Origin of the sequence: Parabacteroides sp. AT13, from assembly GCF_002272965.1 — a bacterium.
In the GTDB taxonomy this organism is placed as follows: Bacteria; Bacteroidota; Bacteroidia; order Bacteroidales; family Tannerellaceae; genus Parabacteroides; species Parabacteroides distasonis.
Genome location: NZ_NQMH01000001.1, coordinates 2,443,357 through 2,501,027 on the forward strand (window position 1 = coordinate 2,443,357; position 57,671 = coordinate 2,501,027).

At 44.7% G+C, this 57,671-nt stretch carries 36 protein-coding genes and 1 tRNA gene (1 of these 37 running past the window's edge); 21 read left to right on the forward strand and 16 right to left on the reverse strand.

Translation table 11 applies throughout. The features are described from left to right. The 4 genes from aroB to CI959_RS10210 form a co-directional block, all read left to right on the forward strand. On the forward strand, positions 1 to 791 hold the 3' portion of the coding sequence (aroB, locus tag CI959_RS10200; protein WP_005861282.1) for a 3-dehydroquinate synthase. The gene continues 271 nt to the left of window position 1, outside the view; the window shows 791 of its 1,062 coding nt (coding positions 272-1,062); its start codon lies beyond the left edge, outside the window; the stop codon is at positions 789 to 791. 36 nt (positions 792 to 827) lie between these two features. Continuing rightward, positions 828 to 902 (forward strand) — tRNA-Pro (locus tag CI959_RS10205). A gap of 866 nt (positions 903 to 1,768) precedes the next feature. Beyond that, on the forward strand, positions 1,769 to 2,413 hold the full coding sequence (locus CI959_RS21790) for a hypothetical protein (RefSeq protein ID WP_253282327.1): 645 nt from the start codon (positions 1,769 to 1,771) through the stop codon (positions 2,411 to 2,413). Beyond that, positions 2,355 to 4,688: a DUF6383 domain-containing protein gene (locus CI959_RS10210; RefSeq protein ID WP_253282326.1), complete on the forward strand. Its 2,334-nt coding sequence runs from the start codon at positions 2,355 to 2,357 to the stop codon at positions 4,686 to 4,688. The genes CI959_RS21790 and CI959_RS10210 overlap by 59 nt, the downstream gene beginning before the upstream one ends. Positions 4,689 to 5,447: 759 nt before the next feature. Here the strand turns inward: CI959_RS10210 and CI959_RS10220 are convergent. The 10 genes from CI959_RS10220 to CI959_RS10265 form a co-directional block, all read right to left on the reverse strand. Beyond that, positions 5,448 to 6,719, reverse strand: coding sequence for an ATP-binding protein (locus tag CI959_RS10220; RefSeq protein ID WP_005861286.1), 1,272 nt, complete (start codon positions 6,717 to 6,719; stop codon positions 5,448 to 5,450). Between the two features lie 239 nt (positions 6,720 to 6,958). Continuing rightward, positions 6,959 to 8,377, reverse strand: a complete 1,419-nt coding sequence (locus CI959_RS10225; protein WP_057316846.1) for a calcineurin-like phosphoesterase family protein — start codon at positions 8,375 to 8,377, stop codon at positions 6,959 to 6,961. Between the two features lie 38 nt (positions 8,378 to 8,415). Continuing rightward, on the reverse strand, positions 8,416 to 11,583 hold the full coding sequence (locus tag CI959_RS10230) for a TonB-dependent receptor (RefSeq protein ID WP_009276463.1): 3,168 nt from the start codon (positions 11,581 to 11,583) through the stop codon (positions 8,416 to 8,418). A gap of 169 nt (positions 11,584 to 11,752) precedes the next feature. Beyond that, on the reverse strand, positions 11,753 to 12,403 hold the full coding sequence (locus CI959_RS10235) for a hypothetical protein (RefSeq protein ID WP_005861292.1): 651 nt from the start codon (positions 12,401 to 12,403) through the stop codon (positions 11,753 to 11,755). Positions 12,404 to 12,671: 268 nt separating this feature from the next. Then, a complete protein-coding gene (gene purL / locus CI959_RS10240; RefSeq protein WP_057316844.1) occupies positions 12,672 to 16,361 on the reverse strand; it encodes a phosphoribosylformylglycinamidine synthase in 3,690 nt (1,229 codons plus the stop codon). A 179-nt stretch (positions 16,362 to 16,540) separates the two neighbouring features. Continuing rightward, entirely contained in the window at positions 16,541 to 18,136 is a 1,596-nt protein-coding gene (locus CI959_RS10245) for a RagB/SusD family nutrient uptake outer membrane protein (RefSeq protein WP_011966881.1), read from the reverse strand. Positions 18,137 to 18,163: 27 nt separating this feature from the next. Continuing rightward, entirely contained in the window at positions 18,164 to 21,280 is a 3,117-nt protein-coding gene (locus CI959_RS10250; RefSeq protein ID WP_011966880.1) for a TonB-dependent receptor, read from the reverse strand. Positions 21,281 to 21,825: 545 nt separating this feature from the next. Further along, positions 21,826 to 24,309: a S9 family peptidase gene (locus CI959_RS10255; protein ID WP_057316842.1), complete on the reverse strand. Its 2,484-nt coding sequence runs from the start codon at positions 24,307 to 24,309 to the stop codon at positions 21,826 to 21,828. A gap of 74 nt (positions 24,310 to 24,383) precedes the next feature. Beyond that, the gene (locus CI959_RS10260) at positions 24,384 to 26,705 is read right to left on the reverse strand and encodes a glycoside hydrolase family 20 protein (protein WP_008773854.1); all 2,322 of its coding nucleotides are present in this window, start codon (positions 26,703 to 26,705) and stop codon (positions 24,384 to 24,386) included. 295 nt (positions 26,706 to 27,000) lie between these two features. Next, on the reverse strand, positions 27,001 to 27,852 hold the full coding sequence (locus CI959_RS10265; protein WP_005866924.1) for an MBL fold metallo-hydrolase: 852 nt from the start codon (positions 27,850 to 27,852) through the stop codon (positions 27,001 to 27,003). Between the two features lie 374 nt (positions 27,853 to 28,226). Here CI959_RS10265 and CI959_RS10270 point away from each other — a divergent pair, with 374 nt between their 5' ends. The 11 genes from CI959_RS10270 (at position 28,227) to CI959_RS10320 (ending at position 44,477) form a co-directional block, all read left to right on the forward strand. Further along, on the forward strand, positions 28,227 to 31,289 hold the full coding sequence (locus CI959_RS10270; protein WP_005861306.1) for a SusC/RagA family TonB-linked outer membrane protein: 3,063 nt from the start codon (positions 28,227 to 28,229) through the stop codon (positions 31,287 to 31,289). A gap of 15 nt (positions 31,290 to 31,304) precedes the next feature. Then, positions 31,305 to 33,011: a RagB/SusD family nutrient uptake outer membrane protein gene (locus CI959_RS10275; RefSeq protein ID WP_057316841.1), complete on the forward strand. Its 1,707-nt coding sequence runs from the start codon at positions 31,305 to 31,307 to the stop codon at positions 33,009 to 33,011. 193 nt (positions 33,012 to 33,204) lie between these two features. Then, entirely contained in the window at positions 33,205 to 34,386 is a 1,182-nt protein-coding gene (locus CI959_RS10280) for a 6-bladed beta-propeller (RefSeq protein ID WP_005861310.1), read from the forward strand. Between the two features lie 233 nt (positions 34,387 to 34,619). Beyond that, positions 34,620 to 36,188 (forward strand): ATP-binding protein, encoded by a 1,569-nt coding sequence (locus tag CI959_RS10285; protein ID WP_005861312.1) that lies wholly within the window; start codon positions 34,620 to 34,622, stop codon positions 36,186 to 36,188. A gap of 15 nt (positions 36,189 to 36,203) precedes the next feature. Next, positions 36,204 to 37,979 (forward strand): DUF6057 family protein, encoded by a 1,776-nt coding sequence (locus CI959_RS10290; protein ID WP_057316840.1) that lies wholly within the window; start codon positions 36,204 to 36,206, stop codon positions 37,977 to 37,979. After that, a complete protein-coding gene (locus CI959_RS10295; protein ID WP_009276472.1) occupies positions 37,976 to 39,445 on the forward strand; it encodes a PD40 domain-containing protein in 1,470 nt (489 codons plus the stop codon). The genes CI959_RS10290 and CI959_RS10295 overlap by 4 nt, the downstream gene beginning before the upstream one ends. 63 nt (positions 39,446 to 39,508) lie before the next feature. Beyond that, a complete protein-coding gene (locus CI959_RS10300) occupies positions 39,509 to 40,435 on the forward strand; it encodes a Mur ligase family protein (protein ID WP_008773847.1) in 927 nt (308 codons plus the stop codon). Next, positions 40,432 to 40,980: a DUF4924 family protein gene (locus CI959_RS10305; RefSeq protein WP_005861320.1), complete on the forward strand. Its 549-nt coding sequence runs from the start codon at positions 40,432 to 40,434 to the stop codon at positions 40,978 to 40,980. The genes CI959_RS10300 and CI959_RS10305 overlap by 4 nt, the downstream gene beginning before the upstream one ends. Before the next feature lie 14 nt (positions 40,981 to 40,994). Further along, positions 40,995 to 41,858 carry a dTDP-4-dehydrorhamnose reductase gene (gene rfbD, locus CI959_RS10310; RefSeq protein ID WP_008773846.1) on the forward strand — a complete coding sequence of 288 codons (864 nt, stop codon included), beginning with the start codon at positions 40,995 to 40,997 and terminating at the stop codon, positions 41,856 to 41,858. 29 nt (positions 41,859 to 41,887) lie between these two features. After that, a complete protein-coding gene (locus CI959_RS10315) occupies positions 41,888 to 43,468 on the forward strand; it encodes a peptide chain release factor 3 (protein ID WP_008780709.1) in 1,581 nt (526 codons plus the stop codon). A 1-nt stretch (position 43,469) separates the two neighbouring features. Beyond that, the gene (locus CI959_RS10320; protein ID WP_057316839.1) at positions 43,470 to 44,477 is read left to right on the forward strand and encodes an FAD:protein FMN transferase; all 1,008 of its coding nucleotides are present in this window, start codon (positions 43,470 to 43,472) and stop codon (positions 44,475 to 44,477) included. A 131-nt stretch (positions 44,478 to 44,608) separates the two neighbouring features. On the opposite strand, the gene CI959_RS10325 is transcribed toward CI959_RS10320, so the two are convergent. The 5 genes from CI959_RS10325 to CI959_RS10345 form a co-directional block, all read right to left on the reverse strand. Then, on the reverse strand, positions 44,609 to 45,301 hold the full coding sequence (locus CI959_RS10325; protein WP_009276474.1) for a YjjG family noncanonical pyrimidine nucleotidase: 693 nt from the start codon (positions 45,299 to 45,301) through the stop codon (positions 44,609 to 44,611). Beyond that, the gene (locus CI959_RS10330) at positions 45,301 to 46,173 is read right to left on the reverse strand and encodes a hypothetical protein (RefSeq protein ID WP_005861330.1); all 873 of its coding nucleotides are present in this window, start codon (positions 46,171 to 46,173) and stop codon (positions 45,301 to 45,303) included. Before CI959_RS10330 ends, CI959_RS10325 begins: the two co-directional genes overlap by 1 nt. A gap of 19 nt (positions 46,174 to 46,192) precedes the next feature. Beyond that, the gene (gene rsmI / locus CI959_RS10335) at positions 46,193 to 46,897 is read right to left on the reverse strand and encodes a 16S rRNA (cytidine(1402)-2'-O)-methyltransferase (protein WP_005861332.1); all 705 of its coding nucleotides are present in this window, start codon (positions 46,895 to 46,897) and stop codon (positions 46,193 to 46,195) included. 9 nt (positions 46,898 to 46,906) lie between these two features. Further along, entirely contained in the window at positions 46,907 to 47,602 is a 696-nt protein-coding gene (locus CI959_RS10340) for a hypothetical protein (RefSeq protein ID WP_005861334.1), read from the reverse strand. A 109-nt stretch (positions 47,603 to 47,711) separates the two neighbouring features. Further along, the gene (locus tag CI959_RS10345) at positions 47,712 to 49,127 is read right to left on the reverse strand and encodes an ATP-dependent RecD-like DNA helicase (protein ID WP_036632366.1); all 1,416 of its coding nucleotides are present in this window, start codon (positions 49,125 to 49,127) and stop codon (positions 47,712 to 47,714) included. 93 nt (positions 49,128 to 49,220) lie between these two features. On the opposite strand from CI959_RS10345, the gene CI959_RS10350 reads away from it, so the two are divergent. The 3 genes from CI959_RS10350 to CI959_RS10360 are packed head-to-tail and all read left to right on the forward strand — an operon-like array spanning position 49,221 to position 51,241. Next, entirely contained in the window at positions 49,221 to 49,856 is a 636-nt protein-coding gene (locus CI959_RS10350) for a hypothetical protein (RefSeq protein WP_005861338.1), read from the forward strand. Between the two features lie 12 nt (positions 49,857 to 49,868). After that, positions 49,869 to 50,693, forward strand: a complete 825-nt coding sequence (locus tag CI959_RS10355) for a DUF3822 family protein (protein ID WP_057316836.1) — start codon at positions 49,869 to 49,871, stop codon at positions 50,691 to 50,693. Then, the gene (locus tag CI959_RS10360) at positions 50,684 to 51,241 is read left to right on the forward strand and encodes an RsmD family RNA methyltransferase (RefSeq protein ID WP_009276477.1); all 558 of its coding nucleotides are present in this window, start codon (positions 50,684 to 50,686) and stop codon (positions 51,239 to 51,241) included. Before CI959_RS10355 ends, CI959_RS10360 begins: the two co-directional genes overlap by 10 nt. On the opposite strand, the gene cls is transcribed toward CI959_RS10360, so the two are convergent. After that, on the reverse strand, positions 51,213 to 52,649 hold the full coding sequence (gene cls / locus CI959_RS10365) for a cardiolipin synthase (RefSeq protein ID WP_009276478.1): 1,437 nt from the start codon (positions 52,647 to 52,649) through the stop codon (positions 51,213 to 51,215). The genes CI959_RS10360 and cls overlap by 29 nt on opposite strands. A gap of 566 nt (positions 52,650 to 53,215) precedes the next feature. Here cls and CI959_RS10370 point away from each other — a divergent pair. The 3 genes from CI959_RS10370 to CI959_RS10380 all read left to right on the forward strand — a co-directional run bounded on the left by CI959_RS10370 (position 53,216) and on the right by CI959_RS10380 (position 57,625). Then, a complete protein-coding gene (locus CI959_RS10370) occupies positions 53,216 to 54,487 on the forward strand; it encodes a hypothetical protein (RefSeq protein WP_172680040.1) in 1,272 nt (423 codons plus the stop codon). An 11-nt stretch (positions 54,488 to 54,498) separates the two neighbouring features. Beyond that, positions 54,499 to 56,829 carry a carboxypeptidase-like regulatory domain-containing protein gene (locus CI959_RS10375; protein ID WP_057316831.1) on the forward strand — a complete coding sequence of 777 codons (2,331 nt, stop codon included), beginning with the start codon at positions 54,499 to 54,501 and terminating at the stop codon, positions 56,827 to 56,829. A gap of 64 nt (positions 56,830 to 56,893) precedes the next feature. Continuing rightward, on the forward strand, positions 56,894 to 57,625 hold the full coding sequence (locus CI959_RS10380; protein WP_057316829.1) for a YjbH domain-containing protein: 732 nt from the start codon (positions 56,894 to 56,896) through the stop codon (positions 57,623 to 57,625). Positions 57,626 to 57,671 lie beyond the last annotated feature (46 nt).

The window sequence follows — 57,671 nt, forward strand, 5'->3', positions numbered from 1 at the left end:
TGGGCGGCGGTATGATTACGGATATGGGTGGTTTTGCCGGCGCTACTTTCAAGCGGGGCATCCGTACGATCAATATCCCTACGACCTTGATGGCGTCCGTCGATGCTGCGGTTGGCGGTAAGACGGGTATAAACTTCAATGGGTTGAAGAACGAGGTCGGTTCTTTTTATCCCCCCTTGTGTGTATTCATCGATTGCGATTTTTTGCGCACGTTGGATCGCGATAATATCCTTTCCGGTTATGCGGAGATGATCAAGCACGGGTTGATTAGTTCGATGGAGAATTATGCGTCTGTCATGCTTTTTGATATCGACACCATGAATTATTCGTATTTGAATAGTTTGGTAGGCCAGTCGGTCGCCGTGAAAGAGCGGATCGTAGAGGAAGATCCCAAGGAACAAGGTATTCGTAAGGCATTGAATTTCGGTCATACGATCGGCCACGCTTTCGAGAGCTTGTCTTTCCTGAAAATGCGTCCGATCTTGCATGGTCATGCGGTAGCGGCGGGTATCGTGAGCGAGCTTTACCTCTCGCATAAGCTGTGTGGCTTCCCGATGGAGAAATTGAGTCAAGTCGTTTATTATATAAAAGAGTATTATCCGGCGCTCTTCTTTGACTGCACGGACTACGATACCTTATATGAGTTAATGACACATGATAAAAAGAATGAGGGCGGTATCATCAACTTCACTTTACTGAAAAATGTAGGGGATGTCCGTATCAACCAATCGGTCACCAAGGAAAAAATCTTGGAGTCTCTTGATTTTTATCGTGAAAGTTTTGGCATTTAACGGAAAAAAACTACCTTTGCACCCGTAAAATAAAAGCGGGATGTAGCTCAGCCCGGTTAGAGTACGCGTCTGGGGGGCGTGTGGTCGCTGGTTCGAATCCAGTCATCCCGACTAAAGCTGAGAGAAAAGGAGTTAAGTCTATGGCTTAACTCCTTTTTTTGCTCTCTATCACTTTCCTAAAACAATGAGGCAGTAGAAATTCCGACTCCCCCGATATTCATGGGGGATAGCCTTAAATCATGACAATAGATTAAAATTGATATATTCCCGTTTGAATTTAGTGCGGTCATTCCAGCCTATTTTAGCCATTATTTCTGTTAATGGTTGCTTAGTGCCGACTTATCGGTGCATGCTCTGTGAGTTCAAAGTCTTTTGGGGCACGATTGTTTATCGGAGTAGGGAGGCCTAGCTGTTTGATAGAGTGCCATTGGCTACTGAAGTGAATAACTAACGGCTTGTCGAATGAATAACTAGCGGCTATATATAGCCGCTAACTAACGGCTCGGGAAGTGAATAACTGATCACTTGGAAAGCCTTCTACGGCCTGCGAAATCAAGTATGCGTTAACCTAGAGGAGGATTTTTGGAAATTATATTATATATGTACACGTACATTAAAGAATATGATGTATATGAATAGGCTTTAGTAATACATACCAATAATATCAAGGACTGATTTATCTAATAAAACGGCTAGTATAAACGATCGTTTTAATTCGTCATTTGCAAAGGTACGCGTTTCTTTGATACCTGCAACCCTTCCGAGCTATTTTTTTCATCCCTTATTCGCTTTCTTATCAATAGGATAGCCTATCTTTCACGAAACAACCGATTCCGTAAACAAACCTCCCGTTTTCCCTCTTCAAAAACGCAAGATCTAAATGATGGTCTAGACTAGTCGTTTTGGTATGGCGAAGGATAATTAAAGAGTTGAGAGATATTTAATTAACACTATTATTAATATTTAAATTAGAGATTATGAACAAGAGAATTTCTACTATGTTTGCGTCGTTCTTGCTTATGGCAGGTGTGGCGTTTGCTGCGGATGGAACTACTTATTCTCAGAAGGAAGCTAAGCCAACAGAAGGTCTGAAAGTCTATTTGGGAAATGAAGAGGGTACATCTTTCTTGAAATCAGCGAAAGTGACGGACGCTGCTTATAAGTTTGCGAATACCGTTACAGAAAGCGAAGCTGGTGTCTTCACGGTTACAGGCGTAAAGACCGAGAATGGTAAATTGATGTTTAAACTGGTAGACGCTGCTGGAAAGGTGGTTTATGGTAAGGAAGGATCCACGGTTGTTGAGGCCGCTAGCGAGGATGATGTGAAGAAAGGTTATTGTTGGTTTGCTTATGATGACAATAATACCGCTGATAACTATAATGATGATAAAATTACATTAGGAGGTAAACCTTTGGCTTATGATATGGCTACTGCCGCAAACGTAGCAAAAATGCTTATCGCTAAAAAAGGAACAACCTCTAATGATTTAAACAGCAATCTTTCCGGTAAAGGTTTCTCTTTTAAATTCCCGAACGCCGCTTCCGAGGCTGACGTGAATCCGTTTGGAGAGCAGATGTTCGCTATCGACGCTTCTACTGTTAATTCTACTGGAGTTTGGTGAGACTGAGGTTTCCGGCGAGTGCTTCGTTGTAGCTAACGCCGCCGGTTTGAAGTTGGCTAAAGAGGGTGGTGTAACCGCGGATAACTTGAAAGCCGCTACTTTCATCGTATTGAACCCGAACGCTACATTCGGTATCACGAGCTTGGATGCTGCTAAAGGTGAGGGTTTCGGTTTCACTACCGTAAAGGGCGAGAAACTGAACGCTACCAATGTTAAGAAAGACGGTAAGATCGCTTTCATGAACGCTATCTATAGTGTTTCTGAAGAAGACTTGGCAAACAAGGCTGGTCAATATACGATCAAGATGACAGGTGTGAAGGTAACGAAGGGCGCAGATGAGAACTTTGGTTCAGAGTTAACTGTTTATGTAGGAGCTTATTCCTTGACCACTGGTGGTTTGAAGACTTATATCACTACGAAGGGTTCCACTGATAAGCTTTCCTTGGCCCAGACTACAGGAAATACATGGGCAAAGGCTTCTGATCTGTTGAAGACTGACGGTGCCGCTATCTATAATATCTACTTCACAGGAACTAAACCTGCCGATGGTGAAGAAAGTGAGTCTTTGTATGGTAAATATTTGGTTTCTACGTATGCGAAAACTGAAGAGGCTCATGCTACCGCTTCTTTCTCTAACGAGGCTTTGGCTCCTGCTAAGGTTGACTTGAAGGCTCCTGTTGCACAATGGGTAATTGTAAGTATGCAGGGTTCCGGTGCTGTTACGTTTAAGAATCTTGAGACGAATGAAACGTTTAATGCTAATTTGTATAAGACAGACAAGGCTGGAATTTATCAAGCCGTAAAGACTTCGGTTGGTGATATTCCTGCCGAGAATATCAAATTAGTTGCCGTAAGCGCTAATGAAGGCTTCTTGACTCTTTCTGACGCTCAATTGAAGCAAAAGGCTCAGTTGGTATTTAATGGCGAGTCCTCTGTTGCCGTAGAGAAAGTGTATATGAGCTGTAATGCCGATGATTCTAAATTTGAGCCGGTAAGTGATGCCGCTAAGAGCTACGCTTGGAGCTTGGAGAAGGCAGAGGCTGTTAAAAACAATGTTGAGTACATCTATTTGAAGGATGACGAGGTGGCTAAGAAGAAAGCGGATATGTTGACTATTCAAGCTTACTATTTGGTTGACGATAAGAAGGGTTTGAATCATGAGGGTTCTGATTATAAGTTGGTTGATCATAACGATAAGAAAGCGGACAATCTTTCTCGCTTGGTATTCAAGAAGAACGTTGACGGCACTTATTCCGTAATCTGCTTGGATGAGGCTCTTGACGCTGACGAGGCTGCCGATAATTATATAGAAGTTGTCAAGGCTGACGCTAAAATGTTGAAAGTGGATGTGAATACTCCTAGCTTCGCTGAAGTTCCTGTTGGCTCGGAAAAGGCGGATTATGCGAAAGTAGTGGTAGATTTCTTCCAGATGGGTGCTAGCTTGGATGCTGTTCCGAGACATGCGACATTGGATAGTGAGGAAGGTTCAATCTCCTTGAAGGAAAACAAGAATGGTATCCTTGAGGGTATCATTGGCGCGGAGGGTTTGACTTTCTGGTTGGATACGGCGGATAGCAAGGCAGAGCTTCCTTCTTTCTATATCTCTAAAGGTATCGCTGAAGGTGACTCCGTTGCTCCGGTAAGAAATTTCTTGTATTTCGCTCAAGACTCATTACGTTATTGGAATGAGGCTCAAGCTAAGTTTACTTATGACGAGAACTATGGCTTGGAAGGTACTTATGGAGCTGAAGCTAATCAGAATACAGATGTTAAAGCCATTTTCCGTCCGGCTACTTTAGCAGGTGTTGATACGATCAATACAACTGTAAACGGAAAGAATGTGGTTGTTGCGGCAGAAGCTAAGGAAGATGTTTGCCTTGGAGGTATAAATAACTTCAAATTTTATATCACGAAGTTGGATGCCGGTTATTCGGTGAGACCGGTAGACCAACCTACAAAATATTTGTATGCGTTGAACGGTAAGTTAGGCTTTACTTCTGATACTTCTAAAGCGTTGCCGGTAACAGTAGGTGAGGGTAATCCTACATCTAATGAGTCTATCGATAACTCTGCGTCTTCTTCTGTCGTAGTGATCGGCAACGCCGGTTCCGTAACGATCCAAGGCGCTCAAGGCGAGACTGCTTATGTTCGCAACTTGTTGGGTATGCCGTTGGCAGAGACAGTTGTCACTTCCGATAACGCTACGATCGCTGTTCCTGCTGGAATCGTTCTTGTAACGGTTGGCGACGAGACTGTAAAGGTGGTCGTTAAATAAGACATGTAAAGGAATAATGAAAAGATAAATCGAAAATCATTCCCGTGCGGATTATCCAAGTACCCCGAGAGGGCGAACAAGCGGGAATGGATTAATATTAATACTAAAGTAATAAATTAAAGTTCATCCGTAAGTACTTCCGTGAGGATGGAAACGGATCAAAGGCAAGGGGAGACAGTATTGCGCTGTTTCCCCTTATTTGTTGATAAGGGTAGATAAGGGCTTTGTTGGTGAAATGGACGGTATTCGATCTTTTTGATTGATATAAGGGGGATATCGTGACATACCCTTTTTGAGAGAGGTATGAAGTAGGGGAGATCGGAGGGGTATAAATAGCCTTTTTCATGCAAAAGGACCACTTTTTACACACGATAGGTGGTAAAAGGCAGTGCGACTAGTCGTGTTTGGCAACGACAGTAGTGCCGTTGGGCATCGTAAACAGTCATGAATAGGGTTGTTAGTACTCATGAATGGGCATCGTAACCCTGTTATATCCCTGTCGTAACTCAATGAGATAGCCCGGATAAGCTATAGGATATGAATTAGGATGAATTAAATTCGCTAGGATAAAAGGCTGTTTTTAACTAATGCCGTATAAGACAAATGATTGCTAATATTTTTTCTCGTATTTGGGGATAAGCTGTACGTTTGCCCGAAAAAAGTGATTCTCGGGCAGTTGAGTTTACAAATTGACAAAATGCCAAGGTGCTTTTTTTGTGAGCTTATAGGAAGGGCTAGATCCGAAAACAAACCTTGATTTTAGAGAATGGCATGGGATAAATTCCATGCTTGTACGTGCTTTATTCCTTCTTTGGAAGGAAGCGGCAAATCATCGAGCGAGACAACGATCTTCTCGTAATTATCCTCAATGGCCTCTAACGAGGCATATTCCCGTTCGATGGTTTCTTTGTCGATTAGTAAATAAGTGGATTGGAGATAGATAACCCTCTCTCCTTTGATAGCGACGAAATCCACCTCTTTGTTCTTTATGCTACCTACGTATATTTGATAGCCGGCCCTTAATAAATCTAGATAAATGAGGTTTTCTAGTTTATACCCAATGCCGTAGCCAAAGCCTTGATATAAATAATTGTTGAAACCTAGGTCATTGATGTAATACTTACAATTCCCGGCGATGGTCTCCTTTCCCTTGATTTGGTATTTCTCGACTTTATGTACCAAAAAAGTGTCCTCTATGTAACTAATGTAGGAGGCGATCGTATCATAGCTGGTCTTCCTTCCCGAGCTCTTGAAATAATTGGTGATATTCCGAATTGATATTAAATTAGATGCGTTATTTACCAGATAGACAAAAATGTCCTCAAGCAACTTAGCGTCTTTTATGTTTTGTCTTTGTATGATATCACGTAGTAATACGGTGTCTTTTAATGCGGATATATAATTTCTTTGTACTTCTGGTTGAGATAGATGGTATAATTCAGGCATACCACTACTTTGCATATATTCTAGGTAGTGTACCTTGTTGTTTTCTTTTTGGGTGATTCCAAGAAACTCTGTGTATGAAAAAGGATAGATGGCAAATTCCACATAACGTCCGGCTAATAACGTGGCGAGTTCTCCAGATAGCATTTTAGAGTTGGAGCCACTAATGAATAACTCATATTCGGCGGTATAGTCTTGTGAGTATGAGTTGGCGAAGCGTTCCCATCCCTCTACATTTTGGATTTCGTCAATGAACAGATAGATACGACCTTGAGGATTTATTTGTTTTAAGTAGAGATTAAACAGGGAATCAAGATCTTCATTGGTTTTCAAAAAATAGAAGGCGGATAGCTCACAGTTAATGAAGAATATATTTCGGGGATTTACTCCACTATTGGCGAGATGGCTAGCTAACTGACGAAGGAGATAGCTTTTCCCTACACGTCGCTGTCCTACCAAGACTTTGATTAATCTGTTTCCGGTGTAGGATAATATCCTATCTAAATAATCTTGCCGTTTATAGCCTGTTGGAAAATCGTTTCCACCCCATAGGTTATACTTCTCTAATGTCTTAAATCTATCGTCCATACTCGAAACTTTTGCGTAAAAGTACAAAAGTTTCGAATGAACTCGAAACTTTTCCCGTTAAGAATGGGATATACCCTCAAAAAAATAACGGCAACCGCCTTCCGCCGAAAGCCGAGTTGCCGTTCAAAGTTAGGAATAAGGTTTGGTTTGTTCCTTTGTAATGATTCTAACATTAATATGTAATGAGAGTTTTCTACATTTTATCGATACAAAAGTAAATGCCACTTGTTACGATTTGATTACGGGAGTGTTACATTTTTAGTAAAGGTCTCGCCAAATCGGTTGATAACCTTGATCTGTACGTCTTTGACTCCGGCAGAAGGGTGGCAACGGAATAAGTGCGATGTATGATATCCGGAAGGTTTTCCGTGCATGTCGATATAGTCTTGGTCTTCATCATCGAATTGCTCCATGCGACCTTTCTCTATGCCGTTTTCGCTCCATGTAACTTGGTAGGTCGGGTCCCAATCCCATACGTTCACCACTAGGTAATCCGCTTGCGATTTGAACTCATTCGGCTTATAAACCCTGAATTGATAATTCGAATCATGGCCGGTTGCCTTATAATACCAAGTAGCGGCATTCCCTTTCACCTCAACGACCAGATAACCGTTCGGGGTGCCGCACCGGTTTACATGGCCGGCCCACCAAGCTCCGCAAGCGGCTCCGATATTATGCTCGTACAGATTCGGTGTGACTTGGTTGTTCTCGAAGAAATGCGTATGCCCGGCGAAGATATGGACATTATAAGGGCTGACGATCTCTTTCAGGCTCTCAGCGTCCTCGGCGTTTCCTCCCCCTTTATCCGTCTGGTTGAATACCGGGGCATGTACGTTGATAAATACAAGTGTTCCGGGTTTAACGTAACTCAGGTCGTTTTTCAGCCATTCCAGTTGTTCCTTTCCGAAGCGTTCGTCATATTTCTTGTCTTTATAATAATCAATATCTTTTAAGGTGATGATATGTGCATCCCCGACATTGAACGAATAATTGTAAGGGCCGAAATGATCCTCGTAGATACGCTCCGCATAGCTCTCCTCGGTTACCTTTTGATTGGATAAGGCCGGGTAACGTAAGTCGTGGTCGTGATTGCCGATCACGGAGAACATCGGGATGCCTAAGACCGAGACCGCTTCCTTATAAGGAGTGAATAAATCCATGCGATCCCAAGTAATGTCTCCCAGCGCCATACCGTAGACCTCTTTTCCTTGGTAGCGCTCTATAGTCTGCTTCAAGTCGGGGATGGTCTCTTCACGGAAACGTTTCATCTGCCGTTCGTCGATGGTCTGAGGATCGGAGATTGCCAAGTAGACAAACCCGTCGATTGGCTGTTTCCTAGGGGTGAGCGTAAAATCATGTTCATTGATCTCTTTACTTTTATCAAGTTGCTGATAGAAAAGATCCGGTATACCTTTTGTTTGCTCGATCTCATAGTCACCCGGTACGGAGAGGTAGACAAAGCGGCTTTTGTCCAGATTCGAATCTAGGCTATATTCTCCCCGCTCATTTGTTTGCGTGAAATTATAACCATCCGTAACGACTACGCCTTGTAGCGGTTTGCCTGCCGTATCGGATACAGTGCCTCTTACGGTAGCGGCTTGCGCTATCCAAGTGGATAACGCAAGTAAAAGCGTGAATGATAAGAATTGTTTCTTCATCGTAATTTTTTTTATGATTTGAATATAGAATATGTTAGTTAGAATTTATAACGTACGCCGATTTGAATCTGCCAAGGGTTTCCGTTCATATTGGATACACCCGTGTTTTTGTTTACGTTATATACGTATTGCTTCTTCTCCGCGTCAAAACTCTTGATGGAGTAGATATTCTGCTTGCCTAGATTATGTCCGGCACCCCAGTCCTTGTTCAGCATATTCAGGAAATTGAAAAAGTCTATCGAGGCCTCGATGGAATGAGTCTTATAGATCTTGAAGTTCTTGTTCAAGCGCAAATCGAAAGTACCGTAGAAGCCATTTACGCCACCGTTACGCTCGGCAACCTTCCCATAGTTTTTACGGATATAATCTTTTACGCTCTTCTCCGCTTCCGGGTTGTCCAAGATCGCTTGGATACCCTCACGAAGATATTGAGGCGTATTACTATCGTTCGGGTCATAGATATAAGCCAAGTCGTTGGATGATACGAAATCACCGTTCATATTACCACTAACCGCTAAAGAGTAGCGGGTTCCACCGATCCCGGAGAAACGCAAGCCTACGCTGATTCCCCAGAAAGAAGGAGCCGTACCGTAGAATACGACCTTATGGCGGAATTGGTTGTCCGAGTAAGTCATGGTACTCAAATCACGAGGATCATCTTTTACCATCAAGGCTAGAGTCGCTGTATTCGCTACGTTACCGTTGTAAGAGGTGTTATCCTTGGAATCGTTCCACGTATAGCTGAAAGAAAGCTCGCCATCCTTGAAATAACGCCAAGTTCCATCTACCACGAACGCATATTGGTTGATTTTTCCATCGCTGATTAATTCCAGCACACGGCCTACCTTATCACTTTTACGTCCTTGCATCCAGTCGGTAGCTCCGTTCTTGGTATTGATACTCTCGGCGGGGACGAACACGCCACGATTCCCCTCGGCGGCGATACGGAAGTAAGGCTCATCCACCATATTACGGTCTACGTACATATAATTATGGCGTGCCCAGTTGGCGTAAGCACTGATACCTACCCGCAAGCGATCGGAGAAGAAATGCGTGTAGCTGGCGTTCAACTTATATACTACCGGTACACGGGCATCCTTACTATTCATATTGATCGTGCTGATCTTTTGGATATTCGGGTTGTTGAATAAATCAACGCCCGGAGCGGTAGAAGGATCTTTGCGGTATGCCGGGAAATTCGGTGTCGGAACCAAATTGCCTTGTATATCCACGGACGCTACCTTCGTACCGTCGAACAGCATATTGTTGATCATGGAATAGTTGTTTAAATCCGAACCGAAGATACCGGCGCCAAGGCGGATAATATCTTGATGTTTATCATTCACGTCCCACGTGAATTGAACGCGGGGTTGCAACTGGAAGGTGGAGATTACGTTGTCCGTACGTAAGCCTAGTTCGTCATAAACAGTCTGGTTAAAGTTCGCGTGGTTGAAATAACGGGTATAATCCGCACGGATACCGGCCATGACCTCGAATCCGGTGAAAAGCTTCGTTTGTAATTGTCCGTAGATAGCGGAGTTCAAGGTATTCATCTTTACGGTAGGATCATCTACCAAGGCGATTTCCCGGGCATAGCGGTAAGGAGTCATATTCTCGAAATTATCCAGTCCCGTGAAATAAAACCGTCCGTTCATCTCACTGCCGTAGAGTGATTTCATATTGGTGTACATGAAGTCCGCTCCGAATGTATAGTTGATGCGGTCCGTATTATAATACATATTGTCTACCAATTGAAGTACATTATCCTTGAAATGTTCGGGAGCGTAGCGTTGACCTCCAAGTTGGATGGAAGTGTACATGCTTTTGTCACCAGATATAGATTCCACGTTCTCTACGATTGCTCTTGGGATATTAGAGCTTGGCAATTGCTTGTTCGGGGTCGTGGCCTCGTAAACCAAGAAATGTTGAAGCTTCAACTCGTTGGTCAGCTTTGGGCTTAATACCGAGCGTAAGGTAGCGAGTAAGCTGTTGTTATGCGATTTGCGGTCGATCCAAACCTCGTAAAGATTGATACTGGAGTTATCGCTCTCGCTCTGTTTATTATCCTCGTTGATGAAATTATTGCGAATGGTTAACAAGTTGGTTGCGTTCAACTGCCAGTCGATACGGGCGAAGACCGCGTTCGTCTGCTTCTTCTTACCGAACTCCCCGAATTGAGGGTCATTTGAGACTCCGTATTTAGTACGGGCGATATCCAGATAACGGTCTAGCGTAGATTGAGTGACATTATAGCGAGACTCGTCCGCCGCCGTCTTGATATCCGCTATATAAATCGGACGGGAATCCTGTTGGTGATCCCATACGACATAGAAGTGCGCACGGTCTTTCACGATCGGGCCTCCCAAAGAGAAACCATATTGATAGGTAGAGAAGTCGGAAGTCGATTTATTTCCCCGTATATCATAGGAACTGGATAACCAATCGGCACGACCGAATCCGAATACACTTCCGGTGAAAGTATTGGTTCCTGATTTCGTGACAGCGCTCACGGTGCCGCCCCCGGAACGTCCGTTGGTCACGTCATATTGATTGGTTACCACCTCAAACTCGCGGACGGCTTCCATGGATATCGTATAAGCGCCGGAAGTCGTTCCGCTCGCTACGGTTCCTTTAGCCGTCATACCGTCGATGGTGTAATTCGTTGAGGATGATAATTGCCCGGCGATATTTCCTCCGCTACTCAATGGCGAGAGATCCATCAGGGAGGTGAAGTTACGGCCGTTTACCGGAAGCTTCGTGATATTTTGAGCGGAGATAGATGTTGCCGCGCCGATCTTCGGAACCATGTTCTTCAAGGAATTAGCGACTACCTCGACAGCTTGGATCTCCACCGATTCCTCCGCTAGCTTGAAATCCACTCGAAGCATATCCCCTTGGTTCAATGCGTATCCTGTCTTTTTCTGTTCCCCATAACCGATATAAGAAGCTGTAACGGTATAAGGAGAACCTAGCGGAAGCTGCTTGATGGTGTATTCTCCTTTATCGTTCGTGATAGAGCCCGTGAAGAATCCGGTAGATTCATTCTTGACTTGGATCGTGGCTCCGATCACTGATTCCCCTTTATTATCCACGACCGTACCGGTGATAATCGCTTGCGTTCCTTGCGCAGACAAGAGAGCCGGCAAGCAATTAAAAAATAACAAACAGGCAAGCAGCCTGCATGTAAGTTTGTTAAACATCCTCATAATAATCTTTTTAAAATTAAACCTAAATATCTTTTACGGCGCAAAAGTAAGTGTCCGGTTTTGCAAAGAGATTACATCCGTGTGTAGGTTTAAATAAAGAAAAAAGCCTAATGAAGGATATCCATTAGGCTCAACGAGAAAATTATAAATGTGTCTATAAAAAAGAAGGTTAGTCCTCGTCCAAAGTCTTGATAATGGTAGATGCTATCTTGGATGAACTCTTGCGGCTGCTCTTTCTGAGTTTATCCGGGTTCTCAAGATTCATGCAGGTAAAGAAGTTATTCCCCCTATATACCTCATTTTTATCTTTGTCGAATAAGGTATAGCTGACGATATGGAAAAGCGTGCGCAAGGGTTGGTCTTGCCATTTAAGATAATGCTGGTTTAATACTAGCAGATAATCAGCGTCAGCATTATCCAATACCTTTTGTAACTCTTCGGTCGGCACGGCTGAAAGATCGGAATAGCAATCCTCGCTCTCCCCGTTAACCTTGATCTCATTCAGTACCTGTCCGGTCACTTGTGTAGCGTTTGCCGGAATAAACTTGCAATCTCCGTTCTTTACGGATGCGGCGATATTCTCGGCGATGATCGTATTATACGTTTGGTCGATACTATCCGCTTTCATACCGGTCTCTTCGGCGATCATCCCATTGTAGAAATAGTTTGATTTCACGTTATCGTGCAAACCTACGATGAGAATTTGCTTTGCATGATAATTGTCACCTTCCTTCTTACTTTCTTTAGCGTTCGCTGCTATAGAAGCTACGGCTAAAAAGAACATAACCGTAAAGATTCTGATTTTAAATAACCTTTCCATGATTCTTCTATTAAATTCTGTGTCTATTAATTTCGGAGGCAAAGATATTAGCGGGGTGTTGCAGGGATATTACGGTTGTATAAAGTAATAGTTACCGATAATCCCCCCTGTACCGGCTTGGATATTAAAATCGTGGATTCGTTGTAAAGTCTATTCTACCGTGTGGATGAGTTCAATCAAAAGGCGGTTACCAAGAAACTTTAAGGAGATATAGAAACAAGGGTTGTTTTTAAGGTTCAAAGAACGCTAAAAACAACCCCTGTTATTTTTACTTATTATTCTCGATCCACTTGCGAGCGTTCACGAACGCCTCGATCCATGGAGTGACCTCGTCGTTCTCCTTACGGTCGGCGGGGTAATAACCGCACTGCCAAGGGAAGATCGCACGTTCGGGGTGAGGCATCATGGCTAAATGGCGGCCGTCCTTTGAGCAAACACCGGCAACGGACCAAGGAGAACCGTTCGGGTTGGCGGGATAGCCATCGTAGTTGTATTTAGCGATGATGTTGTACTCCTTCTCCTCGTAGGGGAACTCGAACTTACCTTCACCATGAGCTACCCATACACCCAACTTCGTGCCGCTCAAGGAGCCGAACATTACGGAGTTGTTTTTCGGGATCTCCAAGCTAACGAAGTTAGACTCGAACTTATGGGAATCATTGTGAACCATCTTATGCTTTTTCTCGTGCTCCGGATAAACCAAGCCTAACTCGGCCATCAACTGGCAACCGTTACAGATACCCATGCTCAACGTATCTTTACGTGCGTAATAGTTGTCGATCGCTTTCTTGGCTTTCTCGTTATACAAGAAACCGCCGGCCCAGCCCTTGGCGGAACCTAATACGTCGGAGTTGGAGAAACCACCGCAGAATACGATGAAGTTTACATCCTCCAAAGTCTCACGTCCGCTAGCCAAGTCCGTCATATGGACATCCTTCACGTCGAAACCAGCCAGATACAAGGCGTAAGCTGTCTCACGCTCGCATTGCGTACCCTTCTCACGGATTACCGCAGCCTTGATGCCGTTCGGAGCGCGGCGTTCGGCTGAGAGTCCGTAAGAAGAAAGCTTTCCGGTAAAGTCCTTGTGGAACTTGTACTGTACGGGCTGCATCTTATAGTTCTCGAAACGGTTTCCGGCACAAACGCTTCCGCTCTGCTTTACATCCAGTTTATAAGAAGATTCGTACCATACGTCACGCATATAGTCGATGCCGAAGTGATATTGGATGCCGTCTTTCGATACCAATACATGGCGCTCGTCGGTCGGTTTGGCGATGATGGCGAAACCTACGCCAGCTTCTTCCATCAACTTTTCGAATGCCTTCTTGTCCTTTACCTGAACCAAGATACCCGGATTCTCGGCAAACAGGATCTTCACGATATCGCTCTCGGAGATCTTATCCAAGTTGACATCCAAACCACCCTCTACGTTGGCGAAGCACATCTCTAACAGGGCGGTGATCATACCTCCCGCTGAGATATCGTGTCCGGCAAGGATGAGTCTCTTCTCGATCGCATCTTGTACGGCGTTGAAAGCGTCACGGAAGTATTCCGGATCTTTCACGGTCGGAACCTCATTACCCAGCTTGTTCAAAGCTTGAGCGAAAGCGGAACCACCCAACTTCAAGGTATCGAAAGAGAAGTCTATATAATAAATGTATGTATTCTTGTCTTGAGCTACTACCGGGGAGACGATTTTCTTGATATCGCTAACCTCTGCACCTGCGGAGATAATCACCGTACCCGGGGCGATCACCTTATCGTCGCCATATTTCTGCGTCATGGATAAGGAGTCCTTACCGGTCGGGATATTAATACCTAAGCTGCAAGCGAAGTCGGAAGCGGCTTGTACGGCTGTGTACAGACGGGCATCCTCACCTTCGTTACGGCACGGCCACATCCAGTTGGCACTTAAGGATACGCTCTCCAACTTATCTGTCAGCGGAGCGAATACGATATTGGTCAATGACTCGGCGATTGCCATAACGGAACCGGCGGCCGGATCAACCATGGCTACCTGGGGAGCGTGACCGATAGAAGTTGCGATACCAGCTTTCCCGCGGTAATCCAACGCTACGGCACCTAAGTCGCTCAACGGCAATTGTAATTCACCTTGACATTGCTGGCGGGCGATCTTACCGGTTACGGAACGGTCTACTTTGTTTGTTAACCAATCCTTGCAGGCTACGGCCTCCAATTGAAGTACGTTCTCCAAATAATGGTGAAGTTCGGATTCTTTGTAAACAACCGGTTGATAAGATTCAGTGACCGTATGGTCTGTCATAACCGTTCTAGGCGGTTTACCGAACATATATTCCAGCTTGATATCGATAGGTTTTACGCCGTCCGCTTGTTCGAAGACAAACTTCATGTCGTTAGTAGTCTCGCCTACCACATACATCGGGGCACGTTCACGATCCGCGATACGTTTTACACGGGCTACATCTTCTTCTTTCATCAATAAGCCCATGCGCTCTTGGCTCTCGTTTCCTACGATCTCCTTCGCTGAGAGAGTCGGGTCACCAATCGGCAATTTGCTCATATCGATGTGTCCGCCGGTAGCCTCCACCAACTCAGACAAGCAGTTGAGGTGTCCACCCGCGCCATGGTCATGGATAGAGACGATCGGGTTCTCGTCAGACTCGGCGATCGCACGGATCACGTTAGCCGCACGTTTCTGCATTTCCGGGTTGGCACGCTGTACGGCGTTCAACTCGATACCGCTTGTATATTGCCCCGTGTTTACGGAAGAGACGGCTCCACCACCCATACCGATACGGTAGTTATCGCCACCGATCACGACCACTTTCTCGCCCGGTTCCGGATCGCCCTTCAAGGCATCGCGCATATTTGCGAAACCTACACCGCCGGCAAGCATGATTACTTTGTCGTAAGCGTATTTCTTATCGTTCTCCGTGTGCTCGAAAGTCAATAAAGAACCACAGATAAGCGGCTGGCCAAATTTATTACCGAAATCGGAAGCGCCATTGGAAGCCTTGATCAAGATCTGCTCCGGAGTCTGGTATAACCAAGGACGAGGGTCTAGGACTTTCTCCCATTTGCGAGCGCCTTCCGTACGAGGGTAAGAGGTCATATAGACCGCTGTTCCCGCTATCGGCAAGGATGCCTTACCACCGCCCAGACGGTCACGAATCTCACCACCTGTTCCGGTAGCGGCACCGTTGAACGGCTCAACGGTTGTCGGGAAGTTATGCGTCTCGGCTTTCAAGGAGATAACCGTCTTGATATCTTTTACGGCGAAGAAATCGGGTTTGTCACCGGATAGGGGAGCGAATTGCTCTACCGTCGGTCCTTCATTGAACGCTACGTTATCTTTATAAGCGGAAACCAATTTATTAGGGTTCTCGGCGGAAGTTTTCTTGATCAAGTTGAACAAGGAACTTTCTTTTTCCTCGCCGTCGATGATGAATACACCTCCGAATATTTTATGTCGGCAGTGTTCCGAGTTTACTTGGGAGAAACCGAACACCTCGCTATCGGTCAACTTACGTCCCAACTTCTGGCTTACCTCGTTCAAGTAAGCGATCTCCTCTTGGCTTAGAGCCAAGCCCTCTTGTTGGTTGTACACTTCCAAATCCTCAATGTAGACAATAGGATCCGGTTTTTTACTGATCGTGAAGATCTCCTGATTCAAGCCATTGTAGATACGTTGCAACATCGGATCGTGATCCGCATCGCCAGAAGAAACAGGAAAATATTCCTCAATACGGGAAATACCGGTCAGGCCCATGTTCTGGGTAATTTCAACGGCGTTCGTACTCCACGGGGTAATCATTTCCCGGCGTGGCCCTACGTACCAGCCTTCCAATGTTTCTGATTGAACAGGAGTCGCCTCGCTAAACAACCAAACCAGTTTTTGAGTGTCTTCAGGAGAGAAAGCGTGCGCGGCCTCTACAGCCAGCACCGTCTTTGTTGAAGATTGAAAGAATAGAATCATATCGTTGATTTATTAGTATTTATCACGAAATAACGAATAAGCCTCTTTTAGAGAGTGCAAAGATAATGATTTCCCGTGAATTATTATGTCAATACGTTTTAAAAGAAAAGAGGGCGGAACCTCCCGGTCTCGCCCTCTCATGTCCCCTGCATAGTAAAAAATAAGAGTGTGTCTATATTCTACCAGCCTGCGTTCTGTTGTGCGGCTAGCGTGGGGTTTCTTAATATATCATTCAATGGAATCGGCCAAATAAAGCGTTTATCCGTGTACGGGATGAACTGTTTGCTGTTGCCGAACCATTCAGCTTTCACTTCTCCACCAACAACGAATGCGCCTTGGTTCTTCACATTGTTATATTCGATTTTAGCGGGAATACCACCGGACGGCAGCAAGTCGTCAGCCGCTAAACGATGAATGTCTTCCCAACGGCGACCTTCACCTTGGAACTCAATGCGACGCTCCCAAAGGATAGCTTCCACCAGTGCTTTCGTGTTGGCGAAATCGCTTGCCTTATACGTCTGTGTAGCGGGGTCGGCCAAAGAACGGTCTCTTACTTGATTCAATTTCTCCAATGCGAGAGTCTTGTCTCCCGCACGTGCGGCAGCCTCGGCCTCGTTTAGCAATACCTCGGCATAGCGCAGGATCGGGGCGTACTCTTCACGTGTTTGGGGATTCTGGTATTTATCACAGAAGTAATAATCGTCAGACGCACGATAAAGGACGAGGTTACGACGCTTGTCATCCCCTTTCCAGAATTTGGAGTTGTAAAGGGTAGGGGATGTCGGGCACATCGCACGGCCACCTTCACGGGCAGACATCATAGCGGACATAGCTCCATTTACAGACCCGTTATCTTGAGAGTCATTCGGAATGGAGAATATAGATTCCTGATTGTCTTTGTAAGAAACGAAAGGAGTGGCTGGATTGGTTTCCAGAATGAAACGTCCGCCTTCCAGTTTCTTAGCTTCAGTAACTACATTGTTCCAATCACGCATATGCAAATATACGCGCGTTTTCAGTGCTATGGCGGCACCTTTGCTTGCGCGGCCGATCTTATCGGCATCGATAATGTCCGGAAGCATGCTTTCCGCATTATTCAAGTCGCTTAATATCTGATCGTAAGTATCCTTAACGGTAGAACGGCCTATGCTTTGTTGCTCAGCGAGTTGGCTGGGATCATTTACGGCTTTCGTATAAATAGGCATACCGTAGTTATTGTTACCTTCTACGTTGTAGGGCAGGGCATAATGGATCATCAAGTTGTGATAGGTTAACGCACGTAAGAACAGGCATTCTCCTTTGTACTGATTCCCTTTCTCTTCGGTTATGACACCCGCAGCTACCGCACCTTCTATACCTGCGTATACCGTATTATAGCGGTTAATAGCCTCGAAAGAGGTTTCCCACATCGCCACGTTATTAGCGGTAGTCAAATTATAGGTCGCGGAATAGGTATAATCATAGAATTGGGCGGTTAGGTTCATATCTTCACCGCGCATTTCGCCTTGCAATATACTGGCCGCTCCAAAAGGATAACCGCGTGCCCACCCAAAGTCATTTGGATCTACGTACATACCACATTGTGCGGCATCGTAAGCTCCGACTACGGCTAACTCGCAACGTTCTTCTGTCCCGTATGCCGTAAGCTCGGAGAATTTGTCAACAGGTTCAAGGTCTACGACGTCGCTTTCGCAGGCGGTGAACACGGGTAGCGAGAACAGGGCTGTCCCTAACGCTACTACTGAAATGTTTTTATATAATTTCTTGTATAACATAATTGTAACTTTTCTTAGTTTGTGAAATTAGAATGTAATGTTCGCTCCAAAAGTGAATGAACGTTGCTGTGGCATACCGTTCCAATCTACACCTAAACGAGAGTTTGTCTCAGGATCCAATCCGGAATAACCTGTGATAGTGAGTAAGTTCTGTCCTTGAACATAGAAACGAATCTTTGTCATGTTCAGTTTGGATACGACCGCCTTCGGTAGTGTATAGCCTAAAGCTAACGTCGATAGTTTTAGGTAATTGCCGCTCTCAACGAAGTGTGAATCCGTATATCCATCATTGAATAAGGAAGAGGCGTCTCCATAACCGATTTTTGGAGTCATGCCGTCACCCGGTTGCTCTGGAGAAATCCAGCGGCCTAAGATTTCTGTTCCATTGTTGGAGAAATCCATATTGAACAATGCGCTTTGACGAGAAGCGTTCATGATCTTATTACCTCCGGAGAAGCGGAAGAATACATTTAAATCGAAATTCTTGTAAGAAACTGTATTATTCCAACCTCCGTACCAAGTAGGCATAGATGAACCTAATACCTTACGGTCGCTAGCGTCCAAGGAAGAAGCCTTGGAGACATCCGAAGGGTTGGAAGGATCATATTCCGCATAGTCGTAAGAGCCGAATGTGTCGAATTGCACTAATGAACCGTCCGCCTTACTCCAGATCGGATTACCGTTTGCGGCGTTTACGCCGTAATAATCATATCCATATAAAGATCTATATGACTCTCCTTCACGAATGATTGTGTAATTGTCTACGATGTCTGTTCCGCCGTATAAGCTCTTCACCGTGTTCTTAGCTGTGGAGAAGTTGAAATTAGTTTGCCAGTTCCAATCTTTGGTAGCGATGATTGTAGCGTTAACTGTCAATTCCATACCGGAGTTCTTGATCTTACCGATATTATCAAAATATGAGTTGTAAGGAATACCAGCGGTAGGTGCTGTAGGAACTTCCAACACCAAGTCTTTGGAGTTCTTTTGCCAATAAGCTAGCTCGAATGTCAGGCGGTTATTAAAGAAAGAGCCATCCAATCCGATATCGAAAGTCTCAGTTGTTTCCCATTTAAGCTGGCTGTTACCCATACGGTTCCAAGCGATAGCTGTATTCGATCCTGCTTTCTTCGCCCCGTAAGTTCCCAGATAAGGGAAATAATTCCCTAGGTCAGAGTTTCCGATTGTAGCGTAGCTGGCACGGATACGTAAGTCGTTAAACCAATCATTAATAGTTGATTCGCTCCAGAATTTTTCGCGAGAGATACGCCAAGCGGCTGATCCTCCCCAGAATGTACCCCAGCGGGTGTCTTTCGGAAGGCTGGATAAGCCGTCTGTGCGGACGGAGGCTCCGATATAATATTTACTATCATAGTTGTAATTCGCACGGAACATATAGGAGGCTAATCCCATAAACGTTTTACCTCCAGATACGAATCTCTCACCAAATGTGTTGGAAATGATATGGTCGGTGAAGAAAGCATCGGATATTTGTTGCACGGTTGCGTCCGTATATTCATATTCTTGATGGGTGTACTCTTGTACCGCTGTCGCCGTCAGATTATGTACATCATTGAATGTACGGTTAAAGTTGATTACGTTTTGCCAGTTCCAGTTCGTGTATGTGGTATTGATTTCTTCCAATAAGCCGCCATAGCCGTATCCGTCTCCTGATTCCGGGTTCCATACCATGAAATCTTTAACATTCGAGATGTCTAAGCCAGCTTGTGTCTTTAAAGTCAATCCGTCCATGAATGTGATTTCAGCCCATCCACCACCTAATACACGGGTATTGGTCGTACGGTTTACGTTATTGTCTAATGCCCAGACGATATTCTGGATACCATTATCAATATAGGAAAGGTTGCTTCCGCGACCTAATGTCTTACGGTTTTCAGCGTCGATATTGTAACCAGTAGGATCATCCGGATTGAATACAGATACGTTTGGAAGCATACGAGTGCCGGCGAAACCTACGCCACCCAATGAATTCTCGTCATTCATGACACCATTAACCCGGGTACGGGTCATCTGGCCATTTAATCCGATGCGTAACCATTTTGTCGCTTGTTGTGTCAAATCTGCCTTTAAGCTCAAACGGTTTAAGTCATTGGCGCGAATGATACCTTCTTGTTCCGTGAAACCTAATGATACATAATATTGGCTTTTATCCGTACCACCACTGGCGGATAAGCTATGATTGTGCTGGAAACCTGTACGGAAAATATAATCATTCCAGTTTGTGTCCGGTCCGTTCGGATCGTAAACAGCCTGTCCTTTCATTCCCCAGTTCTCGTATTTCTCGTTAGCGATAGTCACGAAATCTTTCGCTCCCAGAAGATCATGCAATTTAGCTGCGCTGGCTGCGCTTACATAGCCATCGTAAGTTACTTGAGTACGTCCCTTGGAGCCTTTTTTAGTTGTGATCAATACAACTCCATTTGCCGCACGGGAGCCATAGATAGCTGTAGCCGCACCGTCTTTCAATATTTCAATGGATTCGATGTCATTCGGGTTAATATCAGACATCGCATTGTAAGAAGCGTAAGCCATTCCTAAGCCGGTTTTTCCATCGGCGTTATCACCGGTGGCGATCGGCATGCCATCTACGATAAATAACGGCTGAGAGTTTGAACTGATCGTACTCATACCACGGATCTTGAATTGAGGGCCGCTTCCCAATACGCCACTAGGAGTCGTAACCTGTACACCAGCGGCACGTCCGGCTAATTGAGTGTCGAAAGACGCTGTTGCCAAGTTGCTTAAGTCTTCACCTCCTACTTTAGATATGGCACTCGTCACATCCTTTTTTCTTTGAGTTCCGTAACCGACAACCACGACTTCATCCAAGTTCTGAGAGTCAGATTCCATCGTGACTTTAATGATTGGTTTTACTGCCACTTCCACAGATTTCATACCGATGTAGGAAACGATTAGCTTTTTCGCGTTAGAAGGAACATCCAAGGTGAACGCTCCGTTGTAATCCGTTACAGTACCGGTAGTAGTACCAGCTACTACGATAGAGGCTCCAATGATAGGTCCATCGTCTTCCGCCGAGATAACCGTACCGGTCACCTTCGTGGTCTGAGCCGTTGCGAACGCTATACTTGCAAACAAGCATAGTAATAGATAAGTCAACCTTTTCATAGACACATACTTTTTGTTTAATTTGTTAATAAATAGATCGTTGTAATCAATTGTTGCCACTTAGTCGATTGACTTAGTTTCCGAAGAACTTCATGAGGGTAAGGTACTTTGGTGTTACTTCCTAGCATTGATGCGGGATTGAGTTAAAAATAATTTGCATATTAATACTATATATTAATACTAGAATGTATTAAATTAACATATAACTTAAAATAATCCGTATTGACAAAGTTTCGTGTAAGTTTATTTTTATTGTCAATATGTTTGTTTATTGCAAATATATCTTTATATTTGCCGTACAGCCATTAAAATAAAATGCTTGCTGTAAATAGTATAATTAGACATAACAGATGTTTACATAGGTTGTATGTTCTATAATTTATTAAGATATTTATAATAATTAATAAATATTGAACGGAAAAGTGATTTAGTTCTTCGGAGACTAAGGTGTTTCATAAATACTATCTAATGTATTTAAATAAAAAAGAGTATCTAATTAAAGATACTCTTTAGATATATGTGAATAGAGTGACCTATTTTGATTTTTATAGGCTTTTCGGAGGATATAATGCGTCCCACCACTCCGGTTGATCTTTCAACCACTTAGCGAACCATGCGTAAATTGTGTTATTCCACAAGATACGTTTCTCATAATCCAGTATATGGTGGTTCTCTCCTTCTACCTGGACAAACGCTGTAGGCTTACCCAATAATTTTAATGCGGTAAACATCTGGATGCTCTCTCCAATCGGAACATTCGTGTCTGCGGTTCCATGTAAGAACAAGATCGGGGTATTGATCTTGTCTGCGTTAAACAGCGGACTTTGTAAAGTGTACATATCCCGGGCATTCCATGGATAACTGTTAGCGCTAGCCAACGAGCTGTATGAATATCCCCAGTAACCTTCTCCCCAATAGCTGGTGATGTCGCTGATTCCCGCATGAGACATGGCCGCTGCGAATATATCTGTTTTTGTTTGTAGGTATTGAGTCATGAAACCTCCGTATGAAGCCCCCATGCAACCGATTTTCTTCGTGTTGACAAAAGGATGCTCCTCACAGAACTTTTTCGTGCCTTCGATGATCTCGTCAGCGGTAAGTTTACCCCATGCGTTGACATGGCGTGCGGAGAACTCTTGGCCGAATCCAGTCGCTCCACTGGGCTGTATGATGTAGACGATGTACCCTAAGCCGGCGTATACATGCGAAGGATAACGGCTTTCCATCACCCGGGCCGTAGGGGTTGTTCCTCCGTAATAATTCACGATCATCGGATATTTCTTGGTCGCATCAAAATGAGGAGGGAGATAGAAGCGGCCGTAAATCGTATCCCCTTGGGCGGAAACGAAATTCCAATCTTGCACTTCTCCTAAAGTGACGTCTCTCAAGATCTCTTTGGAGAGATCGATCAAGCAGGAAGAGGCGTCGTTTTTCAAGTTATAGGTATAAAGCCTTTGGGAATTGGAAGCGCTTAATCCGAAATAAACCATTTCGAAAGCTTGATTGGCGATGGAGTAATCGGAGATGACATCTTCCTTGGCTTGAAGTTGCTTAATCTTTCCGTTGGACGGGTTTAGACTATACATGCGAACACGGTCCTTATCTTTCGCCATGATATAGATTTGTTTATCGAGGGCGTTCCACTCGTAGGAATCGACAGAGGGGTCAAAATCTTTCGTAAGCGGCTTTATACTTTTATCTGTTATATTGTATAGGAATAATTGCCCGTCGCTCGTATTCGATGTCTGTCCTTCTTTGATCTTTAATCCGATACCATCGAAAGCCTCTCCAGACGCGTCAACGAGTAATTGGGTGGCATCCGGGGAGAAAACGGCACGGCTTACGAATTTCTCACCTTTTATAAGGGTATCCACATGCATGGTTCGTAGATCCATCTTATATATATATGTACGTGAGAAAGGACGCTCCGTTAAATTCGGTTCCCTACGACTGAATAGCAGATAGTGGCCGTCTTGAGATACATCGTTGATGTAAGTAGAAGTATGTCCATAGGTGAGCCGTTGGAACAATCCGGTTCGCAGGTCATATTTATGGATAAACATACGGTTTCTCCATCCCGGTTGGCGATCATCCGGCACCAGTATCTCTTGGATCTCTTTTCGTTCTTGCGGTCCTTTCTCCCGTATGGAGAATAATAGATAGTCCTCGGTAGGCCCGAAGCTGAAAGAACCTTCAGGCAATTGGCAGGCAAGGATGTTCTCCTTTTTACTGGTAGGGTCTAAGGTCACCAATTCCGTGCCTTTCATCCCTTTCCTTGTGTAATAGGCCAGATTGCTTTTAGGCATCCAGCGTAAGCTCTGTCCGTTCTCAACCAATACGGAACCGGTAGCCTTGTCTAGTATCTGGGTAAATGAGGACTGCTTTCCGCCGGGATAGGTTTCTTGATAGGAGACGATAATGAATTTTCCATTCGGGGACAGGCTGGCGGATTGGATGCGTTTACCATCAAATACATCACTTAATGTATAACGTTTCTCCGGATTGACGGTCGCGGTTACCACCGCGTCTTTTTCCGGGTTGAATGAGGCTTTTAAGGCATTCTCTTTGTGGCTCTCAGATAAATATTTAATTACGATTTCATAGCGTCGCGGCTCCAAGGTCAACGAGGCTTCTCCTTGGGTTAGTTTTATGGGTTGTCCATCCACGTAGACTTCTGAAATCTCAGGGCCATTGATCCTTAAGGTGCCTTTTGTATAGCGGTCACTATTCAGGTAGAAGGAAACCAAATGTAGTGCGTAGGAAGAGGCCGAGGTTGGCAAGGTCAGCTCTCCGGAAGACGCCGCGTCAAGGGTTTGTCCGCTTTGGGAAAGGTTGCAGAAAGGAACGGTCGTGTTCAATAGTTCCTTGTCAGAGAATCTCTTACTGTTTACATCCAGGCTATCTGCCAAGAAGGGTTTCTTCACCTCGTAAGGGCCGGCATAATTATAATGTCGCACGACAACCTCATCCGCCCATAGTGAGCAACAGGAGCATAGGGCTGAAAGAATTAAGATGTTTTTGTTTATCATGATATTTGTTATTTAGTTTAAAATAAGAAAGCGAGATGGCGGGTATCTCTCAGCCATCTCGCTGTATCATTATCTTATAAGATTTCTATCTCATCTACGAACAAGAATGCGGGACTTCCGGCGCCACCGTGCCATTTTGGTAGTTTGCTGCTGTTGATGATAACCTCGACATAGCGGGCCTTTACCGGGGCGAAGGATATCTCTTGGGGATATAAACCGTCCTTGTCGTTTTGGGTTAGCTCCGGGATTTTCTTGGAAGCTACTTCCTTGAAATTCTTGCCATCGTCGGATACCTTTACGGTTACGGCGGAGGCTCCCATGATCCAGTCACCTTTCACCACATTCGTATTGAAAGATACCTTTTGGATTTCGGTTGGTTCCTTTAGATCGATCGTGGCGTCAAGGTCTTTTCCTTGGAAACCCAGCCAATGGCCGGTCTTGTAATTACTACCTCCACGTAAGCCGTCTACCAATACCTGTGCCCCGTTGAAAACGTATCCTTTGCTGGGTTGCTCTTTCAAGGTGATGGGCTTCATCGTCGCTTTATTGAAGAAGATATCTTCTGAGAAGATGCGGCTCGTACCGTTCGGACGGACAACGATCGCCTTGAATTCGCAATCTTGGTTGATCTGTACCGGGCCTTCATACTTGATGCTGGCGATCGTAGGATCGCTACCGTCTACCGTATAATAGATATCTCCTTCACCCAACTTCGTCAAGGCTATGTCGAGTGTTCCGTTCTCCGTATTGGTGGTCAGGGAGGCGTTAATATCGAAGATATGCTTTCCGTAATTATATCCCAAGCGATCGTAAAGTTGTGTCATGCGGGCCACACGGGGCAGGAACGTCTGATAATCTTTCTTGGACGGATCGCTCCACTGGATATCGGCTACGGCATCGATACGGGGCATGATCATGTATTCTACCTGTGAGAAGGTCGGGATATATTCCGTCCAGAGGTTGGCTTGCGCCCCGATCACGTACTTCTGGTCTTCAGGAGAGATACCGGCTGTCGGCTCAAAAGAATATACTTTCTCTAACGGCAAGTAACCACCGATAGCTTCGGGCTCAAGATCCGTATCCGCTGATTGATAGTAATCCAGATATACATATGTATTCGGTGTCATGACCACGTTATGCTTTTGCTTGGCGGCCTCGATACCTCCATCCATGCCTCTCCAGCTCATTACCGTGGCATTCGGGGCCAAGCCTCCTTCTAGGATCTCGTCCCAGCCGATGATATGGCGTCCTTTGCTCTCCACGAATTTCTCCATGCGGGAGATCACGTAGCTTTGCAAATATTCCTCGGCGGAATGCTTCTTATCTCCCTTGATACCTTCCGCCTTGATGCGAGCTTGGCATTTCGGGCATTTCTCCCAACGTACCTTCGGGCACTCATCACCACCTACATGGATATATTCGGACGGGAAAAGATCGATGACCTCGCTCAATACGTCTTCTAGGAATTGCATGGATTTCTCGTTTCCGGCGCAGATCACGTCGTCGGCTACTCCCCATTGGCCCCATACGTCATAAGGGCCCCCGGTGCATCCCAGTTCCGGGTAAGTAGCCAAGGCTGCCAATTGATGTCCCGGCATATCGATTTCCGGGATGATCGTGATATGGCGTTCAGCGGCATAGTTGATGACATCGCGAATCTGGTCTTGTGTATAGAAGCCCCCGTATTCCTTTCCGTCATATGTTCCGGAGTTATGGCCGATCACGGTTTCCTTGCGTTTAGATCCGATCTGTGTCAATTCCGGATATTTCTTGATCTCGATACGCCAACCTTGGTCATCGGACAGATGCCAGTGGAACGTATTTTGGTTGTGCAAGGCAAGGATATCGAGATACGTTTTTACCGAATCCACGGGGAAGAAATGGCGGCTGACATCCAGCATCATGCCTCTATAGGCAAAACGGGGATAGTCGTTGATGGTAGCTGCCGGTAATTCTACGTTCATCCCTTGGGCCGTGGCCGGGATCGATTTACGTAATGTCTGGATACCATAAAATACGCCGGCATCCGTACTTCCGGCGATCCGTATCCCGTTATCGCTAACGGTCAGTTGATATCCTTCCGGATTCTGGATGCTTTGGTCGATAACGAGGCTGATCCCCTTACCGGGCTGGCCGGTAGCGGTTGCTAATTCATAGCCCGTGATTTCCTTGATATAAGAAGCGAGGAACTCGGCGTTCTTCTTCATCTTATCATTGCCCTCCGGATAAAATATCTTCGTGGATGGACTTAGGACGAAAGGATTTCCGTTCGTCAATGTTACTTCTTGTGGCAAAGGCACTACTCCGTAATCTCCTTTTACGGCCTTACCACCGGAGCAAGCGATCATTCCCGTGCAAAATGTCAGGACGAGCGCTAGTTTGCTTAGGCTGTTCATGTGTTTAGAGTTTAGAATGTAAAACAATAATTGATTCAGTATCACCGCCCAAAGATAAATAGAATTAGCCGTTTTATCTAATGCTTTTACACTTTTGATGCGATAACCTTAGGGATTTTGTCTATATATATAGACTATTTATCAACTGGTGCATGATCGTCCACCAGCTGTTGCATGATCATCCAACAGTTGGTGGACGATCATGCAACGGCTGGTGGATAATGAATACTTCTATAAGAAATGTCTAAGGAATATGGAAGAAACACCTAAGGTCTAAAGGGAAAAGGGCTAGGGACTAAGGGAAAAGAAACGTCTTCTTGAGAGGTATTTCCTTGTCTTTCTTATAATATGTATTCACACGTTTTACGGTTGTGCAGCGGATGTAAGCGTCATGGCAGTAGATGAGCGCTTGCCCTTTTCGGGAGGCTTCAGCAAGTATGCGCAGTTTCTCGTTGTATGACGTGATCGGATACGTATCGTAAGCCGAGATCCATTCCGGAGATACGCTGGCTACAAGGGGGATAACATCCCCGGCAAAGACAAAAGTCCGGTCCTCCGTATGGATATAGGGAACAATTTGTCCCGGAGTGTGCCCATCGTACAGGCGTAGCTCTATAGTGGGGCAAATCGATGTGTCGGCATCTAGCAGCCGTAAGGAATTAGCGTCTGCGACGGCTTGCATATTCTCGATGAAATAGGAATCTCTCTCCAAGGCGTTCGGATGAAGGAAATTCTCCCATTGCTTGCGGCTAACCCAGTGGTTCGCATTTGGGAATGAGAGAAATAAATGTCCGGTAGATTCATCCTTTTGCGTGGTATAACCGCAATGATCGAAATGGAGATGAGTGAGGACAACATCCGTGATTTCCTCCGGTTGAATTCCCCGGTTTCGTAGTTCCGTGCCGAGGTCTATCAAGTTGAAGAAGCGGTAATAACTTAGTTGTTTTAAGTGTTTATTTCCCGCTCCGTTATCTACTAGGACGATGCGTCCGTCATCTGTTTTTATGACAAGGCTACGCATGGCTAGCACGCAACCATTTGTCTCGTCGCTCGGATAGCGACGGCTCCAAGCGCTTTTAGGAATGGCCCCGAACATGGCGCCTCCGTCGGCGTAGAAGTAGCCGGTATCGATGATTTGTAGTTTCATGGTTTCTGCATTCTTTCTTTGGGGGAGTAAAGGTATGGTTTTTATCATACTCAATAGTATAATAAATGTAAAAATGACTGGTTTAAACGTTGGTTTAGACTAGTCATTTTGATGGATGGGGATAGTGCATTTGACACAATTTTAATATTGGATGTAATGTATTGATTATAAGTCTTATTACTAATAGGATCGAAAAATGATTTAAATGAATGTTGCTTAATTTAAATTAATGGTTAACTTCGCGGACGACTAGTCTAAACGAACGTTTTAGCTAGTCATTTTTATTAGGGACTGCGCTCAGAGATAGCAGAAAGTAGGTTTTTGGTGTTTGAATATTGTTAATCTCAATTAATTATAACCATTTAATAATAAAGATGGAAAAATGTAGTAAGAAGAGCAAGCAATTGTGTTTAAGCTTGTTCAAACCAAGTGTTATGATGCTTACCACGGGATTCCTATGTATGGCCTCCTTTCAAGGATTGGCGGCTGTGGAACCCTCGCACAACTACGGACCGAATGTTGAATCGGTCATGCAAAATGGTAAGACTGTTACGGTTAAGGTTTCAGATTCAATGGGTGAGTTGATCGGCGCGAACGTGTTGGTCAAGGGAACTACTATCGGTAACGTAACCGACATGAACGGCTCGGTTACGTTGCAAGATGTGCCCGCAAACGCTGTTTTGGAAATCTCTTATATCGGTTACACGACCAAGGAAGTCCCGGTTGGCAGTCAAAGTGTTATAAATGTTACGTTGTCGGAAGATTCCCAGGCTCTTGAAGAGGTCGTGGTCGTAGGTTACGGTACGATGGAGAAGAAGCAAGTGACCAGCTCCGTTACCTCATTGTCTGCCGGCGATATGATGAAGGGTGTGGGTGGTGCCGATATCACCAGCTCTTTGCAAGGTAAGATCAGCGGTTTGATCTTGCAAAATAATGGTAGTGCCAATGGTACGACCACGATCCAGTTGCGTGGTTTGACCTCTATCAACTCTGGTAAGGCTCCATTGATCGTTGTCGATGGTTTTCCGGGAGGTGATATTCGTGCCTTGAACCAAGACGATATCAAATCTATCGATGTGCTGAAAGATGCTTCCGCTGGTGCGATCTATGGTACACGTGCTGCTTCGGGTGTGATCTTGATCACAACGAAGAGTGGTTCTAACACGAATGGTAAAGTAAAATTGAATTATAGTACTGAGCTTTCGAAGAAACAAAACTATGGCCGTCCAGATATGATGACCGCCGATGAGTATCGTAATCGTACGGACGTGAATATCATTGATTACGGGCAGAACGCTGATTGGTGGGACGCTCTTTTGCAGAAGGATAACTTCTCGCAAAAACATCACCTCTCTTTGGAGCTAGGTACCGAGAACGCACAAGTGTACACCTCTTTCTTCTATGAGACCAACGAAGGCATCACGATTAAGGATAACCGTAAGGACTATGGTGGACGCTTGAATGCAAACTTTAAGCTGTTCGATGGTTGGTTAGAGATCCGTCCGATCGTGGATTATCGTCAGACTGCTCGTACTTCCGATGGATCGGATGAGGATAAGAAGGCAAACTTCAAGCAGGCGTTGTATAATAACCCGACTCGTTCCCCATTTGACCCGGAAAGCCCGAGCGGATATAACGTATGGACCGGAGAAACTTTGGACTACAATATCGTAGCGGATCGTATGCTTTCCGACTACGAGGGCTTGGATAAATGGTTTAAGCCTGAGGTGACGATGAAATTGAACATCAAGCCGATTGAAGGTTTGAGCTATTCTCAGACATTGGGTTACGAGAACCGTCAGTGGGAGTTGCACCAGTTCCGTTCTCGCTATCACCGAGAGGAGGTGACAAACAACCGCGGTGGTTGGGCGAAATTGGAATTCTCGAAGACCGAACATCTTACTTCTGAGGGTTACTTCACTTACCTGAAAGAATTTAAGGGAGGTCATAGCTTAAATGCCGTTGCCGGTTACTCTTATTTCGAGAAGAATGGAGAGAATTTCAATGCGGAGAACTATGATTTCGGTGTAGAAGGCCTGAAGTATTGGGACTTGGAATCCGGATCTTATTTGACCGACGGTAAGGCAAAGATGGGATCTAAAAAAGATATTACGGAACGTTTGTTCGCTCTTTATGCCCGTGCCAATTATTCATATAATGATAAATATATGGTAACGGCTACGATCCGCCATGAGGGTTCCTCGAAGTTTGCCGCAGAGAACCGTTGGGGTAATTTCTGGGCGTTGTCTGGAGGTTGGCGTGTATCTGGTGAGGAATTCATGAAAGAGTTTGATTGGGTAAATGACTTGAAGATCCGTTTCGGTTATGGTGTGACCGGTAATAACGACTTCGATGCTTCCTATATGGCTAATACGTTAAGTCGCGACCAATATTGGATGCTTCCGAGTGGTAGCTGGGCGTTTGTTTATGGACCGAGCTCTAACGTGAACCCTTATTTGGGATGGGAAGAGAAGAAAGAGTGGAATATCGGTGTGGATTACTCATTCTTTGGCAACCGTATGTATGGTAAGTTCGATTACTATCGTCGTAAAATCGATGGCATGATCTACGAGGTGAATGTTCCACAGCCACCGTATCCAAATGGCAAACAATGGCAGAACATTGGCGAGATGGAGAGTAAAGGATGGGAGTTCGAGGTTGGTGGTGACATCATCCAGAATAAGGACTTCACTTGGACTTCCAGCTTGAATATGAGCCATAACTCAGGTAAGATCCTTACGATGTATGGTAACAATTCACGTATGGATGGTAACGCTATGGATGAACCGGGATGGCCGGGCGATGCCTCTCGTATTGAAGAGGGGGCAGAGATCGGTGCGTTCCATATGTGGAAATTCGCTGGATTCGACGATAAAGGAGACTTCCTTTTGTACAATAAGGATGGTGAGGTTATACCTGCTTCCCAAAAGAGTGTAGACGACAAACAATATATCGGTAATTATCTACCTAAGGTGATGATGGGATGGAACAATACCTTTACCTATAAGAATTTTGACTTGGGTATTAATATGCGTAGTTGGATAGGTTTCGATGTCTTGAATACTTATCCGATGTACTTGGGTATCCAGGGACAGAGTGGTGCCGGCCAGTGGAATCTTTGGAAACCGGCGCTTGACGATCCGAAGTATAAGGACATTCGCGGCGTGAAGCAGCTTTGTGACTACTTCTTGGAGGATGGCTCGTTCTTGAAAATTGATGCGATTACGTTAGGTTATACATTGGCGTTGAGTAAGTATACAAAATGGGCAGAGCGCCTGCGTGTATATGGAACTGTCGGCAATGTAGCGACTATTACAGGATATAGCGGACATAATCCGGAAGTGAATATTACCGGTTGGGAAGGCGGTGTCGATAAGGTTTGGAACTGTGATCCGATAGTTCGCACCTATACGTTAGGTATTCAAGTAACATTCTAAAAAGGTAAGAAGAAAATGAAAATTAGCAAGATAACAAATTGGTTGGTAGCCGGAGCTGCTTGCTTGCTGCTGGGTACCTCTTGTGACGTGGATCCTACGTTCTATTCGCAGGTTGTTCCCGACACGTATTATACGAATGCAGACGCGGTTTGGTCGCGTTTTAATCGTCCTTTTACGCATTGGCGTTGGTGGGTAGCTCATAACGACGCTCGTGTGCGCTTGATGGAAGTGGGAACTGATGCTATGTGTGTGCCTACTCGTGGTAATGACTGGTTTGATGGCGCCGTTTATCAGAACATGCATCATCATCATTTTATGGATGATATGAGCCCGATGAAGGATGGATGGGACTTGACGACGATGGGTGTGGCTCAGTCGTGGAGTGCCTTGGAGGATTTGGAGAATATTGATTTCGTATCGGTGGGTTTGACTGAGGAGGATCGTGTATCAATGATTAATCAGTTGAACGTATTGGCTGCCTCTTTTTATTTGGATGGTTTGGACATGTTTGGTGGTATGCCTCTTTACACATCTACGAAGGAGGATGTGAAGGCTCGTGCTACAGATGTGGAGACTTTCCATTTTATCGACTCCTTGTTGGATGTATCTATGCCGAATCTTCCGTTGAAGGAGACCTTGGGAGCACCCGAGACGAACGTTATCCATCGTGCTGTGGCTGCGGCTTTGAAGGTTCGTTTGTATTTCAACGCTGAATCGTATATCAATAAACCGATGTATGAGGAGGCCGCTAAGATTTGTCAGGATATTATCGATGGAAAGTATGGTCAGTATAAATTGGCCAACCATTTCACCGAGATCTTTGGTTGGGGTAATGAGACTTGCTCGGAGATTATCTGGACAGTACCTTCCGAGAATGCCAAAGGTGAGACGGATGGTGGTTTGACTGCCTTCACTCTTCCTTATAATTTCAAGGATTTCTTAGGGGGCTTGCAGGATGCTAGTGGTAATAATGGGCTTTGCCTATGCCCTAGTCGCGATCCGGAGGGTAACTTGTATAAGTTTAACGTAGGTAATCCATACGAGACATTCAACGACAAGGATATCCGTAAGCAGCAGTATGTATATGAGGGTGGTCGCAAATACCGTGGTATGTTTATCGTTGGTGAGTTGCAAAACCCGGATTTCCCCGAGTATAAATGTCTGGGTGCCCGCGAGTATGCCGGCAAGGTCTTGAATGTCGTAGACCAGATCGCTCATATCAGCCAGGTGGGCAATACGGTAGCCAGTCTTAAGGATCTGACTTCTACGATTGCCGATGCAGAGGAGAACTCAGGCGTGCGTGTTCTTAAATTTAGTCCTCTGCCTAATCAAGATGAGTTCAAGGAACGTTTCAACCCAGATTGTCCTGTAATTCGTCTGACAGAGATCTATTATACTTTGGCGGAATGTAAGATGCGTTTGGGCGATAAGAATGGTGCGGCCGATATCATCAACTCCATCCGTAAGCGTAACTTCGAGGGTGGAAACGACCCGGATCCTGTTACCGCTGCCAATTTGGATAAATACCGTATGCTGAAGGAATGGATGCAAGAGTTCTTGCGCGAGGCCCGTCGTCGTACGGACTTGATCCGTTGGGACGCATATGTGACAGAGGATTGGTGGGATCATAAGGCTACGAACGATGAGAAATACAATCGTTATCCATTGCATCAATTGTCATTGGGTGCGAACCCGTTGTTGGAACAGAACCCGGGATATTAATAAGTTAAACTTAATATAAAAAAGGAGGTATGTTGCAGAGGCATACCTCCTTTTTCTGATATGGCGTGGAAAACGCAGTAGTACTTACTTGACTGGAGAATATATACTTCATCGGGCAAATAAGTATATATTCGTAGACGAAGTAAGTACTACTGCGTTTTCCGGCATATAATTTTGATTGATTTATAACGTGATGAAACAACAATTAATTAGCTTGTTTTTTTGCGGTGTATTATTATTGCAAGGGTGTACCGAAAAGAAAAATGAGGCACAACTAGAGAAGACTCTATCTGTCTATCAAGTAGATTTGAAGTCGGAATCACCCAAAGAAAGTATTGATAGATTTCTGGCCGGTATGGAGATCCGGTTGTTACCTTTGGAGTCGGGAGACAGTATCCTGTTTAAAGGCTCCGCCTCTACCATCCATTTGGCAGATGATGATATATTCCTTTTAGATGCTTCTCAGCGTGTGATTTTCCGTTTCGGCAGGGATGGTAAGTTCAAGAACAAGATCTTTCGGAACGGGCAAGGCCCGGAGGAATATAACGTGCTATTCAATATGGCTTTGTTTGACAATAAGGTTTATGCTTTGGATAATACGAAGATCCAGCTGTATGACTATGAGGGTAATTATCTCAAAACTGTTCCCCTGAAAAATGATGGTCGTCAGGTAGCTGTCGCTAAAGATGGCACGATAGCTGTCGCTTCCAATTATATCCAGCCTTATCAGCTAACCCTATATCGTCCGGATGGTACGATCTCCGAATATTTACCTAGCGATAAGAACTTATTGAAACAGCAAATCTCTCAGTCCACCTATCATTCGTTGAAGAGATATGGCGATCGGATCTTGTTGACAAATTATTTTGATCCATCCATCTATCAGCTGGAAGATACCGTGTCTGCCTTCGCCACGCTTGACTTCAAAGGCATGAATATCCCCTCCAATATGTTTAGTGGTACGGATGAGGAGATCGCCAACCGGTTCCGTGAATACCGCGAGGGAGATAAGGCCATTCTCTCATTCGATCGCTTGACCGTTACGGACGACTGGGTTGTGTTTGCGCCTTCTTTGATCTGGGATCCATGTGTGGTTTATTATAACCGTAAGTCGGATACTTATCTTCTGAATAAGAACTGGGGGCAACCTTACGATTTGTTCTTCGGAGGCTACAGGGCACCGGACGGATATGATGAGAAGAGCCGGGAGTTTTACCAACTGGTCAATGCCGTAGAGCTGAAAGAGGTCGTAGGGGAAATCGCCAAAGCGGCCCCGAATTATCAAGATACCTATCCGTTTTTGAAGGGTGTGGATGTATCCCAAATAGATGATAATACGAATGATTGGATTGTATTCTTTAAGTTACGGTCTTAGAGGATATATAACTTGTATGGGAGAATATGACCGATCTCTGTATTATCTTCAACGATGTGATCTGCTATTAGTTCTTATTCAAAATGGGAGGAATTGCGTTTGATCAAGCGTTTTTTCCTGCCAGTCAAGCGTATTGTCAAGGAAAGTTTTTGAGATCATATGTTCTTATCTTGTTCCGATAAAAAGGAATGTCTATCTTTGTTCATGGTAAGTATATCTAAACGATCATCGTTATGAGTCAGACAATTTATCCTATCGGCATACAGAACTTCGAGAAGATCCGTAAAGACGGTTATCTCTATATTGATAAGACAGCTTTGATTTATCAGTTGGTTAAGACCGGAAGTTACTATTTCTTGAGTCGTCCGCGGCGTTTCGGCAAGAGTCTCTTGCTATCTACGTTGGAGGCCTATTTCCAAGGAAAGAGGGAGCTGTTCGAGGGGTTGGCGATGGAACGGTTGGAGAAAGACTGGGAGGTATATCCGGTCTTGCATCTGGATCTGAATACTCGTTATTATAAAGACACTGCCGCGCTGACTAGTATCTTGAATGAATTCTTGGAGAAATGGGAGGCTCTGTATGGAACGGAGAAACAGGGACGTGCCTTGGAGGAGCGTTTTAGCTATGTGATAGAACAGGCTTACCGCCAGACCGGGCATCGCGTGGTGATATTGATTGACGAGTATGACAAGCCCTTATTGCAGAACCTGCACGATGAGGATATGCAGGATCAGTTGCGGAACATGTTGAAGCCTTTTTACGGCGTGTTGAAGACGATGGATGGAGCCATCCGTTTCGCCTTGCTGACTGGGGTGACGAAGTTTGGAAAGGTAAGCGTGTTTAGCGATTTGAATAACCTCATGGACATATCGATGGACGATCGTTACGTGGAGATATGTGGCATCACGGAGAAAGAGATACATACTTGTCTGGAAGATGAGGTGAGGGAACTGGCCGGAGCGCAAGATATGACCTACGAGGAGACCTGCCTGAGACTCAAAGAATGCTATGATGGATACCATTTCGTGGAGAATTCCATCGGTATGTATAATCCTTTCAGCCTGCTGAATACGTTCGCTCGCCGGAAATTCGGCGATTATTGGTTCGAGACCGGTAGGCCCTCTTACCTTGTTGAATTACTCAAGCATACCCATTACGACCTTTATGAGATGGCGAACACGGAGACCGATGTGGATGTGTTGAACAGTATTGACTCTGCCTCGATAAATCCCGTCCCCGTGATCTACCAGAGTGGCTACTTGACGATCAAGGATTACGATCCTGAATTTGGTATCTACCGGCTAGGTTTCCCGAACCGGGAAGTGGAAGAGGGTTTCGTGAAATATCTCCTTCCATTTTACACGAGTGTTAGTGCGCCCAAGACCCCTTTCGAGATCGGGCAATTCGTACGAGAGATACGCTCCGGTGATTACGATGCGTTCTTCCGCCGCTTGCAAAGCTTCTTCGCTGATACACCCTATGAGGTGATCGCCGGTCAGAAGCCGGAGCGTGATACGGAGTTGCATTACCGGAACGTGCTTTTTATCGTATTTAAGTTGGTTGGACTTTATACGCAGGTGGAATATCATACCTCACAAGGGCGTATTGATCTCGTTTTAAAGACCGATCGCTATATCTACGTGATGGAATTCAAGCTGAACGGCACCGCCGAGGAGGCGTTGCGCCAGATTGAGGAGAGACAGTATGCGCTTCCCTTTGCGAGTGATCCGCGGCAAGTTTTTAAGATCGGCGTGAACTTCTCCTCTGTGACCCGTAACATCGAGCGATGGTTGGTGGAATAATAATCTATTAAGTATATGAACTGGAAACAAACGCTTTTCTGGTCTTTTTCGGCAGCTGCTATTTTTTATTATTTCCTGCTTTTTGGCGTGTTTGTGTTTGTCGGTCAGGAGGAGATGCAATTGTTTATACCTGAGTGGTGGTATATCCGGGAGTTCCTTTTTCAGCCGGGAGGATTTTGCGCTGTCGCCGGGCAATGGATCATTCAATACTACCGGCAGCCTATGTCGGCGGTGGTTTTCCATACGGTTTTACTCGTTGGTTGCGGATTTATGGTCTATAGGATCTTGCGTTGTTTTTCTGACAAGACCTACCTGCTGTTCCTTTCTTTATTGCCGGTCCTGTATCTGGTTAAGATGAGTATTCATGGGGAGTATTTGGTGGACGGGACGGTTGGCGTGGTTTTGATGCTTTTAGCTTTGTCGGTCTCGCTAAAGGTGCGGAGGGCGGGTTCTATTGCCGGATACGGAATTGCCTCTACACTTTTTTTATGTGGGCTGACCGGGTTTCTATCTGTCTGTTACGCTTTCTTATATACGCTGTTAGCCTTACTCCGCTACAAAACGTCGCGGCAAAGATTGGCCGCCTCTGCCTGCTTGATCCCAGCGCTTTTTATCTATTTGTTTAGCGGATGGTTAGGGATTCCTGTACCTTTGTCTGATGGATGGATGCCGGAAGCCTATCTGGAGATACAGCGATTACCTCATTATTATATGTATCGTGTATGGACTTTCTTTACCCTTTCGATTGTCGGTGTTGCTTTATTCGCTCGCTTTGTTCCGGTGATTGGCGAGAAGAGTAAATGGATGGATCGGGTAGCCCTTGTTGTTTGTCTGATCACGGTGCTGGTATCCATACGGTTTTGCCTGCCGGAACCTTGGCATGCGCAACGCATGATGCTTGACGAGCTCTCTTTCTTAGCCCGGGAGAGGCAATGGGACGCTATTATTGATAAGTACCGGGGAAAGCAGATCTATAATTATGTTAGCTTAAACTATTTGAATATGTCGTTGGCCCATAAGGGAGAATTGGCCGACCGGATGTTTACTTTCGATCAGAAAGGAACGAAAAGCTTATGTGCCGATTGGAATCAGACCTTTTACATGGATCGTTTATTGAGCGATGTTCATTTTCTTGTTGGCGATGTCTCTTTGTCTGAAAGTTTTGCGATGGACGGATTTACGCAAGCCAAACGTAAAGGGAGTGCCCGCATGTTGCAACGTTTCGTGCAAGTTTGTCTGATTAGGGGTGAGGTGGCGCTGGCCAAGAAATATTTGGACTTGCTTGCCGCTATGCCATTCTATAAAGATTGGGCTTGCCGTTATGCTACCTATCTGGTACATCCGGAATTAATGGATAAAGATCCGGAGTTGAGTGACAAATATATGCCTGTTGAGAAAAGGGATCGACTGAGTTTGTCCGTACCTGTCGATTCCTTATGGAGTGGATACAATCTTCCGGATCATCGGATCAGTTGGGAATACCGGGGATGTTATTATTTGTTGGGTAAGAAGCTGGATGCATTTGGCCGATTCTTGGAAGAAACACCTTTCATGAAGGGGGAACCGATACCCCGGCATTTCCAAGAAGCCGGATTGTTGTTGGCGGACAAAGACAGTATATCGCTTTCCTCCTATTCCATACAGCCGGAGATCGTGGACCGATACCGGGAATTCAAGCAGGTTTTGGGACGATCTGCCAACCAAGTGGATGTGTCCTCGATATATCGACAATTTGGAGATACCTATTGGTATTATTTCTATTTCAAGATCTTTAAAGGAGAAGAACAATGAAGCGATTATCTATCTGTTGGATTATAGGTTGTCTTTTGGAACTTGTAGCTTGTAGGCCGGAAGTTCCTACGCAAGCGGAACAAGGAGAAACTGACGTGTTTCCGGATTACAGGGAAGTTACTGTACCGGTCAATATGGCCCCTCCCAATTTCAAGTTGGTTGATCAACAGCTACAGGGGATAATTCGGTTGAAAACTATGAATGGGGAGTTGATAATCGCAGCCGATCATGGTGTTTTCAACCTGCCGGAAACGGATTGGAAGGTCTTATCGCAGGACGCACAAGGAAAACAAATAGATGTGACGGTTTATTTTCGAGAACCTCAAAGTGATTGGAAACAAATGAGTTTCCCTATCTATGTGTCAAGAGATTCCGTTGACGCTTATTTGGTGTATCGCCGTATTTTTCCCGGATATCGGATGTGGAACGAGATGGGGATTTATCAACGATGTGTTGAAAACTATGTTGAAAAGTCTATTCTTGATAACCAATCGACAAATAATAGTTGTATGAACTGCCATGCCTTTTGTGAGCGACAAGGGGAACAAATGCTTTTTCATCAGCGGGGTTCTCATAATGGGACTTACTTGATTGATCATCGGCAGGTAAAGAAGATTGCGTTGGAACGGGACGGTAAGCCGGCTTCGTTCGTTTATCCGTATTGGCATCCATCCGGCCGGTATGTTGCTTTTTCTACCAATGAGACCCACCAGGACTTCCATCTTTCCGATGAGAATCGGATTGAGGTATATGACGTGGAATCGGACGTGCTGATCTATGACACGGAGAAGGAGAGGGTATTCAGTTCGCCATTATTGGCTTCTATGGCGTGTTATGAGACTTTTCCCACTTTTACTCCGGATGGCAACTATCTGCTGTTCTGTTCGGCGGATTCTGTCTGTATGCCAGAAAATTATCGGGATGTCCGGTATAACCTGTTACGAGTCGCTTTTGATCCGAAAGACGGTTCGATTGGAACCCAAGTGGATACCTTATATAATGCGAGAGAAGCGGGCCGGAGTGTTAAGTTCCCGAGAGTCTCCCCGGATGGGAAGCGGCTACTTTATACGGTGTCCGATTATGGCAATTTCTCTATTTGGCATAAGGATGCGGATTTGCATATGCTGGATCTGTCTACCGGGGCAATCGATTCTTTGCCGGAAGTGAATAGCCCGGATGTAGAGAGCTATCATTCTTGGAGCGGCAATAGTCGTTGGTTTGTCTTTTCCAGCCGGCGGGGCGATGGGCTTTTCACACGTCCGTATTTGGTGCATGTGGATGAGCGGGGGCAGTGCGGCAAGCCCTTCTTGTTACCGCAAGCGTCTCCGGATTATTATGAGCGTTCCCTGTTCTCTTTTAATGTCCCGGAATTTATACGGACTCCGGTTCTAATCTCGAAGGAAAGGCTGGTCGAGGCCTCGGGAAAAGAAGAGGTCACGACCATTAAACGTATCGAGGGCATCTAATTTTTCGCTTCTTTGTGCCGAAGGTATTTATAAAAGTCGTACTTTTGCGCTAAAATCAAAACGATGCGAAAAGTTCATTTGATCTCCGTAACCGAACCTTTGGTTTTAGATCTAGCCCTAGCACTTCGAGAAAAAGGATATGAGGTAAGCGCTTCCGGTTGTGGTCTGACTGAAGAGATGATAGGAAGACTTCATAACGCAGGCTGTACCTGTTATGGGGATGGGTGGTTTCCGGAGAAATTAATAAAAGATATTCACTCGGTGGTTTTGGGTGCTAAAGTAAAGCAAGATAACCCGGAATTATTGCGTGCGAAGGAATTGGGGATGTTAATCCAATCCATTCCGGAATTTATATTTCAACGGACTCGGTCGAAAACTCGGGTTGTTGTGGCGGGTAGTCGTGGAAAGAAGACAATTATTTCCATGATGGTCTGTGCGTTGCGCCGGCAAAAGTTGGCGTTCGACTATGCGTTGACTAGCAAGGTGGACTCGCTTCCGAATCGGATACATTTGAGTTATGAGGCACGTATCGCTTTGATCGAAGGAGATGAGCATATCACCTCTGCCTTGGACAAGCGTTTCCAATTGGAATTCTATCGTCCGCATATCGCCATCCTGACGAATTTATCTTGGTCTACCGAGACGGATCATGCGACTCCGGAGGCCTATTTATCCACTTATCAATCTTTCTCCGTTTCTATTGAGCGGGAAGGGAAATTGATTTATTTTGGAGGTGATGATACTGTCAGTCAGTTGGCAGGGGACGTCCGGAGCGATATCACCGCTATCCCTTTTGAGGAACATCCGGTCGTGGAGAAAGACGGGCAGACTTTTCTGCATACTCGCTACGGAGACTATCCGGTGCGGATTCCCAATCGCTATTTCTTGATCAATCTGAATGCGGCACGTTTGGCTTGCCGGCAGTTAGGCGTTAAAGACGCGGATTTTTATCAAGCGTTATCGGAATATAGTTTATCTTTGCCGATATGATAATAGCTAGACAAAAAAGAAAAGAGAATATCGCTGAATATCTGCTTTATATGTGGCAGGTTGAGGACTTGATCCGGGCGAATAAGTTCGATATGGATTCGATCAACCGCACGGTGATCGCCCATTACGACCAGCCCGAGGAGGTGAAGAAGGAAATCGCTCAATGGTATGAGGAATTGATCGAGATGATGCGTAGCGAAGGGGTGATGGAGAAAGGTCACATCCAATTGAACAAGAATGTGATTATTACTTTGACCGATTTGCATCTTCGTCTTTTGAAATCTCCGAAAGAGATGGTTTATAGCGCAGCTTATTATAAGACGCTTCCTTATATCGTACAGCTCCGGGCTAAATCGGGTGGAGAGGATCTGCCGGAGCTAGAAACTTGTTTCGCCGCCGTATATGGCTATCTGCTTTTGCGTATGCAAGGGAAAGAGGTGAGTGCGGAGACGTTAGAGGGTATTAAACAAATCAGTTCCTTCTTGGCGTTGCTCGCCGAGAAATATCGGGAAGATATGAAAGGGGAACTTAAACTAGAGGATTAATAATAGATATAGACATGAAGACAGTTTTGGTAACCGGAGCGAACGGTCAATTGGGAAATTCTATCCACGCTCGTATCAGCCAGTATCCCGGCTATAATTTTCTTTTTACGGATATAGATACGTTGGATATTTGCGACAAGGAGGCCGTCCGGAAATATGTCTTGGAAAATGATGTTCAATATGTCATGAATTGCGCCGCTTATACGGCGGTGGATAAAGCGGAGGAGCATGAGGATCTGTGTATGCGCATCAACCGGGATGCGGTACGGAACTTAGGTGAGGCCGCTCATGCCGTGGGTGCGAAGGTGATTCATGTATCTACCGATTATGTGTTCGATGGAACGAGTTGCCGTCCTTATCTGGAAAGCGATGCGACTTGTCCTGTTTCCGTATATGGACGTACGAAACTGGCGGGAGAGCAGGCCTTGATGGAGGTGTGTCCGGATTCCGTGATTATCCGTACGGCTTGGTTGTATTCCGAGTATGGAAACAATTTTATGAAGACGGTATTGCGTTTGGGAAAGGAGCGGGATGAGTTGCGTTTCATATTCGACCAAGTGGGTACGCCTACTTATGCCGGAGATTTAGCGGTCGCTATGCTTGCCGTGCTGGAACGTGCCGAGGCGGGTAAATTTATACCGGGTATCTATCATTTCTCGGACGAGGGGGTGTGTAGCTGGTATGATTTTACGGTAAAGATCTTGCAAATAGCAGGTATGAATAACCGGGTGATACCCATAGAGACCAAGGATTATCCGACACCGGCCAGCCGGCCGCATTATAGCGTATTGAATAAAGGTAAGATAAAAAGCACGTACGGACTGACGATTCCCCATTGGGAGACTAGCTTGGCCTACTGCATGAATAACAAAGTGTAACTGATAACAATATATACATATAAAATAGAATGAGCCAGTATTCAGAAGAGATTGAAAGAAGAAGAACGTTTGCCATAATCAGCCACCCGGATGCCGGTAAGACTACGCTTACCGAGAAATTATTGTTATTTGGTGGCGCTATCCATGTAGCGGGAGCGGTGAAGTCTAATAAAATCAAGAAGACTGCCACGTCCGACTGGATGGAGATTGAGAAGCAACGCGGTATCTCCGTAGCTACCTCCGTAATGGCTTTTGATTATTCCGATCATAAGATTAATATCTTGGATACACCGGGCCACCAAGATTTCGCCGAGGATACGTTCCGTACCTTGACGGCGGTGGATAGCGTTATTATCGTGATCGATATCGCTAAGGGAGTAGAGGCGCAGACTCGTAAGTTGATGGAGGTTTGCCGTATGCGTAAGACTCCGGTGATCGTTTTTGTCAACAAGATGGACCGTGATGGTAAAGATCCTTTTGATTTGCTGGATGAGATAGAAGAAGAATTACAGATAAAGGTACGCCCATTGAGTTGGCCGATCGATATGGGACAACGTTTCCGGGGCGTATACAATATTTTCGAGCAGAAACTGAACCTATATACCCCGAGTAAGCAATATGTGACGGAGAATGTGGAATTCAAGGATATCACGAGTCCGGATCTCGAGACTTATATTGATCCTACGCAAGCCGCAAAGCTTCGTGAGGATATAGAGTTGATAGAGGGGGTTTATCCCGAATTTGATGTGAATACGTATTTGGATGGGGATATCGCTCCGGTATTCTTTGGCTCCGCTCTGAATAACTTCGGTGTGAAAGAGCTATTGGATTGCTTTATCCGTATCGCTCCCTCGCCACGTCCGATCCATGCGGTAGAGCGTGTGGTAGACCCGAATGAGGATAATTTCACCGGCTTTATTTTCAAGATCCATGCGAATATGGACCCGAACCATCGCAGTTGTATCGCTTTTGTGAAGATTTGTTCCGGTCGTTTTGAGCGTAACGCGAACTATAAGCATGTACGTTTCGGTAAGATGATGCGTTTCAGTAGCCCGACGGCTTTCATGGCTCAGAAGAAAGAAGTGGTGGATGAGGCGTTCGCGGGTGATATTATCGGTTTGCCGGATACCGGGAACTTTAAGATAGGGGATACGTTGACTTCCGGAGAGGAATTGCATTTCAAGGGATTGCCGAGCTTCTCGCCCGAGATGTTCAAATATATAGAGAACGCCGATCCGATGAAGGCAAAGCAATTGAACAAGGGTATTGAGCAATTGATGGACGAGGGTGTCGCCCAGTTGTTTACCAATCAATTCAATGGCCGGAAGATTATCGGTACGGTGGGACAATTGCAGTTTGAGGTTATTCAATACCGTCTGTTGCATGAGTATGCCGCTCAATGTAAATGGGAGCCGATCAGCCTATACAAGGCTTGCTGGATCGAGAGTGATAACAAACAGGCATTGGAAAATTTCAAGAAACGTAAGGCGCAATATATGGCGTTGGATAAGGAAGGCCGTGATGTTTATTTAGCGGATTCCAGCTATGTATTGATGATGGCCCAACAGGATTTTCCGGATATTAAGTTCCATTTTACATCAGAGTTCTAATATGAAAAGTCAATTCTCCATTCTTTGTTTACTTGTTAATATCTTGTTGATAAGTTGTGAACAGGCTCCCCAATACTATGAGGTATCTGGAAGGCTTCATACACCTTATCATATTAAGTTTGAGCATACTAAACCATTGGATAAGGAGATTGACGAGCAGTTGAAATATTTCTACCACCTGTTTAATGCTTTTGATTCTACTTCGGTAATCAGTCAGGTAAACCAGAACCGTGACATACGGGTAGATACGCTCTTCCAAAAAGTCTTTAAGAAGGCGCTTGAAGTGTCTACTGAGACAAATGGGGCCTACGACGTGACTTGCGCCCCGTTGATCAACCTTTGGGGGTTTGGCTTCAGCCGGAAGGATAGCGTAACCCCTGCCCATATCGACAGTGTCCGTCAGTTTATCGGTTTTCAGAAAGTGCGTTTAGAAGGGGATCGCATCGTGAAGGACGATCCTCGCTTAATGATGAACTTTTCTTCTTTGGCGGATGGAACGGTTTGCGATATGATAGCCCAAATGCTGGAGAAGAAAGGGGTCCGTAATTATTTGGTGGAGTTTGGTGGCGAGATGCGTGTGAAAGGCGTGAATCCCTCGGGCATGGATTGGCGCTTAGGGATCACGAAGCCTACGGATGACGCTGCCGGCATGAATCAAGAACTCGAGCAGATCGTTAGCTTCCCGAAACCGTTAGGAATGGCTACATCAGGCAATTATCGTAATTTTTATATAAAGGATGGACGTAAATACGCTCATACGATCGACCCCCGTGAAGGTTGCCCTGTACAGCGGGATATCCTTAGTGCTACGATTGTCGCCCCGGATGCCATGACCGCTGATGCGTATGCTACCGCATTTATGGTCTTAGGCTCGGAGGAGGCTAAATCCTTATGCGCTAAAGTGCCGGGTCTTGAATATTTTATTATTTGTTCCGATTCGATAGGAGACGGGTATCATCCGGAATACTCTGAGGGATTTCGCCGATACATAGTGACTGCCGATAAGTAATCAGTTAATTTATAATGTATTAAGATGTAGTTCTTAGAATAGGCATTGTAAGGTCTTTATGATGCCCATTCTAAGGATCATATAATGCCCATCGTAAGCACTCTATAATGGGCATTGTAAGAAAGAATATCTTATAAGATGGACCGGATCTCATCCAAGGAGCGGACTGTATAGGTTGGGATGAAGCCTACGGCAGGTAATCCTTCCGGATTCAACCATATCTGGTCGATCTTGGATTGGTAAGCCCCAATGATATCAGCTTCCCAGCTATCCCCGATCATTAAGCTCTCGGACCGGCGTGAGTTCGTGTTCTTTAAGGCGAAGTCGAAAATACCTTTATGGGGTTTTTGTATATTAGCGTCCTCGGACAGGATCATCCGTTCGAAATAAGGAGCCAAGCCTGCGTTGCTAAGTTTCTTGAATTGTACCTCACGGAATCCATTGGATAAAATAAATAACCGATAGGAAGGGCGAAGATATTCCAGTAATTCAATGGCTCCGGGCACTAATCGGGTTTTGGTGGTCGTGCGTTGCAAGAAATCATTATTTACCGATAAGACGGTTTTCTTATCTTCTATTCCTAACGGACGAAGTACATAGAGAAATCGATCCAAGATTAAGGTTTGCCGGTCTATTTCCCCTGAACGATACTTGGCCCATAAGTCTAGATTATGAGGCATATAAATATCAAAGAAAGCCTCGAAGGAGGCATAATACCGATTAAAGTGGTAATCGGTATATAGCTCTTCAAGGCATTCTTTATTGTTATGGTACGTATCCCAAAGGGTATCGTCCAAATCGATAAATATACTTTTATAAATCATTATCCAACTTCGATCACTAAATACTTGCCTAGGCTCCAGAAAGCCTTCTCGTCATTTATTTTCAAGGTCAAGTTTCCGTCTTCATCCTCTACGAACTCATAAGATCCTTCCGGATGATTGGATTTTAGTTTAGCCTTGCTTGCGAACAAAGGAATTTCTTTTACCTCACGGATATCGATAGAGATGAAATAATCCTTGTTGAAACCACTCTGCAATACTTTAGATTTAGAGAACAGGCCACCACCGGATAAGATCTTCTGTTCCTTCAATTCCTTGGAAGTACCGAAACAGTAGTAAGCCGTGTGAAGGGCTTTATCTTGAGCGTTCAATTTCTCGGATTGAGCGGCTGCGGTAGTAGCCAGACTTTCCACATCCTCATTCAAGGAACTTACCATCTCGTCCAATTCTTGGATACGTACGTTCTTCTTTGCCAAATCCTCTTGCAAAGCGACAATCATCGTTGCCTTTTGATCCAGCTCGGAGGAAAGACGATCGATCGTCTTTCGTAATGCGGAAGATTGAATACCGCTTTTCTTCAATTTCTCCTCCAACTGGCTGATTTGCTCCTTGTTCTTCTTCAAGGTCTCGCTGATCAATTGCATGTTCTGCTTGATTTGATCTCTGCGTGACTGATTTAGCTCACCGCCGGTTTGTTGTTGGATTGTCAAATAATTCTCGGCATCACGTATAGATTGAAAATCAGATTCAATATCATTTAGGGTGGAGAGCATATCATTAAGCTCATCCGTGTTCTTCGTATTCTCGATACGTAGAGAATCGTTCTCAGCCTTTAGTTTCTTGTAATCCGCTGAATTTTGGCCGCAAGAGGCCAGCATGGCTGTGCAGACACATACTAATAATACTTTCTTCATGTTCTTTTTGCTTGTTAAGTTAAACATCTTTTTCTGTCTCTTTGTCCTTTTTATCTTTTAAGCCTGCTAATACAATAACAATCTCACCCCTTGGTTCGTTCACGGTAAAATGCTGAATTACTTCTTCTAAGGAGCCTCGTACGGTTTCCTCGTGTAATTTGGATATTTCCCGGGATACTGATACTTGGCGGTCCGTACCGAAAAACTCGGCGAATTGTGTCAAGGTCTTGAGCAGACGGAAAGGTGATTCATAAAAAATAATAGTCCGGTATTCCAAAGCCAATTCTTTTAGCCGGGTCTGCCTTCCTTTCTTTTGAGGGAGAAACCCCTCGAAACAGAACTTCTCATTGGGTAATCCGGACGCTACCAAGGCGGGCACGAAAGCTGTAGCTCCGGGCAGGCACTCTACGTCTACCCCTTGGCGAACACATTCCCTCACCAACATGAATCCCGGATCGGAGATGGCCGGCGTACCGGCATCGGAAACAAGGGCGATATTCTCGCCTCCCTTGATACGGGCCGCGATTTGCTCTACCGTCTTATGTTCATTGAACTTGTGGTGGGACTGCATCTTGTTTTGTATCTCGAAATGTTTCAGCAAGATGCCGGTCGTACGGGTATCCTCCGCTAAAATAAGATCAGCTTCTTTTAGCACACGGATCGCCCGGAATGTCATATCTTCCAAGTTACCAACAGGGGTTGGGACTACAGTCAATTTTGCCATATCGTATATTTATGAGAAGCGTTTTTCCAATAGCTTGATGAAATCGGCTACGGAAGCGTCTTCTATATTCCAGTTCAACACCTTGTTCAGATAAGTGACCGATTCCTCGTACGAGCTAAGATCGTTCAGGTCTGAGATCGCCTTATTCATTTTCTCCTCATTTCCTCCGAATAATTCCCTTCTGAAGCGGAAACGATCATTTAAACTGAATGCCTTACGGAAATCAGAAAGATTCTTTTTCTCCAATATATCATTCAGTGAAATACTGGATTTATCCGCTAATATAGTTTTATGTGGAATCTCTATCTCTTTCAAGGGGATTGTCTCTTGTACGATCTTTTCTTCTGGGATCACTTTTTCGACAATTGGTTCTACTACGATAGGTTCCTCAACGACCGGTTCTTGTACCTGTACGACCTCGATCGTAGGGGATACTTCCGGAGCCGGTTGCACCTCCGGCATCTGTAAAGGTTTACTTACGGGAATAGAATCGATAAGTCGTTGATGTTCCTCCATTTGTTTACGCAAAGCCTCTAACTGAAACTCCTCCAGCGTATGAAGCTCCTTCAATACCTTGTGGGTCAACTGGAAGGTCTGGTTGAAGAAAGAGGCGGGATAAATTTCCGCGTCCCTCATTCCGGCTACCAACTTCTCCAGCTCCCTGATATCGATCAATAGATAATCTATTTTTTCCTTGTTTGCCATTTCTATATGTTTTTCAGATGCTATAAATCATCCGGACATACGTATGTTTTGCAACAAAAATAAGTATTTCTTGTCAATGTTGCCAGTTTCGATCTTAAAATATTGTAAATCATTCGACGAACTCGTCCGGTAAATTCACCAGATATAGGTGATGGGTCGCCCGGGTAAAAGCCGTGTAGAGCCACCGATAGAAATCCTCACCAAGCATTTCCTCCGTGATGTAACCGATATCGAGAAAGACGTTCATCCATTGGCCGCCTTGGGCTTTATGGCAGGTTACCGCATAAGCGTATTTTACTTGGACGACGTTGTAATGAGGATCTACCTTCATCTTTTTCATTTTTCCCGCCTTGCTAGGAATGTCCTCGTAATCTTCCAATATGGTGTAAAAGAGCTTGTCGTTTAGCTCCTTAGGGAGGGCGGGGGAGTCGGTCTGTAAAGTATCTAATAGGATTTTCAAATCGATTTCCAGATCATAATCTTGAAAACGAGCCGTGATGTCGGCAAAGCGGAAGCCATACATCTCCGTGACACGGCGTACTCGCATGACTTGAATGATCTCTCCGTTCGCTATAAAGTCCATCTCCTTGCAATTCGCTGTCCAATAATAATTGTTCTTCGCTACCATTAAATGATCGCCGGACGATAGCTCTTCTTCCCTGTATAGGATACGGTTACGTATGCCGTTATTATAAATCGTTGCTCGTTTATTCGAGCGGGAGATAATCATTGTCTCTTCCATACCGTCGCGGCTATAGGCGGAAGATATTTCCTCAATTAGCTCATCTCCATTGACTTTCGTGAAATCGGAGAAGCCTTTTAATTGTAATTTCGGAAAGATCTCGACCGTGTGGTTTCGTAGTGCGTCTCGTAGCCGGGTTGCGTTGAACAGGATTCCCGAGTCCTCGCTTTGGCGTACGACTTGAGTTAACGCTATCTCCCAAACCTGTAGGTTGTAACCCCGTAATATCTCGGGATTCAAGGCGGGACTCTCCGTTTGCATCACCGGAGGAAGCTGTGCGACATCTCCCATTAGGATAAGACGGCAGTTTTCCCCGGAATAGACATACTGGATTAAATCGTCCAACAGGCGTCCGGAGCCAAAAACAAATGAATCCAATCCCTCGTTGGCGATCATAGAAGCCTCGTCGACGATAAAAAGTGTATCTTTATGTAAATTATCTGCCGGCATGAAGCCCGTCGGCTCATTGGAAAACGCCCGTTGACGATATATTTTTTTATGAATTGTATACGCTTTTTGGCCAGCGTAGCCCGAGAAAACTTTAGCTGCTCGTCCGGTTGGAGCCAACAAAAACGTTTTTTGCTTTAGTTCGTTAAGCGTTTTCACCAAAGCCCCGACCAGAGAGGTTTTTCCGGTTCCTGCGTAGCCTTTCATCAGTAGAAGGCTGTCCGGTTCCTCAGACAAGAGAAATTCGGTAAGCGTATGAAGCGCTAAAAACTGATCATCCGTCGGTTTATAGGGGAAATTTCGTTCGATTTGCTGGCTTATGTAACTATTTATCATTTTGATCGCAATAATTTTCGCGATAAAGGTAGTGTATTAAATATTCTTTTTTAAATTTGCCGAACGAAATAAATTCAAAAAACAATACAAACCATGAAAGTTACATTAAAGATTTTATTAGCTGCCGCAGTTGTACTGCTAGTTTACATGTGCTACAAGAGCGTCACTGGTCCGATTGAGTATGATGATCAGAAGACTATTCGTGACAATGCGATCATCGCCCGTTTGATTGAAATCCGTAAGGCTCAGATCGAATACAAGAACATGTATAAGACTCATGCCGGAAGTTTCGATGATTTGGAGAAATTCTTGAATACGGATAAGTTGCCGTTCTTGATCAAGGAAGGTGTATTGACGGATGAGCAGTTGGAGAAAGGTATGACAGAAGCAGAGGCTGTTAAGAAAGGTTTAATCAGACGTGATACCATGTGGGTATTGGCGAAAGATACTTTGCTGGGTAAGAACTATGATGTAGCGGCTATGCGTTATGTTCCGGCCGTTCCGGGTGAAAAGATTACTTTCAAGATGGATACGGCTACGTTGAAATCTGGTTCTGGTTATGAGATCAAAGTATTCGCTTGTGAGGTTCCTTACAAAGAATATTTGCGTGACATGGATGCTCAGTTGACTTATAACTTGATCGACAAGGCAGAGAAACAAGGTAAGTTCCCGGGATTGCGCGTAGGTTCTTTGGAAGAAATTAATAACAACGCAGGTAACTGGGAATAATCAGCGGCTCATATGACTATCAGCATTCCTGATACGTTAACTACTGATAATTCGGAAAAGTATATAGTGTCCATCCGGCTTCGGTCGGGTGGACTTTCTTTTTCCGGGTATGATCCCTCGGCTGGAGGAAGTTTCTTTTATCGGGAAACGGAATTCGATCGGGCGGTCTCTTTCATTTCTTCCCTTAAGGAGTTTTTCTTCGCTCATGAGTTTCTTACGTGGACTTATAAACGGATTAACGTGATCTGTGTATCTCCGGAATATAGCTTGGTCCCTGATAATTATTGGGGGGACGGTAAGGAAGGGCATTTATTGGATTTCTGCTTTTCTACACTGGAATTGCATTGCTTAACCGATATTTTAAAGGAACAACAGGCTAAGTTGGTGTTTGGTGTGGACGAGGAGGTTTACGAATTTTGCTCCCGTTCTCTTTTGCATCCTTTTTTCTCCCACTACATGACTTCTCCGCTAACGCTATGGACAAAAGAAAGTAGTGCTAGCTTACCCCGGCAAATGTATGTCGTGATAGAACGAAAGCGGATGGATGTGGCGTGCTATGCTCAAGGGAAACTCTTATTTGTGAACTCTTACCCGATCGACCAATCGGACGATATAGTATACTATATATTATATGTATGGAAACAGGCGGGATTGAACCAAGAAAAGGACCAGTTGCTTTTAGCGGGGGAATCTTCCTCGCGAATGCGGGTTCTGGAGCGATTGCGAACCTATTTACGCCATGTTAAGCCGGTGGAGATCCCTTCGGAAGCCTATTTGCAGGGAACGGATGTAACGAAAGTCCCTATGGATTTAATATCATTATTAATATGCGAATAATAAGCGGTATATACGGTCGTCGGCGTTTTGACGTGCCCTCTTCGTTTAGCGCACGTCCTACGACGGATTTTGCGAAAGAGAATATTTTTAACGTAGTAAATAATTTGGTGGATCTGGAAGGTATGGATGCGTTGGATCTTTTTGCCGGAACCGGAAGTATCTCTTTTGAGTTGATCTCACGAGGATGCCGGAATGTAACCGCCATAGAGAAAAATAACGCTCATGCCTCTTTTATAGCCAAGGTAGCGAAAGAGCTGAAGACGGATGCGTTGGCTCTGATTCGTGGGGATGTTTTCCGTTATTTGAATTCAGCCCCTAAGCAAAGTTTCGATTTCATCTTTGCCGATCCCCCATATGCCTTGCCGGAGTTGCCGGAAATACCCGCCTTGGTTTTCGAGCGTGATTTACTAAAGAATGGAGGGATATTCATCATGGAACATCCTAAGACCAATGACTTCTCATCTTTGCCTTATTTTTATCAGCACCGGGTGTATGGCTCCGTGAACTTTAGCATCTTCCTTAAAGAAGGGGAGAAAACAGACGCATAAATGATTCCGCCATGCGTTGCTTGAGGGGGCGCTTTAACCAGCGGGAAGGGATCAAACGCTCACAGTGATGCATGTCGTGTGTAAAGATGCGTTTCATTTGCAGGGCGAATTCCTTTTGATATACGAAAGCGTTAATCTCGAAGTTATGCTCAAAGCTACGGAAGTCCATATTGGCGGACCCGATGCTTGTCAATGCGTCGTCGGACACGACTAGCTTGGAATGCAAGAAGCCCGGTTTGTAGAGGTATACTTTTACGCCGGCCTTTACCATCTCGTCGATAAAGGAATGACTGGCCATATTCGCTGAACGTGTATCGGAACGCTTAGGCAGCATCAAACGAACATCCACTCCCCCTAAGGCGGCGGTTTGCAACGCTTGGTTTAATCCTTCGGTAGGCAGGAAATAAGGGGTTTGTATAAAGATATACTTCTTGGCGTTGGCGATCATGAAAATGGTCGCTTGCAACAAAGTTCTCCATTGACCTACCGGACCGCTAGTGGCGATTTGCATAATATTATCGCTATAGATTTCGGCAGCCGGATAGTAAATCCGATCGTTCAAGAGTTTTTTACTAACCACGTACCAATCGATGAGGAATACGGATTGAAGCCCGTGTACTCCTTTCCCTACGAATTTGAAATGCGTATCCCTCCATGTGCCCCAAGAGGTTCCCTTATCGTATCGGTCGGCTATATTCATGCCTCCCATAAACCCGACTTTACCGTCTATCACGATAATCTTGCGGTGGTTCCGGTAATTCACCTTACTGGTGAAAACGGGGAACGCTACCCTCAAGAACGCATATACCTCGATACCCGCTTCCTTCATTTCCTTAAAGAAGCCGTCTTTTACATTCCAGCAACCCACATCATCATAAAGTACACGTACCTTCACGCCTTCTTTTACTTTCTTGATAAGGAGTTGTTGCACCTGTTTTCCTATCTCGTCATCACAGAATATATAATATTGTATATGGATATGGTGAGTCGCTTTCTGGATCTCTTCCAGCAAGTCTTTGAACTTATCGGTACCATTCGTATAAATCGTGATTTGTGTTCCGTATAGGAGGGAGGATTGGTTGGTGTTAGTCAACAAGGTCGATAAAGGTTTATAGGGGTCCGGAACTACGCAGGCGTCTTGAGGTAATTTACCCTCTTGCGGCCTTTTCATGATGCGTTTATAGGTACGCCTCGATATGATCCGTTGTTTCCGGTTATCTTGTCCAAAGAAGAAATAGAAAAGCAGTCCGATACCGGGTGCTAATAATAAGACGATTACCCAAGGAATTGTCTTTAACGGATTCCTATTCTCTGTAATGATAACTAATACCAGTCCTAATATAGTGACGCTATACAATATGATAAATATCGTACCAACGATTAACTGTATATGAATGGCTGCTAACATGAAACTCTCTCTTTGCTATAATCTGCTAAGATAAGAATGCTTTCCGAGAATAGCAAATTTCCGTATTCTTTTTGGGCTGTATAGAAGGGCCAAAAAGTAAGTTAACTTAAATGGCAAAGTAAGCTAACTTAAATGCCCAAGTAAGTTAACTTACTTTGCCAACGAAGCTAGCTGACTTTGGAAGCGGGGTTATGTACATCTTAAAATAATGAGGTCGTTCTCTAAATATAAAGTGTCATTTGTTGATTTTGGCGCAGACTATTATGAGAAGTATCTATGATAACAATAAAAATATTTAGATTATAAACGACTGTAAAAAACGATCGTTTCAATTAGTCGTTTGCAAAGGTAGGCATTTCTTCGAGACCGGCAACCTTTTCCTGTTAAATTTTGTCCTGCTATATATCTTCTTCTCAATAGGATAGATTAATCAAAGTGTCACGAATATGAGAAAAGAGCATCATCTTTTTGCTTTCTAAAAAAATGCAAGATCTAAACGATCGTTTTCACTAGTCGTTTTTTATGTGGAAGGGTAAGAATAAGAAAAACAGTAAACCAATGATAACTTGGAATCAAACTCTAGAGATATGAATAGAAAGTCTTCTATACGAGCCATTTTACTCCGTAAGGAATGCCTTTTATTCTTTTTGCTACTATTGCCTATGTTTACAAAGGCCCAATATAATAAGGTATATGCGGATATCACCTCGAATATGCTGGTCGATATGGGTTTTGAGAATGTTGTCTGGTCGGAAGACGAGAAAGAGAGAGTGTATGTCTTGGAGAATACCCCTTGGCGTTTGCAGGGTGTGGGACTGGCCCATGCCATAGACCGCATCCAGAAAACAGGCTTGCCGGAGAAGGGCAAATCCTGCCGTATCGTCGTATTGGATAATAATATACCGCAGATCTCATTGATCTATACGGCAAATCCGGACAGCTTGAAGGCGGCTCCCGGCTCCTATGCGGCCCGTTCCGCCTGGGATGCTACTTACGATCTGGGCGATAGCTGGGATAAGGTGAAAAAAGAGTACCGTATGAATAGCTCCTTATTTAAAGTAGACGTGGTGGTTTATCCAGAGTTGTATCTGAAGAACCTCATTATCACGCAAATATACCAAGTATTATTCAACCTCTCGCCTGCGATCGAGGTCTCTTTCTGGAATGGGATGAAGCTGACGGCGCAGATGGTATTTCCTATATATAATGATGGATATGGTCCTTGGGCGGGTAAGATTCACCCGGGCATGGTTACCCTTTCCCAATCTTTTCGTTTACCTTATCGTACGTTCGCCAGAGCCAGTATCGGTTTGTTCAATGCGGATCGTTATGGCGTGGATTTAGCGGTAACCCATCATTTGAAGGATGAACGTTTTTCTTTGGAAGGACGTATTGGTTGTACGGGTACGGGATCTTGGCAGAAGTTTGAATATCATTATGGAACTCACCAACGGGTGACATGCTCGCTGGGAGGTAGTTTCTACTGGCCAAAATACAATACGCAAGTCTCCTTGAAAGCCGAGCAATACTTACTGGGTGAGATCGGAGGACGGATTGACTTGATCCGCCATTTTCGCTATTGTTCGATAGGATTTTATGCGATGAAGGCGCAAGGTGCTTTGAAAAACGGCGGTTTCCGGTTTCAAGTGGCTCTTCCTCCTTATAAATATAAACGTAAGAATGCGCGGGTGCTTCCTTCTGACAACTGGGGTATGTCTTACAACGCCGGTAATGAACGCTATTATTATAAGGGGTATAAAGCCTCGCCGAATGATAACATCATGCAACAGAATCAATTCAACCCGTACTTTATAAAGTCGGAATTACTCAATTTTTAAATAGTTTTATTATGAGAACAATTACAAAGTTACAGACCTTATTGGTCTTGTTCCTTACGACAGCCATGGTATGTTTCATGGGCTGTAAGGATGACGATGATGATGTGCCTACTCCGGATGGTGGTGGCACTGTTGCCACCTATGCGATTAGTGGTACGGTCATGGATGCCAGCAACAACCCGATGGCTGGCGTTAGCGTAGCTCTTTCTGGAGCTCAATCTCTTAGTGCTACGACGGGTTCTGATGGAACGTACTCTTTCGACTTGAAAAGCACACCAGGCTCTTACAAAATCGCCTTTAAGTCGGAAGGCTATGCAGACAGAAGCTATGATGTGGATGTGAAGAAGATCGAATCGGGTGTTGGACAGTATGTAGTAAACGCCGTCATGGTAAAGGGCACGACTCCCGATACTCCGAAAGAGTATAAGAAGGCGAAGTACAATCTTTCCGTATCGATCGAGGATGTTGTGGGAAAAGCTATCTCTACTTCCAGCCTTTCTGTTGTCGTAAAATACGGGGATAAAGAGATCGCTAAAGAGAATAAACCTAATTTTAAGGTCTCTGATGTGACTCCCGGTATCTACGACGTAGTAGCTACAGCTTCCGGATATACTAAAGCCGTGGCTAAGGTTGTCGTTTCAGCCGTTCCGGATCAAGAAAAGAAAGAGGGCGAAGGTGATACATTCGACGTTGAGTATCCAGCTATTATCGTGATGAATGTCGCTCCTTCTATTCCAGTAGACCCGGATGATCCTTCTAAGCCGACAGATCCTTCTGACCCGTCTGATCCTTCCAAGCCAACAGACCCGTCTGATCCTTCCGATCCTTCCAAACCGACAGATCCGTTAAAAGCGACTTATATCGTATCTGGTATAATAACAGACCTATCTACGGGCGCAGACATCAAAACTGCGGAAGTCACATTGATGTTAGGAAGTGAAGAGTTATTTATTTCTAAGAATGAGAGTGAGTTCTCTTTCAATATCGCATCATCAAAGGTTACGGAGGATGCTCAATTTATCTTGAGTGTTAAAGCCGCAGGTTATACGAGCTACTCTCGTACGATCATCTTTAAGGTCGGTCAGAGTATGAACTATGTATTTCCTATCACATTGAACCCTATAGGTACAGGTGGAAATACGGAGATTGATTTTTCTAAATATGGTGTTCAGGTTCCGGAAAAAGAAGCGGAAAAAGTAGCGGATGAGATTAAGAATGCGATTAACGCAGGCGGAACCGAAGAGGTTAAGGTGTCTGGTGTCACTTATGTGGATGAGAATAATGTTGAACAAAAAGTAGACGTTGTCATTCCTGCTAATGTCTTAGATAACTATAAAGGTGCGGATAATGAGGTTCAAGCTCCAGTTATTAAGGTCTTGAATCAAAGTGATGCTGAGAAATTGACAGAATCGATAGGAGTGATTGAAAGTACGACCGCTGATGGTATAAAAGAGAAAGATGAGGTAAGTTTGGTCGCGGAAAGTGGTAAGCCTGTCGTTATCGTTATGCCGGCAAGTAGTAATCAAACATTGGTGATCGAACGTGATATGTCTGCGGAAGCTCTGCAATCCAATAATGTGACTTCTGATGCTGGTGCGGTAGCCAGTGTAAGCCGTGTATATAAAGGCGAGCCTAGCGGTACGGTATTCTCTCCGGCTTTGAAGATCTCGTTCGACGCTCCGAAGGATTTGGTTTCTTCTACACAGCCTATGGCATTGTTATATGCGACCACAGGCATAGATAATAAGGAGATCATGAAGATTGATCCTACGGCGGACCCTGTTTATATCAATGGTACTGGTGCGGAAATGTCTGTCGCTCACTTCTCTAAGTTTGCCGCAGGTTTTGAGTTGGCATTAGCGGAAACTGAAGATATCAGTACTGATACTACAATCGTAGAAAAGGTTGTTGATTACTGTTCTGATGGTAAGGCAGGAAACATTCCTGTAGTTGTTACAACTACAAATGCTTATGTTGGAGAAAACTTGCAGGATCTAGTCGGAAAGTCTAACGTAGATGGTCAAGTCGCTAAGAATGCGGTTTATAACCGAATCTCTAATCGTTTGCAAGCTGATGGTTATCAGATTGGTACCCAAACATCATTGACTACATCCGTTCCTACGGAAGCTGATCGTACGGTCGCTTCTATGAGCTTGAAGAAGACATATACTACAAATACGTATGTATTTAAGTTTATGACAAAGGGTAAGAAGGTGGAAGAGATTCAGGTTGTAGCTAAAAAACTTATCAAGATAGAAGGTACTCCTGTTTACAAGCAATCCCACGGTCACGGACATGGTGATGGCAATAACGCCGGTGGCGGTATCATCATCCCGGATTAATGCTTGATATTTGAAGCTTGATTAAATAATGTTGAGCCGGAAGTTTATAAGTAAACAAAGAAAAATGAAGAAATTACTCTTATTAATCATATTCTTAAGTTGCTGGACCTTACTTCCGGCTCAATTATCTTATGGCACGACAGGGCTATTGCATGCCCCGTCCGCCGATATGCAAAAGGACAAGACCGTGATGCTTGGCGGAAACTTCTTGCATCAAGAGCTTACGCCTCCCAAGTTTAATTTTAATACGTGGAATTATTATTTGAACGTGACGATCTTCCCGTTTCTGGAAGTAGCGTATACTTGTACGCTGTTTACGGCCGAGAGCCTTGGATTGGATAAGCATGGCTATTCCGGATTCACGAACCAAGATCGTTATTTCTCCGCCCGCTTACGTGTGTTGAAAGAAAGCAAATACATCCCCGCTGTCGTGCTGGGGACTTCGGACCCTTTTACGTCATCCGGGCATAAATTCGCTTCAGCCATAGGGAACGGCTATTTCTGCCGTTATTATCTGGTCGCTACCAAACATTTTCAGCTGGGAAGGGAAACTTTAGGCGTTCATTTATCCTATCTGTATAACCGCCGTGAGGATTATCCCTTGAACGGTGTAGCGGGAGGTATCACCTACAATCCTTCATTCGCCCCGCATTTGAACGTCATAGCCGAATACGATTCGAAAGACTTCGCTATGGGAGCCACTTACCTACTATTCAATCATATACATTTTCAATTTGAATTGCAGCGAATGAAATATTTCTCCGGTGGACTGTGCTATAAGATTTATTTAAAATAAAAAGAGGTTCAGCTTTTGTCCGTTTTTAATCCGCTTGGAGGCGAAC

Bases quoted from the DNA above. Each gene is read 5' to 3' on its own strand.
- CI959_RS21790 (WP_253282327.1), top strand. From the start codon at position 1,769: ATGAACAAGAGAATTTCTACTATGTTTGCGTCGTTCTTGCTTATGGCA.
- CI959_RS10285 (WP_005861312.1), top strand. From the start codon at position 34,620: ATGAGTCAGACAATTTATCCTATCGGCATACAGAACTTCGAGAAGATC.
- CI959_RS10250 (WP_011966880.1), bottom strand. From the start codon at position 21,280: ATGAAAAGGTTGACTTATCTATTACTATGCTTGTTTGCAAGTATAGCG.
- CI959_RS10360 (WP_009276477.1), top strand. From the start codon at position 50,684: ATGCGAATAATAAGCGGTATATACGGTCGTCGGCGTTTTGACGTGCCC.
- CI959_RS10340 (WP_005861334.1), bottom strand. From the start codon at position 47,602: ATGGCAAACAAGGAAAAAATAGATTATCTATTGATCGATATCAGGGAG.
- CI959_RS10375 (WP_057316831.1), top strand. From the start codon at position 54,499: ATGAGAACAATTACAAAGTTACAGACCTTATTGGTCTTGTTCCTTACG.
- CI959_RS10315 (WP_008780709.1), top strand. From the start codon at position 41,888: ATGAGCCAGTATTCAGAAGAGATTGAAAGAAGAAGAACGTTTGCCATA.
- CI959_RS10255 (WP_057316842.1), bottom strand. From the start codon at position 24,309: ATGATAAACAAAAACATCTTAATTCTTTCAGCCCTATGCTCCTGTTGC.
- CI959_RS10300 (WP_008773847.1), top strand. From the start codon at position 39,509: ATGCGAAAAGTTCATTTGATCTCCGTAACCGAACCTTTGGTTTTAGAT.
- CI959_RS10280 (WP_005861310.1), top strand. From the start codon at position 33,205: ATGAAACAACAATTAATTAGCTTGTTTTTTTGCGGTGTATTATTATTG.
- CI959_RS10295 (WP_009276472.1), top strand. From the start codon at position 37,976: ATGAAGCGATTATCTATCTGTTGGATTATAGGTTGTCTTTTGGAACTT.
- CI959_RS10320 (WP_057316839.1), top strand. From the start codon at position 43,470: ATGAAAAGTCAATTCTCCATTCTTTGTTTACTTGTTAATATCTTGTTG.
- CI959_RS10235 (WP_005861292.1), bottom strand. From the start codon at position 12,403: ATGGAAAGGTTATTTAAAATCAGAATCTTTACGGTTATGTTCTTTTTA.
- rsmI (WP_005861332.1), bottom strand. From the start codon at position 46,897: ATGGCAAAATTGACTGTAGTCCCAACCCCTGTTGGTAACTTGGAAGAT.
- CI959_RS10380 (WP_057316829.1), top strand. From the start codon at position 56,894: ATGAAGAAATTACTCTTATTAATCATATTCTTAAGTTGCTGGACCTTA.
- CI959_RS10325 (WP_009276474.1), bottom strand. From the start codon at position 45,301: ATGATTTATAAAAGTATATTTATCGATTTGGACGATACCCTTTGGGAT.
- CI959_RS10220 (WP_005861286.1), bottom strand. From the start codon at position 6,719: ATGGACGATAGATTTAAGACATTAGAGAAGTATAACCTATGGGGTGGA.
- CI959_RS10270 (WP_005861306.1), top strand. From the start codon at position 28,227: ATGGAAAAATGTAGTAAGAAGAGCAAGCAATTGTGTTTAAGCTTGTTC.
- CI959_RS10225 (WP_057316846.1), bottom strand. From the start codon at position 8,377: ATGAAGAAACAATTCTTATCATTCACGCTTTTACTTGCGTTATCCACT.
- CI959_RS10350 (WP_005861338.1), top strand. From the start codon at position 49,221: ATGAAAGTTACATTAAAGATTTTATTAGCTGCCGCAGTTGTACTGCTA.
- CI959_RS10230 (WP_009276463.1), bottom strand. From the start codon at position 11,583: ATGAGGATGTTTAACAAACTTACATGCAGGCTGCTTGCCTGTTTGTTA.
- CI959_RS10275 (WP_057316841.1), top strand. From the start codon at position 31,305: ATGAAAATTAGCAAGATAACAAATTGGTTGGTAGCCGGAGCTGCTTGC.
- purL (WP_057316844.1), bottom strand. From the start codon at position 16,361: ATGATTCTATTCTTTCAATCTTCAACAAAGACGGTGCTGGCTGTAGAG.
- rfbD (WP_008773846.1), top strand. From the start codon at position 40,995: ATGAAGACAGTTTTGGTAACCGGAGCGAACGGTCAATTGGGAAATTCT.
- CI959_RS10265 (WP_005866924.1), bottom strand. From the start codon at position 27,852: ATGAAACTACAAATCATCGATACCGGCTACTTCTACGCCGACGGAGGC.
- CI959_RS10290 (WP_057316840.1), top strand. From the start codon at position 36,204: ATGAACTGGAAACAAACGCTTTTCTGGTCTTTTTCGGCAGCTGCTATT.
- CI959_RS10345 (WP_036632366.1), bottom strand. From the start codon at position 49,127: ATGATAAATAGTTACATAAGCCAGCAAATCGAACGAAATTTCCCCTAT.
- CI959_RS10305 (WP_005861320.1), top strand. From the start codon at position 40,432: ATGATAATAGCTAGACAAAAAAGAAAAGAGAATATCGCTGAATATCTG.
- CI959_RS10355 (WP_057316836.1), top strand. From the start codon at position 49,869: ATGACTATCAGCATTCCTGATACGTTAACTACTGATAATTCGGAAAAG.
- cls (WP_009276478.1), bottom strand. From the start codon at position 52,649: ATGTTAGCAGCCATTCATATACAGTTAATCGTTGGTACGATATTTATC.
- CI959_RS10245 (WP_011966881.1), bottom strand. From the start codon at position 18,136: ATGTTATACAAGAAATTATATAAAAACATTTCAGTAGTAGCGTTAGGG.
- CI959_RS10330 (WP_005861330.1), bottom strand. From the start codon at position 46,173: ATGAAGAAAGTATTATTAGTATGTGTCTGCACAGCCATGCTGGCCTCT.
- CI959_RS10260 (WP_008773854.1), bottom strand. From the start codon at position 26,705: ATGAACAGCCTAAGCAAACTAGCGCTCGTCCTGACATTTTGCACGGGA.